This window comes from Mycobacterium sp. 236(2023) (genome assembly GCF_029623955.1).
Classification (GTDB): domain Bacteria; phylum Actinomycetota; class Actinomycetes; order Mycobacteriales; family Mycobacteriaceae; genus Mycobacterium.
This window is the reverse complement of sequence record NZ_JARSBP010000002.1, coordinates 340,862-398,532: the sequence shown is the minus strand read 5'-3', so window position 1 is coordinate 398,532 and position 57,671 is coordinate 340,862. Positions and strand designations below refer to the sequence as shown.

Here is a 57,671-nt window from a genome sequence, read left to right as displayed (position 1 = left end):
GACTCGGCGGCCCTCGACTTCCGGCTGGCCATCAACGAACCGCCGCCGTGCCTGACGGGTTTTCTGCCCGCCTCCGAGTGGCGCTCGCCCGCGGAGACCACGACGATCGAACCGCCTGCGCGCGCGTACTGCAGGATTCCGAAGGACTTTCAGGCCAACGTGGTGCGCGGTGCCCGCAACTACCCCTGTGCAGACGTGCCCGGCAAACGGGCCGCCAACCCCGAAGAGTGCCGCGGTGAGGAACCGTATGTGCCGGCGGGGACCAACCCCTGGTACGGCGATCCGAACCAGATCCTCGCGTGTCCGGCACCCGGAGCCCGGTGCGACCAGCCGGTCGCGCCGGGGCTGGTCGTCCCCGCCCCCAGTGTCAACAACGGCCGCAATCCGGCACCGGCTGACACCCTGTCACCCTCGCAGCCCCCGGTGAGTGACCCGCTGACCCCGCCGCGCACCGGCACGACGCAGTGCAACCGGCAGCAACCGGTGCAGTGCACGTACACACCCGCCGACATTCCGTCGGCGATCTACGACGTGTCCCGCGGCCAGGTGGTGGCCAGTGACGGCACCGTGTTCAGGGTGAATTCGCCTGCCCCGACGGGTGAGGAATGGAAGGACATGCTGGCTCCCGCCGGATAGCCGACCACGCGGACCGACGTCAGCGCGGCGGTAACATCGAGGGCGCCCGTAGTCAGCCCCGCGCCGCGTTATCTCGATTGCTAAGCGGCCCAACATGACCGAGCAGCTGAGATGTCTTCCTGACGAGACGGTGGCCGAGGCCCGTCGCAGCGGGCTTTTCGAGCTGCTCTTGCCCCTCGCGCTAGGCGGGCAACAGACCTCATTCCCCGCAGTGCTGGAACCGGTCCGACGTCTGGGCCATGGTTGCACGTCCAGCGCCTGGCCCCTGGGCTTCTACGCCCTGCGCAATCGGAGGCTTGCGCTGTTCGACGAATCGGCGCAGGACGAGATCTTCGATTGCGATCCGGTTTTGGCCGCTGGCACCGTGTGGGCGGGGAACTCGACGGCGCGCCGCAGGTGGGCGGCGTCATCTCACCGATAGCCAAGATATGAGCGCACCGGCGCCGGCGCGAAGCCCCTTGAACGCCGCACCAGGACCAAGCGAGGTGGAGCCGTAAGCTGGCGCGGTGGCAAGACCCGAGCGCCGCGGCGCGGGGCGCAGCACCCCCGACGAGTGGCTGCAGGCTGGGTTCGCGATCCTGGCAGAGAACGGCTTCACGTCGCTGAAGATCGACACACTGTCGGCGCGCCTCGGGATGACGAAGGGTAGCTTCTACTGGCACTTCACCGATATGGGCGCTTACAAGGCCGCACTCGTGTCGGCATGGGCGCAGTGGCGCGACGATGACCATCGCCGATTCGGTGAACTGCAACAGCTGGCGCCCCGCGATCGGTTGATCGAGATGACGGCCTTCTTGATCAGCCCCCGTCAGTGGATGCTCGAACGGGCGATGCGCGAATGGGCACGATCAGATCGAGCAGCAGCCCGCAGCGTCAACGCCGCCGACCGTCGAGCCCGTGCAGCTGTGCGGCAGGCTTTCCTCGACGTCGGACTGAGCGAGGCGGTTGCCGCGCAGCGCGCGCAGTGGCTCTTCGCGATCGGCATCGGTGCACTTCATCTGTCGAACGCAAAGTCACCGCGGATTTCGCTCGCGCGGCGAGAGGAGCTGGTCGACTTCTTACTGCGCCCCTGATAGCTGTGGCTGCCTGCCGTCAGCAGGCGACGCCGGCGAAGATTGCGCCGGTGACCAGCGCGATCACCAACGCGAGCGTCGGCATTCCGCTGAAGAGAGCGACGGTGACCCCCGCGATGGCGGCGATCAGGATCGTCAGCATGAGGAACGCGAGCACCCAGTTGACCTGGCCGTGGGCGTGCGTCGCACGGGGCGTGTCGACAGCCTGCGGGACTATCGCACCTTCTCCGAATCCGACCATGTCACGTCCTCTCTGTGATGACGGACACAATATAACGCGACCATGGCGCAAATCACACCAATGACGAACGGGTTGTGATCTATTCGTCAATTTCGAAAGCCCTACTAACAGAAGTGATTAGCGCAACTAACACCGATTTCGGGCCGGGTAGGTTGGGCTCGGTGAAGGTTGCGGGCCTGGCCGCGCTGGCGGTCGTGACGGTGACGCTGGTGCAGTGCGCGCCGGCGTCGAGCCCGGCCCCGGCCCCGAGCCCGGCACCCCCGCCCGCCCCCGCGACGACGACAGCACTCCCGCCGGAGACGTTCCGCACCGTCGCCCCGACGACGACACCCGGACAGCCCCCCGCGGTCGCGCCCGTCAGCGCCGAAGACCTCGGCACGACGTGGCGTCCGGGGTGCCCCGCGGCCCCCGAGGAACTGACGCGGGTGGATCTGGACTACTGGGGATTCGACGGCCAGACCCACCGCGGCCGGCTCGTGATCAACCAGGACCTGACGGACAGGGTCATCGACGTCTTCGCCCAGCTCTACGAGCTCCGGTACCCGATCGAGAAGATGGTCACGGTCGACAACTATCCGGGCGCCGACGACGAACTGTCGATGCGCGACAACAACACCTCCGCGTTCAACTGCCGCGGTATCCCCGGCTCGGACAGCTGGTCACTGCACGCGTACGGCCGCGCCATCGACATCAATCCCAAGCTCAACCCCTACATCCCGAGAAACGGGAGATACGAGCCCGCGAATGCCGGGCCGTGGGTAGATCGCACCCGCACCGAACCTGGAATGCTGCACGACGGGGATGACGTAGTCGGCGCATTCACAGCCAGGGGCTGGGAATGGGGCGGACACTGGCGGACACCGCTGGATTACCAACACGTCGAAATTCGTTGACAGCGGGCGGACCCCGGTCCGAATATGTCGAAAAGGTGAACCCCCGCGGGAGGTATTACGTGTCGTAAATTAAGGCGCTTTCCTCTTGGACTGGAGACTCAGCTGCTTCACAGAATCGCCCTTTCGGCTCTTGCCGCACCGCGTCGCATCTTGTTTGCCGCGGCGCTCCTGACGGTCGCCCTCGGCGTGTTCGGTGTCCCCGTCGCCAAGAGTCTGTCGCCCAGCGGATTCTCGGATCCGGGTTCCGAATCCGCCCACGCCGCCGAACTTCTCACCGACAAGTTCGGTCAGGGCGACGTCCAGATGCTCATCGTCGTCTCATCCTCCGACGGCATCGACGCACCGAACGTGCGCGACGTCGGCACCGACATCGTCGATGAGCTCACCGCCAATCAGCACGTCGCGGGCGTGTCCTCCCCCTGGACCACACCGCCGGCAGCCTCTGCCGACTTGGTCAGCCGGGACCGCACGGCCGGCCTGATCGTCGCGGGCATCAAGGGCACCGAGGCGCAGCAGCAGACATACGCCAAGGAGATCTCCGATCAGGTCAGCCGTGCCGCCGAGGACCCAGACGGCATCGTCGTCAAGACCGGTGGCACGGCCATGGTCAACGTGCAGATCACCGAGCAGTCCCAGCGCGATCTGCTGGTCATGGAGTCGCTGGCGATCCCGCTGAGCTTCCTGGTCCTGGTGTGGGTGTTCGGCGGGCTGCTCGCTGCGGCGCTGCCCGTCGCGATCGGCGGAATGGCGATCCTCGGGGCGCTGGCGGTGCTGCGGCTGGTCACCTTCACCACCGATGTGTCGATCTTCGCGCTGAATCTCGCCACCGCGATGGGCCTGGCGCTGGCCATCGACTACACGTTGCTGATCCTGTCGCGCTACCGCGACGAACTCGCCGCGGGCAAGGACCGTCCCGAAGCCATCAAACGGACGATGACGACGGCCGGGCGCACGGTGATCTTCTCGGCGACGACGGTGGCGTTGTCGATGGCCGCGATGGTGCTGTTCCCGATGCACTTCCTCAAATCGTTCGCCTACGCCGGGGTGGCCACCGTCGCGTTTGCAGCGGCCGCCGCCGTCATCGTGACCCCCGCGGCGCTGGTGCTGCTCGGCGATCGGCTGGACTCGTATGACGTCCGCAAGCTGGTGCGCCGCATCCTGCGCAGGCCCGACCCGCAGCCGGTACCCGTCGAACGGCGGTTCTGGTACCGCTGCGCGACGTCCGTGATGCGCCGGGCGCTGCCGCTGGGCGTGGCCGTCGTCGTGCTGCTCCTCGTTCTCGGCGCGCCGTTCCTGGGCGTCAAGTGGGGCTTCCCCGATGACCGGGTGCTGCCGCAGTCCGCGTCGGCGCATCAGGTCGGCGACCAGTTGCGGTCGGACTTCGCCGACAACACCGACACCAATGTCACGATCGTCATCCCCGACAGCGCCGGACTGAACCCCGCCGACCTGACCACCTATGCGATGGAGCTGTCCCGCGTCCCCGACGTGCCTGCTGTCTCCGCGCCGACGGGCACGTTCGTCGACGGCGCCAAGGCCGGCCCGCCGTCGGCTCCGGCCGGCGAGAAGGACGGCAGCACGTTCCTGACCGTCACGAGCACCGCCCCGCTGTTCTCCGACGCCTCGGAAACCCAGCTGGACCGGCTGCACGCCGTCGAGAAACCCGGTGGCCGCGACGTCCAGTTCACCGGCACCGCCCAGGTCAACCGCGACAGCGTCGACGCGATCATTTCCAAGCTTCCGCTGGTGCTCGCCGTGATCGCGGTCATCATGTTCGCGCTGCTGTTCCTGCTCACCGGCAGCATCGTGGTTCCGCTGAAAGCACTTGTGCTGAACATGCTTTCGCTGACGGCAGCGTTCGGCGCGCTCGTGTGGATCTTCCAGGACGGGCACCTCGCCGGCTTGGGCACCACGTCGACGGGCACGCTGGTGGCGAACATGCCGGTGCTGTTGTTCTGCATCGCGTTCGGTCTGTCGATGGATTACGAGGTGTTCCTCGTCGCGCGTATCCGCGAGTTCCTGCTCGAGGGCCACGACAACGACACCGCGGTCGCGTTGGGTATCGCCCACACCGGCCGCATCATCACGGCCGCCGCGTTGATCATGTCGATCTCGTTCGCGGCGTTGATCGCGGCGAACGTGTCGTTCATGCGCATGTTCGGTCTCGGCCTCACGCTGGCGGTCCTCGTCGACGCCACCCTTGTGCGGATGGTCCTCGTTCCCGCCTTCATGCATCTGATGGGCGGCGTGAACTGGTGGGCCCCGCCCTTCCTCAAACGTGTCCACGAGCGCCTCGGCTTCAGCGAAGAACCGGCGCCCAAACCCGACGATACGAAACAGACGGAACAGGTCAGCACATGAGTGAGAACCCGATCAGTGTCATCGCGGCGGTGCAGGGGGCCCTGCCACCGCACCGCTACAGCCAGGAGCAAGTCACCGAGACATTTCTCTCGGTTCCTGCCTTCCAGGGCGTCGAGGAATTGCTGCGCGGTCTGCACAAGAACGCGAAAGTCGATGCCCGGCACTTCGTCCTGCCGCTGGAGCAGTACACCGACCTGCTCGATTTCGGCCAGGCGAACGACCTTTACGTCGAGCACGCCGTCGATCTGGCCTGCGAGGCACTGACCGCCGCGCTCGACGAAGCCGGCCTGGCACCAACGGATCTCGACATGATCATGTCGACGACGGTCACCGGCATCGCCGTGCCGTCGCTGGACGCCCGAATCGCCGCCCGCCTGGGTCTGCGGTCCGACGTGCGCCGCGTGCCGTTGTTCGGGCTCGGCTGCGTGGCCGGCGCGGCGGGCATGGCTCGCGTGCACGACTACCTCAAGGGCGCGCCCGACCACGTCGCCGCGCTGGTGTCGGTCGAGCTGTGCTCGTTGACGCGTCCCGCGCTGGAGCCGACGATCGGCAGCCTGGTGGGCAGCGCGCTGTTCGGTGACGGCGCGGCCGCCGTCATCGCGGCCGGCGAGAACCGGGCCGAGGCGATCAACGCGGCGGGCCCGGCGATCGTCGACACCCGCAGCCGCATGTACCCCGACTCGCTCGACATCATGGGATGGACGGTGAACCGCAACGGTTTCCAGCTCGTCCTGTCCCCCAAGCTGCCCGAGCTGATCATGCAGTACCTGCCCGGCGACATGTCCGGCTTCCTCGGCGAGCACGACCTGGCCGTCGGCGACATCGCCACGTGGATCTCCCATCCGGGCGGACCCAAGGTGCTGGAGGCGATCTCGGCGGCGCTCGACCTCGGCGACGACGCACTTGAGCTGTCGTGGCGTTCACTGGCCGAGGTGGGCAACATGTCGTCCTCGTCGGTGCTGCACATCTTCCGCGACACCATCGCCAAGCGGCCGGCCGCAGGCCAGCCCGGCCTGTTGATGGCGATGGGCCCGGGCTTCTGTTCCGAGCTCGTCCTGCTGCGCTGGCAGTGACATGCTTGCCTACACGATTCTCATCGGTGCCGTCGCGATCGAGCGGCTCGCGGAACTGGTTGTCTCCCAGCGCAATCTGAAGTGGAGCAAGGCCCGCGGCGGTGTCGAGTTCGGCCTGTCCCACTACCCGGTCATGGTGCTCCTGCACACCGGGCTGCTGGTGGGCTGTCTGGTCGAGGCGTCCCACCGCGAGTTCATCCCGCTGCTGGGATGGCCGATGTTCGTCGTCGCGATCGCCGCCCAGGGCCTGCGCTGGTGGTGCATCACCACGCTCGGCCACCAGTGGAACACCCGGGTTGTGGTCGTGCCCAACGGCGGGCGCGTCACCGGAGGGCCCTACAAGTTCATGTCGCACCCGAACTACGTCGCGGTCGTCGTCGAAGGCGTCGCGCTGCCGCTGGTGTACTCCGCCTGGGTGACGGCGTTGGTGTTCACTATCCTCAACGCACTGCTGCTGTGGTTGCGAATCTCGGTGGAGAACAAGGCACTTCAGTCCCTCACCAAAACCCCAGCATGATCGACCTGGTGGTGGCCGGGGGCGGGCCCGCGGGTCTGGCCACCGCCATCCACGCGGCCAGGGCGGGCCTGGAAACAGTCGTCATCGAGAAGCGCACCGGCCCCATCGACAAGGCGTGCGGCGAGGGCCTGATGCCGCACGCGGTGCGTCAACTCAACCTGCTCGGCGCCCGCCCCGAGGGGCGGACGTTCCGCGGGATCTCGTATCTCGACGAACGACGCAGCGTGACCGCGCATTTCGCCAACGGGAACGGCTTCGGGGTGAGGCGCAAGACGCTGCATGCCGCCCTGCTGACGGAGGCCGACAGGGTCGGCGTCAAGATCGTGCACGACAGGGTCGGTCCGCTGACCCAGGACGCGGATTCGGTGACCGTCAACGGTATTCGCGCCCGCTACCTCGCCGCCGCCGATGGGCTGCACTCCCCGATCCGGGCCGCGCTGGGCTCGGAGCTGTCGCCGGGCAAAACGAAACGCTGGGGTCTCAAACGACACGTCGCGATCGCGCCGTGGAGCGATTTCGTCGAGGTGTACTGGTCCGACCACACCGAGGCCTACATCACGCCGGTGGCCGACGACTGTGTCGGCATCGCGATCCTCACCTCGAAGCAGGGGCGCTTCGAGCACCACATCGACGCGTTTCCCGAACTGCGCGAACGCATCGACGGCCTCCCCCACGAGCCGGACCGAGCGGCGGGGCCGCTGCGCCAGCGGGTGCGCAGTCGTGTGGCGGGCCGGGTGCTGCTGGTCGGCGACGCCGCCGGCTACGTCGACGCGCTCACCGGCGAAGGATTGGGGCTGGCCTTCACGGCGTCGAAGTTGCTCGTCGACTGCATCGTGGCGGACCGGCCGGGTGACTACGAACGGCAGTGGCGCAAGGCGACGCAGCGGTACCGGGTGTTGACGGGCGGCCTTCTGCACGCGGCGACGTCGCCGGTGCGCTCAGTCATCGTGCCCGCTGCCTGCCGTCTCCCTCGGGTGTTCTCCGGTGTGGTGAACCTGCTCGCCGATTGACAGCGCGTCCTCCTCGCCGTAGATGGAGATGGCGTTGCGGCCGTTCGATTTCGCGACGTAGAGGGCCTTGTCGGCGCGGTCGAGGAGTTCGGCGACGGCCGAATCGGGATCGGATCCGGCGCTGTGCCAGGGACGCAGCGTCGCGACGCCCGCGCTGATCGTCACCGATCCGGAGTCCGAACCCAGGTGCGGAATCGCCAGGGCGCGGATCGCCGCGGCGAGACCGTTGGCGAACTCGTGCGGCGCGTCGCATCCGGACAGCACGACGGCGAACTCCTCTCCGCCGTAGCGGGCGGGCACGCACAGGGACGGGTCGGCGAGGTTCTGCAGCACGTTGGCGATCTGGCGCAGGCACTGGTCGCCGGCCTGGTGACCGTAGAGATCGTTGAACGACTTGAACCGGTCCAGGTCGATGAACACCGCGGTGACCTGCTCGCCGTCGGCGCGGGCCCGCGACCAGATTTCGGCCGCGCGCAGCGCCAGCCCGCGGCGGTTGGCCAGCCCGGTCAGCGGATCGGTGTTGGCCATGTCGGTCAGCGAGTCCTGCACTTCGCGTTCCAGCGTCACGTCCCGCAGCACCGCCGCGGTCAATCCGTCGGAGGTGCGCCTGCTGTGCACGACGTACCAGCCCCACGTGCCGTCCCGCTTGCGGATCCGGAACGGGTCGGACGGCCCGGGCCGGGCCGATTCGGGGAAGTCGACGCGGCTGGGACGGTCCTCGGGATGAACCTGCTTGAGCCATTCCTCTTTGGTGACGCGGCCGTCGGGGAGGTCGAGGATCTCGTGGCCGGGTGATGCGCGGCGCAACAGGTTGCCGTCGGCGTCGACGAGGATGACGACGTCTCCGGTGAGTTCGGCGACCAGCTGGTAGGCCTGATAGCTGGCGTTGTCGAGTTCGGCCAGCCGCATCCGGTCTTCCAGCGCGGCGGCCACCAGGACGACCATCGTGAACGCACCGAGGACGAACACCTGCGCCGAGATCATCGCCTGACCGGGGCTGTCCAGTGACGCCGCGAACGGCCCATAGCCGGCGAACGTGCTGCCCAGCACGAGACCAGATCCGACCGCCATCTCGGCGAACGCCGCCGCTATCCCGGAACGGATCAGCACCAGTAGCGCGGGCAGGCCGGTGAGGAAGATGAGCACGAAGCTGGGCTTGGTCGCCGACGCTGCGCACAACGCGACGGTCAAGGCTGTCATGGCCGCGAACCACCACACCTCGCGCCAGGTGTGGCGGCGCCGGTAGTGCTTCCATCGCAGCATCAGCGGAACGAGGAAGGCGATGCCGACCGCTTCGGTGAGGAACCAGGCCATCACGGCGTAGACGAGCGACTGCGAGGACGTGGTGACCTCGCCGTTCCAGATCAGGCCGGCGACGCCGATGGGGGTGGCGAGCAGCGGTGCCAGGTTGACGCCGTAGACGAGGAACCGCCGCCAGCTGCGCAGCGAGTCGCTGCGGCCGGTGACCCAGTCCTGATCGCCGTGCAGCATGGCGGCCGCGAACACGACCGCGGTCATCGTGGACAGCACGCCGACTTCGGGTGACATGTCGAGCGCGACGCGGGCGGGAACGATCTGGATGGCGGCGAATGACGCCAGGTAGACCGGCCATTGCCTGCGCGGCGAGGTCAGCAGCGCGACGAGTTGCGGCGCGACGGCGGGCCAGACCATCGCATACGACCAGCTGTCGAAGTAGACCAGCGTCCGTACGAGGAAGCACGCGACGCCGACGGTGACGGTCCAGCCGACCAGGCGGCGCCACGGTGGCACCGCGTCGGAGACGCGCATGAAGGCGCTGGCATGCGCGCGCAGCGCAGCACCGCGGTCCCCACCGATCGCCATTCGCACAGTCAACATCGTCAATATTCCGTTCGGCAATCCCTGGGCAATCTTTCGGGGGATGAACCCTGACAAAGCTTCCAGTTCACATCCCCGACCCGTTTAGGAAATGCTTGGGCGGAACAATGACGCGTCCGCTATTGCACCGCCGACCCCAGGAGACGCCGTGACCGATGTCGTGAACCCCGCCTCAGGCGAATCCCTCGAGGTCAACGGGGCGCAGGTGGGGCCGACGGGACAGACCCGCTCGGGAATGACCGCCGACGCGCTGCGGGCCGCCGTCAAGGATCACCTGATGTATTCGATCGCGCGGCCTGCGGCGGTACTCACTCCCGAGCATTACTACCGTGCGCTGTCGCTGGCCGTGCGCGACCGTATGCAGAAGCGCTGGATGGCGACGACCCAGGACTGGCTCGACCTGTCGGCGAAGGTGACCTGCTACCTGTCGGCGGAGTTCCTGATGGGTCCGCAGCTGGGCAACAACCTGCTCAACCTCGGCATCGAGGACGCGGCGCGCACGGCACTGGCCGATCTCGGCCAGGACCTCGACGAGATCCTCGCCTGTGAGGGCGAACCCGGCCTGGGCAACGGCGGCCTGGGCAGGCTGGCGGCGTGCTACCTGGATTCGCTGGCCACGCTGGAGCGGCCGTCGATCGGCTACGGCATCCGCTACGAGTTCGGCATCTTCCGTCAGGAGATCGCCGACGGCTGGCAGGTCGAGAAGACCGACAACTGGCTGGTGCGTGGCAACCCGTGGGAGATCGACAAGCCGGACGCCAGCTACGTCGTGAACTGGGGTGGCCACACCGAGCAGTACGAGGATGTGACGGGCAAGCTGCGGGTCCGCTGGATTCCGCTGCGGGTGCTGCAGGGCGTCTCGTATGACACCCCGGTGCAGGGCTACGGCGTCAACACCTGCAACACGTTGACGCTGTGGAGCGCGCGGGCGGTGGAGTCGTTCGCCCTCGACGCGTTCAACAGCGGCGACTTCTACAAGGCCGTCGACCAGGAGGTCGTCTCCGAGACGGTGTCGAAGGTGCTCTACCCCAACGACGAGCCCGAAGCCGGTAAGCGGCTGCGCCTGCTGCAGCAGTACTTCTTCGTGACGTGCTCGCTGCAGGACATCCTCGACATCCATCTGCAGCGCGCCGGGCTGGCGTTGGAGAAGCTGCCTGACAAGTGGGCGATCCAGCTCAACGACACCCACCCGTCGATCGCGGTGGCCGAGCTGATGCGGCTGCTGATCGACGAGCACCAGCTGTCGTGGGACGACGCGTGGGACCTGACGGTGCGCACGTTCGGTTACACCAACCACACGCTGCTGCCCGAGGCGCTGGAGACATGGCCGCTGCGCATCTTCGGTGAGGCGCTGCCGCGCCACCTCGAGCTCATCTACGAGATCAACGAGCGCTTCCTCGACGAGGTGCGCGCGAAGTTCCCCGGCGACGAGGAGCGGGTGGCTCGGATGTCGCTGATAGGCGAGGAGGGCGGCAAGTCGGTGCGCATGGCGCACCTGGCCACCGTCGGCAGCCACGCCGTCAACGGTGTCGCCGCGCTGCACTCCGAACTGCTGAAGGCCAGCGTGCTCAAGGACTTCTACGAGATGTGGCCGGAGCGCTTCGGCAACGTGACCAACGGTGTGACGCCGCGCCGGTTCCTGGCGCTGTCGAATCCGGGGTTGCGGGAGTTGCTCGACGAGACGATCGGGCAGGGCTGGATGACCGACCTGGGCCGGCTGAAGGGGCTGGAGTCCTTCGTCGACGATCCGGCGTTCCGGCAGCGGTGGAGAGATGTCAAGCGCGCCAACAAGTCCCGGCTGGCCGATCTGGTCCATTCGCAGACCGGCATCGAGCTGGACCCGACGTGGATGTTCGACGTCCAGGTCAAACGCATTCACGAGTACAAGCGTCAGCACCTGATGGCGCTGCACATCATCGCGCTGTACCGGCAGCTCAAGGCGAACCCCGGCATGTCGATCCCGCAGCGGGTGTTCATCTTCGGAGGCAAGGCCGCACCCGGCTATTTCATGGCCAAGCGGATCATCAAGCTCATCACCGCGGTCGGCGAGGTCGTCAACGCCGACCCGGACGTGAACCGCTGCATGAAGGTCGTCTTCCTGCCCAACTTCAACGTCAAAAGCGCGCACCTGGTGTACCCGGCCGCCAACCTCAGCGAGCAGATCTCGACGGCGGGCAAGGAGGCCTCGGGCACCGGCAACATGAAGTTCATGATCAACGGCGCGCTGACGATCGGGACGCTCGACGGTGCGAACGTCGAGATCCGGCAGGAGGCGGGGGCGGAGAACTTCTTCCTGTTCGGCCTCACCGAGAATCAGGTCGAGAAGGTCAAGTCCGAGGGTTACCGCCCGTTGGACTATGTGGAATCCGATCCTGAGCTGGCCGGTGTGCTGGAGCTGATCGCCGGCGGGGAGTTCACCCACGGCGACACCGAGGTGCTGCGGCCCGTCGTGGACAACCTGATCCACCACGACCCGTTCCTGGCGCTGGCCGACTTCCGGTCCTACATGAACTGTCAGGCCGAGGTCAGCAATGCGTGGCTCGATCGCGATCAGTGGTCGCGGATGTCGATTCGCAACACCGCGCGCAGCGGCAAGTTCTCCAGCGACCGGGCGATCCGCGAGTACTGCGACGAGATCTGGGGCGTGCGCCCGATGTCGGTCGACCTGGACTAGGGATTTCGGCGTAGTTGGTCAATCTCACGTTGTCCAACTACGCCCCAATCACGCGTAGAGCCCACGCTCCAGCGCCCGCAGCAGCGGTAGCGCCGCGGCGATGTCGACCTTGTCGCCCGACGCTTCCAGTGCTTCGTCGAACAGGCGCGCCCAGATCGCCCGCACCCGCGCCAAATTCTCGAAGGCCAGGTCGGTCGAATGCAGCACCATCTGACGGCTGTCGGTCGGGTCGGTGGCGCGACGCACCAGCCCTTTGGCTTCGAGGTCGCGGAGCGCGCGGCTGAGGTTGCTCCGCTGCAGACCGGTTGCGGCAGCGACGGCGCTGGGGCTGACGTCGGGGTGATGGTCGATGTAACGGAGCACGGTGACCTCGGTGACCGAGAGGTCGAAGACGGTCGCATCCGTCGACACGTGCGCTTTGAGCGCACGGGCTACCGCAGAGACGAGGTCGGCCAGGTCCGCGAGTTGCTCCGCGCGCGCTTGCATGTGACGAGCCTACCTGATAGTTATAGTTTGATAACTATCATTTGATAACCAATTCGGGAGTTCCCTCATGACCGTCGACGCCTCTCCGCGGCCCGACACCGCGCCCAGGATCACGACTGGGCTCCTCGTCACGCTCGCGCTGCTGTCCGCGGTGGCGCCGTTCGCGACAGACCTGTACCTGCCCGCGTTCCCGGCGATGGTCGATGACCTCCACACGTCACCGACGAACGTCCAGCTCACCCTCACCGCGTTCCTGATCGGGCTCGCGGCCGGACAGCTGATCTTCGGACCGCTGTCGGACCGCTTCGGCCGCGTCAAACCCTTGGTCGTCGGCGCAGCGGTCTGCGTGGCCGCGAGCCTGGTGGCCGTGATCGCCCCGACCATCGAGGTCCTGATCGCCGCGCGCCTCGCGCAGGGCCTCACCGGCGCTGCGGGCATGGTGATCGGACGGGCCATCATCTCCGACCTGGCGACCGGCCGCGCCGCAGCCCGCGCGTTCAGCCTGATGATGATCGTCGGCGGCGTCGCCCCGATCGCCGCGCCGCTGGCGGGCGGCTTCCTCGTCGGGCCGCTCGGGTGGCGTGGCTCGCTGGCCGTCATCCTCGCTCTCGTCGTCGCCATGCTCGTCGCTGCACTGGTCGTGATCCGGGAGACGCACACCGAAGAGCGCCGCGCCCGGCTGCGTGACGAAAAGGCCACGGCCGGTTCACCTTTGCGTGACCTGACCCGCCGCACGTACGTCGGCAACCTGCTCGCGTTCGGCTTCGCCTTCGCGGTAATGATGGCCTACATCTCGGCGTCGCCGTTCATCTACCAGACGATGATGGGGCTGTCGTCGGCCGAGTACGGAGCCATGTTCGGCGTCAACGCGTTCGGGCTGTTGTTGATGAGCGCGCTCAGCGCCCGCCTGACCAGGCAACGCGAGCCGCGCGCCGTGGCCGCTGTCGGGCTGGCCGCCATCCTCGCCGCCAGCGTCGCCGTGCTGTTGCTTGCTGTATCCGGTGCCGCGGCGGGCTGGCTGGCCCTGCCGCTCTTCGTCGCGGTGGCTGGCATGGGTCTGGTCTTCGGAAACACCACCGCGCTGGCGTTGTCGTCGGCACCGCGCGCCGCGGGCGCCGCGTCGGCTGTTCTCGGCGCCACCCAGTTCCTGCTGGCGGCCGCGGTGTCACCGCTGGTGAGCCTCGGCGGCGAGCACTCGGCTGCACCACTGGGCATCGTGATGGTGTGCGCGGCGACCGTGGCGTGCGTGGGCTTCGCCGTCGCGACGCAGCGCTAGGACTTCGGCTTGGGGGTGCGGGTTTTCGGCGGCTTCGGCTCGGCCGCTTCCCCACCCCCGCGGTTGGTGAATCGTCCGAGCGTCGACACCCCGGGAACCGAGGACACCGTCCGGTAGACCTCGTTGCCCGCAGACACCAGCGCTTCCAGTTGCGGCAGCAGCGCGTCCATCGTGCGCAGCATCGGGCCGGCGAGCGCCAGGTAGCGCTCCATCCGGTCGACGGCCACGTTCAGCCGCTCGGTCGCGGTGGCCAGGTTCTCGATGAGGTCGGGCACTTCCGACGCGAGTTTGAGCGACGCGGGCGGGATCCGCAGGGCTCCTGATGCGACGGCCTGAGCCGCCTCGGCCGCCTCCTGCGCCGCGGCCCGGATAGCTTTGACGTCCGGAGGTCTGGGTACTTTCTGTTTCGCCATACCTCAACGATGACGCACAATCGCCGCTTCTGCGGGATATCGCGCAGGGCCGCGCCGAAAAGCATTGGCGCACAAACTCGCTGCTGTGCCACTCTCGGGGCCATGGTCGATGTCGAGAGTTTCGCCGCCGACGGTTTCATCAAAGTGGAGCAAGCGGCGCCCCGTGCCGTCGCCGACGCCGCGCGCGAACTGCTGTGGCAGCGCATCGGATTGTCGCCGCACGAGCGGGCGGGCTGGCGCGAACCGGTGGTGTGGACGGCCGACCTGACCGGTGAGGGCCCGTTCGGCGAGATCGCCCGAAGTCCGGTGCTGGCCGACGCGCTGGACCAGATCTGCGGTGCGGGCGGGTGGGTTCCGCGCGGGTCGCTGGGCAACATCCCGGTGCGGTTCCCGGTCGCTCCCGCCGCCGACGACCGCGGCTGGCACATCGATCTGAACACCGCGCTGCCCGACGGCTCGTGGGTGGTGAGCGGGCGTCCTCAGACGCTGCTGCTGTTGACGTTGCTCTCGGAGGTGACGGTCGACGACGCACCGACGCGGATCCGCGCCGGTTCGCATCGCGACGTCGCCACCGCACTCGAAGATCTACAGCTGGATGCGTTCGCGGCCGGCGCGCTGGTCGACAGGGTCAGCGCGGGCCGGCCTGTCCGCCACGCCATCGGCAGCCCCGGCGACATGTACATCGTGCACCCGTTCACCGTGCACGCCGCCGACGAACACCGAGGCAGCGCACCGCGATTCATGGCCCAATCCCCGCTCATGCTCCGCGATTTCGGCGTGCTCAGTCGCGCTCACCGCAACTAGGCACGCCCAAATCAATCAGATAACAACCCGATCACTGCCCCGCGCGCCCCTCACGACTGCGCGGGAACGCTTGTAACTTCGCGCGCGTGAAATCCTTCGCCCAGCGGATCGCCCGTGCAGGCGCCGGTATCGCCACCGCGGTGCTCGTCGCCGCCGGAATGCTCGCCGTGACTCCCGTTCCTCAGTCCCACGCGTTCTCCCGGCCCGGTCTGCCCGTCGAGCAGCTCGACATTCCGTCGCCCTCGATGGGGCGCACCATCCGCGTCGAGTTCCAAGGCGGCGGCCCGCATTCGGTGCTGCTCCTTGACGGTCTGCGCGCGCAGGACGACTTCAACGGCTGGGACATCAACACCGCCGCTTTCGAGTGGTTCCACGAGTCAGGCGTATCGGTGATCATGCCGGTCGGCGGGCAGTCCAGCTTCTACGCCGACTGGTACCGCCCCGCGAAGAACCGCAACGGCACGCTGACCTACAAGTGGGAGACGTTCCTGACCAACGAGATGCCGACGTGGCTGGCCACCAATCGGGGTCAGGATCCGTTCGGCAATGCCGTTGTGGGACTGTCGATGTCAGGCGGTGCCGCGTTGACGATGGCCGCCTACTATCCACGCCAGTACAAGTTCGCCGCGTCGCTGTCGGGGTATCTGGCGCCGTCGCAGAAGCTGTGGCCGCCGCTGATCGACATCGCGATGCAAGATGCGGGCGGCTTCGACTCCTTCGACATGTGGGGTCCGTCCGGTTCGCCGGCCTGGAAGCGGGCCGACCCGATGCTGAACATCAATCGGCTCGTCGCCAACCGCACCGCATTGTGGATCTACTGCGGCAACGGCATCGCATCCGACCTCGACACCGGAACGGATCTCGGCATCAACGTCAGCGCCGGCTCGCTGGAGTCGATCACGATCGCCACCAACAAGGAGTTTCGCGACAAGTACCTCGCTGCGGGCGGGCGCAACGCGGTCTTCAACTTCCCGCCCAACGGCACGCACAGCTGGGGGTACTGGGGTGCGCAGCTGCAGGCGATGAAGCCCGACATCGTGCGCCTGCTGGCGACGCCGCCGCCACCACCGTTGCCGCCGCCGCTGCCGCCGGGCGCACCCTTGCCGCCCGCTCTGGCCCCCGCGCCCACTCCCGCCGGATAGCTACTTGAAATAGGGGTCGAGCAGGGTCGCCCACGCGTTGTCGAGCTGCTGCCATTCCGCCTGGCATCCGTCGGCGCGGCTTTCGGGAAGCTCTCCTCCGGTCACGATGTCGGCGTTGGCGTCCGGGTTGGATCCGTAGATCCAGCACAGCAGGTTGTAGTTGCGTGCCTCGTTGAGGGTGTGTTCGTCGGCGAAATCGCTGTCGCCGAGCGGGCCGTCCTCCTCGCCGGAAATGTCGAACACCTTCGCGAAGTCCTTGACCGCCTGCACCGATTCCATGTCGGGTGCTCCGTCGTCACCGGGTTGCAGCAGCACGTAGGCCGCCAGCTGATCGGCGACGTCCTCCTCGCGTCCGGTGATCGGCAGGTTGTAGATCGTGACCGTCATGTGGCCGACCTCGTGATAGAACGTCGCCCATTCCGCGTTGATCGCGGACGCGACGGGGTCGGGTTCCTTCAGCTCGGTGAAGATCCGTTCGCTGTTGGAGGTGTCCTCGTAGCAGATGGTGATGGTCTTCTCGCTGGGGCTCCAGAAGGCGTTGGGCTGGTCGCATTGTGCGCCGAGCAGCGGGATGTCGTAGGGCAGGTTCAGCGTCTCGTTGATGTCGGCGGCCATGTCCTCGAGCGCATGGTCGCCCTCCAGAATCTCCTTGCCGCGCAGCGCCTCCGGGCTCGTGGCGTCCTGATAGGTCGCGATCATCGACCCCCCGCCCGGCGCCGGGTCCTCGGGCGCCTGTTCGGGTGCGTCGTTCTTGCCCTTGTCGGGTGCGGCCTCGGAGGTCTCGTCGGCTGCTGCGGCCGCTGAAGACTCCGACGACTGCTGCTCCTGCTGCCCGCTTCCACACGCGACGAGCAACAGGCCGGCTGCCATGAGCGGCAGAATCCGTTCGCGCATGATTGTCCCCTTTGCTGGAAACTGTCTATTGACACGGTCGCAGATTTAGGGGCGATTTGGCGCTACTTCGAATAATCCGTGCTCAACCAGCGCTTCGGACGCATCCGGATGACGACCGAGGACGGCGTCAGGTTCTGATCGGCGAATGCGCCGCCCTCTTGCTCGCCGAGGTAGCGCACGGCGATCGCGCGGACCTCGGCGTCCTCGGCCTTCTCGATCGACGTGACGTCGCCTTCGGCGGTGACGTACTTGTACGGCGGCTGCTCGTCCTGCGCGGTGATGCTGAACCGCCCCGCGTCGCGGATCAGCGTGTGCTTGATGGATCCCGATTCGGTCCACAGCAGCACGTCACCGCCGGGCTGGTAGCCGTACCAGATCGGCACCACCAGCGGCGCCCTACCGGGTCGCTCGACTGCGACCACGCCGACGTGGAGGTCGGCCAGATACTGTTCACGCTCTTCGCTCGTCATCTTCGCCATGTCCGTGGAACGACCTCTGCGCGAAATATCATTCCGGGCTGCGGGCGGGCGGCGACGGGACGAGGATGGCGGGATGGATCACGTCACCTTCATCCCGACGCCTGACCAGTACCGGTACACGTTCGGCGGCGCGGAGCCGGTGATGCGGATCAAACCCCAGACGGTCCTGACCCTGTGGGCCGAGGACGCCTACGGCGGCCGGATCACGACGACCGACGACGTCGCGTCGGCGGCGCTGAACACCTGGGACCTCAACCCGCAGACGGGCCCGTTCTATGTCGAGGGCGCCGAACCCGGTGACACGTTGGCCATCCACCTGGTCGACCTGACGCCGGCGCGCAGCTGGGGCGCGTCGACGCTGATCCCGTTTTTCGGTGGGCTGACGAGCGTGCCGGTGAGCCCGACGCTGCAGGAACCCCTGCCCGAACGCACCTGGATCTACGAATACGATTCGGCCGCAAAGACAGTGGCGTTCGCGGCGCAGGGCAGCGACTTCAGTGTCGCCCTGCCGGCCAACCCGATGCTCGGCACAGTGGGCGTGGCACCGGACCGCCGCGAGGTTCGCACCGCGCTGGTGCCCGACATCTTCGGCGGCAACATGGACACCCCCGAGATGGCAGCGGGCGCAACGTGTTATCTGCGGGTGAACGTTCCGGGCGCCCTGTTCTCCCTGGGCGACGGCCATTACCGCCAGGGCGAGGGTGAGTCGTGTGGTTGCGCGGTCGAAGGCGCGATGCACGTGACGGCGATCGTCGAGCTGATCAAAGGTGGCAACTCGGCGTGGCCGCGGCTGGAGACGGACACCCACCTGATGTGCATTGGTTCGGGACGGCCCATGGAGGAGGCGTGGCGGGCCGGCCAGGTCGAGATGATCGGCTGGCTGGGCGAGTTGTACGGGCTCGACCGTCTCGACGCCTATCAGCTGCTCACGCAGATTTCGCTGTCACCGATCGCCAACGTCGTCGATACCAACTACAGCGCGGTGACCAAGATCGACAAGCGGCTGCTGCCGCCCGCGCCTGCGTACGGCGGGGTGCACGCTGAGATGCGCTCAGCGGCAAGGACTTTGGGGTCGATCAGCTATTGACCAGCGTCAGATGTGACCCGGATCTCGTGAGGGAGGCCTTGCGCCTCGACACAACCTACTTAGGCTTGCCTTACCTAAGAAGATAGGGAAGGTGTATGCGAAAGATCCGAGTCGCCGTCGTCGGTGCAGGTCCGGCTGGCATCTATGCCGCCGACATTCTCAGCGACGAGCACGAGGGCGCCACCGTCGATGTCTTCGACCGTCTGCCCACGCCGTACGGACTGGTGCGCTACGGCGTCGCCCCCGATCATCCCCGCATCAAGGAGATCATCAAGGCCCTGCGCCGGGTCTTGTCCAAGGACCCGATCCGGTTCATCGGCAATGTCCACTACGGCACCGCCATCGCGCTCGGGGATCTGCGGCGCCATTACGACGCGGTGATCTTCTCGACCGGTGCCCGCGCCGACCGGGCGCTCGACATCCCGGGCGTCGACCTGCCCGGAAGTTTCGGCGCCGCCGATTTCGTGTCCTGGTACGACGGGCATCCCGACGTCCCGCGCGACTGGCCGCTGACCGCGAAGAGCGTCGCCGTGATCGGGGCGGGCAACGTCGCGCTCGACGTCGCGCGCGTACTCGCCAAACCGGCCGACGAACAATTGGTCACCGAGATCCCCGACAACGTGTATCAGGGCCTGAAAGCCAACCAGGCCAGCGACATTCACGTCTTCGCCCGGCGCGGTCCGGCGCAGATCAAGTTCACGCCGATGGAGTTCCGCGAGTTGTCGCACTCCCCCAGCATCGATGTCATCGTGCACCCGGAGGGATTCGAGCTCGACGAGGCGAGTCAGGCCGCCGTCACGAAGAGCAAGTCGACCCGCCTCGTCGTCGACACGATGCTCAAGTACATGGAGCGTGAGCCCACGGGCGCACCGCACCGCATCCACATCCACCTGTGTCAGGCGCCCGTCGCGATCCTGGGCACGGACCGGGTCGAGGGGTTCCGGACCGAACGTACCGAGTTGACCGGTGACGGGAATGTCCGTGGTACAGGCGATTTCACCGATTGGCCGGTCGAGGCGGTGTACCGCGCCGTCGGGTATCTGTCGTCGCATCTGGCCGACCTACCGTTCGACCACTTCGAGGGTGTCGTCCCCAACGCCGCGGGCCGGGTGCTGGAATGCGACGGCGTGGAGATGTCCGGCACCTATGTCACCGGATGGATCAAACGCGGGCCGATCGGCCTGATCGGACACACGAAATCCGATGCCGCCGAGACAGTGTCGAGCCTGATCGCCGATCTGCCGGGTCTGCGGACCCCGGAGGTCACCGATCCGGACGGCATCCTCGATCATCTGTCGGCCGCCGGTGTCGACTACACAACGTGGGACGACTGGGAACGGCTCGACGCGCACGAGATCTCGCTCGGCGAGGTGCAGGACCGCGAGCGCGTCAAGGTCGTTCCGCGGGAGGCGATGCTGCGCGCCGGCCGCGCGCCGATTGTTGCGCGTGCATGACGGCCGTTCTCGGACGAGGATGGCCCCATGGATCTTGGACTCACTGGTAAACGCTTCGCCGTCACCGGAGGCACCCGCGGTATCGGCCGTGCCGTCGTCGAAGGGTTGCTCGCCGAGGGGGCATCGGTCGCGTTCTGCGCCCGCACCCCGGAGCTCGTGGGCGAGGCGCAGGCCGAGCTGACGTCAGGCGGTGCGACGGCCGTCGGCACCGCGGTCGACGTCGGCGACGCGGCCGCTGTCGGCGCGTGGGTCGAAGCCACCGCGCAGGCGTTGGGCGGGCTCGACGGTGTGGTGGCCAACGTGAGCGCGCTGGCGATTCCGGAGACTCCGGAGAACTGGCGCACCACGTTCGAGGTCGACCTGATGGGCACGGTCAGCCTCGTCGACGCGGCGCTGCCGCATCTGTTGGCGAGCGGTGCCGGGTCGATCGTGTCGATCTCGAGCGTCTCCGGTCGCGAGGTCGATTTCGCCGCAGGCCCGTACGGCACGATGAAGGCCGCGATCATCCACTACACCCAGGGGCTCGCCTACCAGCTCGCCGGAAAGGGTGTGCGCGCCAACAGCGTCAGCCCCGGCAACACCTACTTCCCCGGCGGCGTGTGGCCGTCGATCGAGGAGAACAACCCCGAGTTGTTCGCCCAGGCACTCGCGCTGAACCCGACGGGCCGGATGGCGACGCCGCAGGAGGTGGCCAACGCCGTGGTGTTCCTGTCGAGTGCGGCGGCCAGCTTCATCACCGGCACCAACCTCGTCGTCGACGGGGCGCTGACCCGAGGCGTCCAGTTCTGACCGCTACGGCGCCAAACCGCGCAGCAACACTGCCAAGCCGTATTCGAACGCGTCGTCTGCCCTGGCCGGTTTCGGCGCTCCCGTGGCCAGGGCGGCGGCCAACTCGGGACCGACCTCGGTCCCGGATCGCCAGGGTTCATCGGGCGCGGCGACATCAAGCGCGGCGCCCAGAACGTAGTTGTCCACCAAGGTGATCGAGCGCAGGGTGTCAGCAGGGCTGAATCCGGCTCGGTGCAGCGTGATCGCCAGCGCGTTGTACATCGTGAAGGCCTGCGGGCTGTTGACGGCGAACTCGGTCAGCAGGGGGATCAGGGTCGGATACCGCGCGAAGCTGGACCGATAGGACCGCGCGATGTCGGCGACGACGTCTCGCCACGGCCGGCCGGGATCGTCGTCGGGCAGGTGCACCTCCGACATGGCGCGTTCCCGAAGGAGTTCGACGATCGCGGCGCGACCGGACACATGGTTGTAGAGCGATGACGGCTGCACCCGGAGCTTGCGCGCGACGCCGGGCATCGTGAATCCGCCCGTGGTGCGGACGAGGTCGAGCGCGGCCCCGGCGATGACGTCGACAGACAGGATCGGCTTCGGTGGTCGTCCCATCGGATCTCCTCTTGCGGTGTCCGGTGACGGAGTTCACAATAAACGAACTTGATTCGTTTTAGGAGCAGGATGATCGTTCTCACCGCCCCGGTCGCGCCACCGCTGTCGCGCACGACCGAGTCGTCACGGGAGCCGCTGCGCGTCGGTCTGGTCCAGCACCGGTGGCGTCCCGACGCAGGTGAGTTGGCGACGGTGCTGCGGTCCGGAATCGACCGTGCCGCCGCCGAAGGTGCGACGGCGGTATTCCTGCCCGAGATCACGCTTCTGCGGTACCCAGCCGACGAGCCGGGCGGCGAGAACGCGGACGCCTTGGCCGAGGACCTGACCAGCGGCCCGACGTTCACGCTGGCCGCCGAGGCCGCCACCGCGAACGGCATCTTCGTGCACGCCTCGCTGTACCAGCGCGCGCCGGGAGCCGACGGCCTGGGCCTGAACACCGCGATACTCGTCTCTCCCGCAGGGGAATTGGTCGCCAAGACCCACAAGCTGCACATTCCGATCTCGGCCGGCTACTACGAGGACACCTACTTCCGCGCAGGCCCTGCCGATGATCCCTATCCCGTCTACGACCCCGCAGGCCTCGGTGCCCGCATCGGTATGCCCACGTGCTGGGACGAGTGGTTCCCCGAGGTGGCACGCAGTTATTCGCTGGGCGGCGCCGAGATTGTCGTCTACCCGACGGCCATCGGCTCGGAGCCGGTGTTCCCCGATTTCGATACCCGGCCGCTGTGGCAGCAGGTCATCGTTGCCAACGGCATCAGCAGCGGCCTGTTCATGATTGTCCCGAACCGGGTCGGCGACGAGGGCTCGCTGTCGTTCTACGGCTCCTCGTTCATCTCGGACCCTTACGGCCGCGTACTGGTTCAGGCACCGCGCGACGAGGAGGCCGTGCTCGTCGCCGATCTCGACCTCGACCAGCGCCGCGACTGGCTGGAGTTGTTCCCGTTCCTGTTGACGCGGCGGCCCGACACCTACGGAGCTCTGTCGAAACCCGTTGAGCCGCAATCACCGTACGGCAACGGGCACGAGGCGACGGCGGTGGTCAAGTGAGCGCGACGCTGTTCACCGGCGGCGCCATCTGGACGGGACGTGAGGTGACGGACGCGCTCCTTGTCGTCGACGGCCTCGTCGTCGCGACCGGCGATGACGCCCGCGGGCGTGACGCGGTGACGGTGGATCTCGACGGCGGATTCTTGATGCCGTCGTTCGGAGACGGCCATGCCCACCCGCTCTACGGCGGGCTGGAGGCCGTCGGCCCCGCGGTGCGCCAGGCCACCACGGTCGACGAGATCGTGCTCGCCGTCAAACGTTTCGCCGACGAGAACCCCGACGAGGAGTGGATCGTCGGAGCGTCATATGACGGAAGCCTGGCCGAGGGCGGGCTTTTCGACGCGCGCTGGCTGGACGCCGCCGTGCCGGACCGGCCGGTGGTGCTGCGGGCCTGGGATTACCACACGGTGTGGTGCAACTCCGTTGCGCTGGAACGGGCGGGGATCACGCCCGACACCCCGGACCCGGTGCTTGGCGAGATCCCGCACCGCGAGGACGGCTCCGTTCTCGGCACGTTACGTGAATGGGGCGCAGTCGATCTCGTCATGAATGTGATGCCGCCCCGCGACGAGCAGGTGCGCATCGACGCGCTGGGCACGGCGGCCGACTACTACCTGGCCCGCGGTGTGACGTGGGTGCAGGACGCCTGGGTGGAACCCGCCGACGTCGCGACCTATGTCGATGCTGCACGCCGCGACGCGCTCCGCATGCGCTTCAACCTTGCGCTGTACGCCGACCCGCGCCACTTCGACAACCAGATCACGCAGTTCACCGAGCAGCGCCGTCTCGTCGAGGAGGCGGGCAATCCGCTGCTGACCGCGAACACGGTGAAGTTCTTCGCCGACGGTGTCGTCGAGAACGAGACCGGCGCACTGTTGCAACCGTACTGCTCGGGCATGCACTCCCACGGCATGCGGAACTGGGAGGGTGACGCGCTGGCCGAGGCCGCCCGCCAAGTGGACGAACTCGGCTTCCAGATTCACATCCATGCGATCGGTGACGCCGCGGTGCGCCAGGCTCTCGACGCGATCGAATACGTTGTGGCGCAGAATCCCTCGCGGGACCGCCGCCCGGTCATCGCGCACTGCCAGCTCGTCGACGACACCGACCTGGCCCGTTTCGCCGCGCTCGGGGTGATTCCGAACATGCAGCCGCTGTGGGCGCAGCTCGACGCGCTGATGACGGTCCTGACGATCCCGCGACTGGGGGCCGAACGCGCCGACAAGCAGTACCCGATCAACACCCTGGACACGTCGGGGGCGCCGCTGGGCTTCGGGTCGGACTGGCCGGTCTCGTCGGGCGCCCCGCTGGACGGGATCGCCGTCGCGACGTCGCGGCGCACCGCTGAGGGTGAGCCGGCGGGCGGCTGGACCCCACACGAGGTGCTGCCGATCGAGCGGGCGCTGTCCGCGTACACCGAGGGCGTGGCCAAACAGGGCTTCGCCGAACATATCTGGGGTGTCCTGGCACCCGGAGCCAGCGCCGACATGGTCTGGCTTGAGCGCGACCCGCGCACCACACCACCGCTGGACCTTCCGTCGGTGGGCATCAAGGCGACGTATCTACGTGGTACGGCAGTCTTCACGGCGGAGTGAAAGGTCAACGATGACTGAAAGATCGGGTTTCCTGCCAGACACCGACGAGGGCAGCCTCAAGCGGGCACTGGGACTGCCGTCCCTGGTGTTGTTCGGCCTCGTCTACATGGTGCCGCTGACGGTCTTCACGACGTACGGCATCGTCACCGAAACCTCCGGTGGACGGCTGCCGTTGGCGTACATCGTCACCCTCGTCGCGATGATCTTCACCGCCCTGTCGTATGCGCGCATGGCCGCGGCGATCCCGGTGGCCGGTTCGGCGTACACCTACACGCAGAAGACATTCGGCGCACCGGTGGGGTTCCTGGCCGGCTGGTCGCTGATGTTGGACTACCTGTTCCTGCCGATGCTGAACTACCTCGTCATCGGGCTCTATCTGAATGCGGCGGTGCCCGCGCTGCCCGAGTGGGTCATCGTGATCGTGACGATCGCGATCGTCACCGTGCTCAACATCGTCGGCATCGTGTCGGTGGCGCGCGCCAACTTCCTCATCATCGCGATCCAGGCGATCTTCATCGTCGTTTTCATCGCCCTGTCCGTCGGAAAGATCGCGGGCTACGGCTCGGTCGACTTCCTGGCACCGTTCACCGGTGACGGCTCGGCCGGCGGCCTGAGCCCAGTGCTCGCGGGAGCCGCGATCCTGTGTCTGTCGTTCCTGGGCTTCGACGCGGTGTCCACGCTGTCGGAGGAGGCCAAGGACGCCAGACGCACGGTCCCGCAGGCGATCCTGATCGCGACCATCGTGTCCGGCATCATCTTCATCCTGCTGTCCTACGTGTCGCAGCTGGTGTTCCCGTCCAACGAGTTCGCCGACGTCGACTCCGGTTCACTCGACGTCATGGTGGCCGCGGGCGGCACCTTCCTTAACGCCCTCTTCACCGCCGCGTACGTCGCAGGAGCTACCGGTTCGGCACTGACCTCACAGGCGTCGGTGGCACGCATCCTGTTCGCGATGGGCCGCGACGGTATCCTGCCCCGCAAGGTCTTCGGACACGTCTCGGCGAAGTACAGCACCCCGGTGTACGCCATTCTCGTGGTCAGCGTGATCTCGCTGCTGGCGATCGTCATCGATCTGGCCACGCTGGCATCGCTGGTCAGTTTCGGTGCGCTGGTGGCATTCTCGGTGGTGAACCTGTCGGTGATCAAGCACTACTTCATCGACCTGAAGGATCGCAGCAACATCGTGCTGAACCTCATCGCGCCGGCGATCGGCTTCCTGCTGACGGTGTGGCTGTGGACCAGTCTGTCCGGGATGACGTTGGTGATCGGGTTGATCTGGCTGGCCATCGGTTTCGTCTGGCTGCTCGGCGTAACGCGGGGCTTCACGCGTCCCACCCCGGTCCTCGATCTGGAAGAAACCCCGTGATATCGGCGCGTTCACAGCTGCTCAGCGTCGCCGGTGCGCCGGATTGCCGGGATTCTCCTCTCCACGACGTTCCGAAGACCTTGTCCTCTTGCAAAACGCGTCACCTGATCGGCGATGAACTGCTGAATCCGGGGTGATTGAGCATCCGACTTCGCACCGACATGCGGGGTCAGAATCAGGTTGGGCGCACCCCACAGGGGATGGTCGCTCGGGAGCGGTTCAGGGTCTGTCACGTCCAACGCGGCCGAGAGCCGATGGTCGTAAAGCGCCTCGACGAGATCGTCGGTCACCACGACGCCACCGCGGGAAACGTTGACTAGCAGAGTGTCTCGTAGCAGATGGCTCAGAAACGTGGAATCCACCAGCCCGCGCGTCTCGTCGTTCAACGGGACGGCAAGAACGACGACATCCGCGTCGGGCAACAGTTTCGGTAGGTCTGCCATCGCGCTGACACCTGACCTGGCGGTCCGCGCGACGGGAACCACATCGGCCTCGAAGCAGCGCAATCGCGTCGCGATTGCGGCTCCGATGGAGCCGTGGCCGACGACGATCACCTTCTTATCGGCCAGCCCCGGGGACGTCACCGGCTCCCACCTCCGAGCAGCTTGATCCCCGAGGTAGCCGGGCACACCGCGGCTCGCCGCCAGTATCAGAGTCAAGGCGAGTTCGGCCGTGGCCGTTGTGTGCGCACCGTGGGCACTACACAAAACGACACCGTCATTGATGAAAGGCAAAACACGGTCGACTCCAGCCGCCAAGCTCTGCACGACCCGCAGTCGTGGCATCTCTTTGAGAAGACCTAGTACACCTCTGCTCGGCCCGTACGGTAGGACCACGAACTCGACTTCGTCGATTCCGGCCGGTCGCCGAGACCCGAAATCAACGACATCGCAACGCACTCTGTCTGGTAGCTGCGACGTGAGTGTGAAAGGCAACCAGACGAGCGGGGCGGTCTCTACTGCTGCGTGCGTCACCTCACGGCGAATCGTGCGTCACGCCAAGCGAATGCAGCGCGCATCCCTTCGGCCTCCGCGATTCGGTCGAACTCCTCGCGTTCTTCCGAGGTGCTCGATTGCAGCATGACGAAAGTCTCTCGTCCCGAATCGATCGCGGCGCGCATGCCTTGTACCTCGTAGGCGCGGTTGAAGGCCTTCTTGTTCATGGCGACGGAGATCGGCGGAGACTTGGCCAGATCGGAGGCGAGCTCGAGCACCTTTCTCTCCAACTCGTCGGGCGCCACGACCGCGTTCACCATGCCGATCTCCAATGCCTCAGTGGCACCGACACGTCGGCCGGTCAGGATGAGTTCGCGTGCTTTCTTCATTCCGACGATCCAGGGCAGGATGTTGAACGGAGGCGATGCCTGGAACTGCACGTCGGGGATTCCGAACTGTACGTCGTTCGAAGCGACGGTCATGTCACAGATCATCGCCAGTTCGTTGGCGCCGCCCAGGCAGTAGCCGTGCACTTGCGCGATCCACGGAAGACGGCTGTTCCACAGCCGCCACCACGGCGCAGCGTTGCGTTCGGTGTAGGACAACAGATCGGGTGGGGTCTCGCGCGGAATGAGCTCATCCGACATGTCGTGTCCGGCCGAGAATGCGCGACCGGCACCGCAGATGATGCCAACACGGATATCGACATTTGATTCCAGAATATCGATGGCCGAACCAATTTCGGCGATCATGCGCTCGTCGATCGCATTGAGAACCTCGGGGCGGTTCAGCTTCACGATGCCTACGTAGTCGCGCGTGGTCAATTCGATGGTGTCAAACTTCGTCATGCGGCTCCAAGCCTCTGGTCGATTTGAGATGGTCGAGTGATTCGGCCCTTAAGGTGCGGTGTGCGCCCACCGCCGGCCGGGGATCGCGCGGAGCAACTCCTGCGTGTATTCCTGTTTCGGCGCGCCGAAAATCTCGTCGACAGTGCCGGCTTCGACGATGCTGCCCTTGCGCATCACCGCGACGTGATCGGATATCTGCCGCACCACTGCAAGGTCGTGGGAGATGAAGAGGTACGTCAGGCCGCGCTCATCCTGAAGCCTGACAAGCAGCTCGAGTATCTGTGCCTGCACAGTCACATCGAGCGCTGACACAGCCTCATCGCACACGATGAATTCGGGATCCAGTGCCAAAGCCCTTGCAATCGCGACACGTTGGCGCTGGCCTCCGGATAGTTCTGCGGGTTGCCTACCGAGCATCTTCACTGGAAGCGCGATCTGCTCCATCAACTCGCTGGCCTTGGCCGACCGTTCGCGTTTCGAGCCGATACCGAACGAAACGAGCGGCTCTGTGATGATCTGCTCGACGGTGAAGCGAGGATCCAGTGACGCGTAGGGGTTCTGATACACCAGCTGCATACGCCCTCGCATGTCGCGCATCTTGTTCGCCGCCAGCGCCGTGACGTCGGTACCGTCGAACGCCACCTGTCCGGATGTCGGGGTCTCAAGCCGCAAGACCATCCGCGCGGTTGTGCTCTTGCCCGAACCGGATTCACCGACGAGACTGAAGGTTTCGCCGCGCCGAACCTCGAAGGATACTTCGTCGACGGCACGTAGCGTCCGCGATCCCGTCGACGTTCTCGGCAGCGTGAACTCCTTGCTGAGTCCCTCGACCTTCAGTAAAGGTGGTTTCGCAACGCTGGCCTTGATCGGGTGTGCGCGTGTCGCGCCGAGGCGAACGCTCGACATGCTCGGCGCGTTCGACAGGAGAGTCTGCGTGTATTCGTGTTGGGGTGACCCGAGCACGGTATCGGTGGGACCTGCTTCGACCACTCGCCCCCGTGACATCACCACGATCTTGCTGGCGCGGTCGGCGGCTACTCCCAAGTCGTGAGTGATGAGCAGCATCGCGGTGCCGGTCTCTTCGGTGAGTCTCTCGATGTGGTCCAGGATCTGGCGCTGCACGGTGACGTCGAGCGCGCTCGTCGGTTCGTCGGCAATGATCAGTTTCGGGTTCGCCGCCATGGCCGCGGCGATGAGCACGCGCTGGCGCATGCCGCCGGACAACTGGTGCGGGTACTGCTGGGCCCTGGCGGCGGGGTCACTCAAGCCCGCCTGTTCCAGCAGCTCGACTGCCCGAGCGGCCGCGTCTCGTCGCCGGGCGATGCCGTGGATGCGCAGAACCTCGCTGACCTGGTCACCGACCTTCTTCACTGGGTTGAGTGAAACGATAGGGTCCTGCGGCACCAGTCCGATCCCACATCCCCGAACCCGTTGCCATGCACGTTCTTTCAGGGATGTGAGATCCGTACCGTCGAACATGATCGCACCGCTCATCACCGTCGCGTTGCGCGGCAGCATGCCGATGACGGCTTGTGCACTCGTAGACTTTCCGGAGCCGGATTCACCCACGATCGCGACCACTTCCCCGGCACCGACGTCGAAGGACACATCCTCGGCGGCGACCAACACGTCGCCGGACGTAGAATAGGACACCGTCAGGTCGCGGACGCTGAGAAGTGGACGCGGTGGTTTACCACCCTGCTGCAGGCCTGTCGGACGCGAACTGATGGTCGTCACAGCTCTTCCTCCCGTTCGATCGCGCGGGCGATGCGGTTGGCCGCCAGCACTATTGCGGTGACGACGAGACCGGGCAGCAGCGTCAGCCACCACGCGGTCGCCATGTAGTCGCGGCCCGCAGAGATCAACGAACCCCACTCCGGCGTCGGCGGTTGCGCACCGTAGCCGAGGAAGCTCAGCGAGGACACCGCGAGGACGGCTCCACCCAGCTCCAGTGCAGCCATGGCCAATACGGGTCCGGATGCGTTCGGCAGGACGTGCCGGACGAGGATCTGGCTCCGCCGCGCTCCAACCGCGGTCGCCGCCTCCACGAACGTCGCGGTCCGCACCCGCATCACCTCCGCCCGCATCAGTCGCGCGAAGCTCGCAACACTGGCCAGACCGACAGCGATCGCGACGTTCGTGGTGCCGGGGCCCAGCACCGTGATCAACGCCAGGGACAGAAGAAGACTGGGGATCGACATCAACAGATCGACTGCCCGCATGACGACCGTGTCGACGAAGCCGCCCAGGAAGCCCGCCAAGAGCCCGAAGACCGAGCCGACACACAACGCGATGGCCACCGCGGTGACAATCGCCTGCAACGACAACCGCGAGCCGTAGACCAAGCGCGCATAGTTGTCTCGGCCGAGCTGATCGGTGCCGAACAGATGCGTGAGGCTGGGGGCCTGCAACGCGTCCGAGGGCACCCCGGTCATCGGGTCATAGCTGGTGAATACGCCGGGGATGATCGCCCACAGCGCGGCCATCACGAGGATCGCCAGCGAGATTGCCAGACCCCACGTCATCCGACCACGGAGACGCGTGAGAATGCCGCCGGCGGCACGGCGCGCGCGGGCAGCGCGCACGCCGTGCTTCACCGACTCGGAACCGGCTTGCTGAGCGACGATGAGCTCAGTCATGGCTGCAACACCTACTTGTGTCGACCATCAACTCACGACAGCCACGCGTCGTAGAGCTTCAGGCGAGAACCCGAATCGAACTCGAAACCCTGCACCGACTCACTCATGGCCCAGACGTTGACGAAATCGTGGATCGGGATGACCACCCCTTGTTCGATGATGAAATTCATCGCGTCTTCGAGGATTCGGGCGCGCTCCTCCTGGGACGGGGCGACGGCCTGCGCCTGGAGCATGGCGTCCAGCTCACTGGGCGCGTTGCGGTAGGGGTTCTCTCCGGTCGAGTCGAGGATCACCCGCAGGATGTCGGGGTCCGGACGGGTCCAGTGTGCGTAGATGGTGTCCCAGTCGCCGGCAGCTTCGACCGCATCCGACTCCGAGCTGCTCATTGCCCGGATCTCGACGCCGATTCCGATCTCGGCGAGCTGCTGCTGCATGAGCTCGATGGTGGGCGTCTCGTTCGGGTAGAACTGGATCACATCGAAAGATACTGGCGTGCCGTTCTTCTCGTAGATTCCCGATCCGCCGTTTCGCGTGTATCCGGCGCCCTCGAGCAATGCACGGGCTGCGTCCGGGTCGTAGGCCAGAAGATCGGACTGGTCTACGAAGCCTGTTGTGGTGGCTGCCAGTGTCCCTTTCGACGGCGGGGTCAGATCCGTGAAGACCGTGTCCATCAGCTGCTGCCGATTGATGCCGATCTGGACCGCCTGACGCACCGCCGGGTCTTGCCAGACCTCCTTCTCGCGGTTGAGGAAAAGCACCATCGGAATGCCGGGGTTGGCGCGTCCCTCGATGACGTACCCGCCGGCCTCCAGCGCGGGAATGTCCTGGGCGGCGGTGCCGTCGATGATGTCGAGCTCACCCGATTGCAGACTGCCGACGCGCACACTGGATTCCGGCACGATGTTGAACTCGATCCGATCCAGGTAGGCGTCACCGGCGTGATCGGCGAAGCCAGAGGGCCAGTTGTACCCGGTGCGCTTGGTCAGCACGGTGGATGCATCCTTGACGCGGCTCTCGACCACGAAGGATCCAGAACCGATCAGACCTTCGCCGTTGCAGCGCGCTTCGGGAGATGCCTGCAGCGCGGCGGGCGACAGCATTCCCAGCGTCGTCGTGGACGTCGCGTTGAGGAACTGCGGGTTGGGCTGTGAGAACTTGACGACCACGGTCGAGGGATCCGGCGTCTCCACCGACTCGATTCCCGCGACCATGGCGGCGCCCAGCGAGGACAACGGCCCAAGGGCGGCAATCGATTCCAGGTTTGCCTTCACGACACCGGAGTCAAAGGGTGCGCCGTCGCTGAACGTGACACCCTGGCGGAGTTTGAAGGTAAACCGCGTGTTGTTCGGGTCGACCTCCCACGACTCGGCCAGCCACGGCCCGAGCTCCATCGTCTCGGCGTCCTGATCGGTGAGGGAGTCCACCACCTGGCGGTTCATCGAGATGACGTTGTGGTTGCCCGTCTGGTGCGGGTCGAGACATGCCGCGTCGCTGGATATTCCGATCCGCAGCGTGCCACCGGATTGAGGCGGACCGTCGGCCGCACCACCGCCCCCGCCGGAACCGCTGGAACCGCAGGCGGCGACGAGGGTTGTAGCGCAGACGGTCGCGGCGATCGCGGCGACGCGTGACCGCCGTTCTCGACGGGGTGTTGTCATGGTGTCTCCTTGGAAAAGTGTTCGTGTTCGTTGTTTATGCGGATGCCGTATTCGACTGCCCGCGAGAGAAAATCGTCCTCACATCTGCGACGGTGTGACGACTACATCGATGACGCGTAGGCCTTTCCCGAGAACGGTCACCGGGTTGAATTCCACCTCCCCGATACGTTCATCGAGAGTTGCGGCCAGACGGTTCAGGCCCATGAGGAATGTGCGGACACCAGTTTCGTCAGAGGGTTCCGCGCCACGTACCCCCGCCAGGAACTCCGACGCGCGTGACTCGGCAAGCAACCGGTCGACATCCCGATCGGTGATGGGAGCAAGGGCGCTCGCCGTCGACCTGATCAGTTCGACTAGAATGCCGCCCAATCCGACCGTCACCAGGACACCGAACGGCGTCCTGCGCAGTGACACCAGCAGTTCCACGCCTTGGGGAACCATCTCTTCGACAAGGATGCCGTCCAATCGAGCGTCAGGCTCGGCGGCCGTGACCGCACCTTCCATCCGGACGTATGCGTCGGTCAGCTCGGCGACCGACGCGATGTTGAGAGCGACGCCGCCGATCTCTGTCTTGTGCAGGATGTCGGGTGAGGAAATCTTCAGCGCGACAGGGAAACCGATGCGCTCTGCAGCCTCGGCAGCAGTCTGTACATCGGACGTGAGCTCCCCGCCGGGAATCGGTAGTTCGTAAGCGGCGATCATTGCGCGCCCGGTCGCTTCTGGCAGTGCTACGACCGTCGTCGGCGGTTCCGCATCCATCGCAGCACTCCGACTGAGTGCCCGTTCACGCAGCGCAGGATAGGCCAGGGCGGCGCTGACGGCGGCCATTCCCTCGCGGATGCCCTGCAGACCCGGAACCGGGCCAAGGGCGCCGCGGACCAGCGGATCGATCTCCGCGCCCACACTCGACATGAAGAAGATCGGCTTGTGGGTTTCGCCGGCGACAGCGGCCACGTCAGCGGCGATTCGCGCGTAGTTGTGGGCGTGCGGTCGATCGAGCCCGGTTGGTGCATCGAGGCCCACCCCGACGAGGCCAATGCCAGGATCGGCGATCAGCGCTCGCAGCGCCGCTCGGTACATGTCGCCGTCATGCACTGCACTTCCTGTCGCGTCCAGCGGATTTCGTGGGTTGGCGAAGTCCGGCAGCACAGTGGTCAGCGTGGCGATGGTCTCGTCGGCGAGTTCGGGGAAAACCACCCCGGCGTCTGTTGCGAGATCTGACACCAGAGAGTTCTCACCACCGGACAGGCTCAGAATCGCCAGCCCGCCCTCTGCCGGTACTGCACCGCTGGCGAGCAGTTCGACGGTTTCGGTCAACTCGTCGAGATCTCGGACGACGACGACCCCCACTGATTCGGCGAATGCCTGAAATTCGTCGTAGCTACCGACCAGTGCGCCGGTGTGTGCGGCGGCAGCTTTTGCTCCCACGTCCGTACGCCCGAGTTTGAGGCATATGACGGGCTTTCCAGCCCTGGCGGCCGCCAGTGCGCCGGACCTGAAGGACGCGACGTCGCGGACCGTCTCGACGATCAGCGCGATGACTTCAACCTTCGGATCGGCTGCGAAGTGATGCAGATATGCACCGGCGTCGAGGACGGCTTCGTTGCCGGCGGAGATCACGTGGGAGAAAGCGAACCTTCCGCACGACACCATGGCGATGCAGATCGATCCCGAATGTGACAGCAGGGCAACACCACCCGCAGACATGTTCTCGGGAAGGGATGAGTAATACAGTGCCGAGCTGTTCGCCGGGGAGAACACACCAAGGCAATTCGGTCCCGCGAAGGCCAGTTCGTTGACGCGGCAGGTTGCGGTCAGCCGGGCCTGCAGGGCGTCGCCGCCATCGACCTCGGCGAAGCCAGATGCATAGCTGACCGCCGCCTTGACGCCGAGTTTTCCTGCCTCCTCGGCGACGGTGACGACACTTTCGCCGCCGACACAGATGATGACCGCTTCCGGCACCGCGGGTAGATCACCCAGGCTGGGAAAACAGGGCACTCCGGAGATCTCGCTGCGTTTGGGATGAACTCCCCAGATCTCGCCGGCGTAGCCGAAGTTTCGGAGGTTCGTCAAAGATCCGGCCCCCACCGAACCTTTGCGATCCGAGAGCCCCACGATGGCTACCGACGTCGGGTTGAACAGCGCAGAAATGTTGTCGGTGATCACTTCTGGCTTTTCTTCTGAAGACGCCCGATGAAGGGTTCGAGATCGATGATGAAGCGTTCGTGGGTTCCGCGGCCGATCAGTTCGACATCATCGGTAGCCTCCACCTCGAAGCTGACCCGCCGGCGATCGACTGCCGTCACGGTCGCCTTGGCCGTCACCGACATGCCTACTGGCGTCGCCGCGACGTGTGCGACGTCGACGGTGCTGCCGACCGTCTCCTGAGCCTCGGTGATATAGGGCGCCAGAGCAGCCATCGCTGCTTCCTCCATGAGCAGGACCATGTTCGGTGTCGAGAAAACTTCGACCGGGCCGCGGGTGATCGTCCGGGTACCGTCGACGGTCCAAGTGCGGGTTCCCGTGGCACCTACGGGGACGGAGGTTGTCATTGATTCCTTTCGTTGGCGGCGCGGCCCGGCGGTCCCGATATGTGGGCCGCTGTTGCGTCGCTGTGTTCTGTTGGTAGAAAGCGCTTTACGTCGTACTGGCCAGGGACCGCACGTTGACCCGCGGGTCGATGAGCGAGTACAGAAGGTCGACAACCAGGCTGGTGATGACGAAGATCAATGCGGACAGCACGACGACACCGAGTACGACCGGAAGGTCCTGCCGGTTGACCGCTGACACCGTCAGCCGCCCGAGTCCTGCTCTGGAGAAAACGGTTTCGGTGACCACGGCACCGGCCACCAACTGGCCGACCAGCAGGCCAATCATGGTCAATGGCGGGATCGCCGCGTTACGTACCGCGTGGCGCAGCAGTACGTACAGGCGCGATGCTCCTTTGGCTCGCGCGGTGACCACGTAAGGCTCCGCCATAGCGGTGCGAAGGCTTCTGGCGAGGATCTGCGCGATGGCCGCACCGACGGGCAGCGACAAGGTGACGACCGGCATGACGAGGCTGCCCCAGCCCTTGTTACCCATCGGGGGAAACCACCCGAGTTTGAACGAGAAGATCTGAATCAGCAACAGCCCCAGCCAGAATGCCGGCACCGAAGCTCCGACGGAGGGCAGCGAAAGCAGGAACTGTCGCAGCCAGCCCATCCTCGTGTAGGTGCTCACAACCGCCAGCGCGGTGCCCCACAGGACCGCGAAGACGAGGGCCAACGACGCCAGCAGGAGCGTGCTCGGCAGGACGGACGCGATCTCGGCCACCACAGGTTGACGACTTTGCAGGGAGGTGCCGAAATCCCCGCGGACAGCGTTGCCCAAGGCCGACAGATACTGCACGACAGGAGGCCGGTCGAACCCGAATTCCGCGTTGATGGCTGCGATCTGCTCCGGCGACACTGTCGCCGCGACGTTCCCCGCACCCCCGGAGTTCAGGACCAACCGAACTGGGTCCGACGGCATGATGAAGAGGATGACAAAGGCCAAAGTGAAAGCGGCCCAGAGGACGAGCAGTGACTGGCCGACGCGGCGTATCACGTAGAGAAGCACGCTCATAGTTTAATCACACTGAGATTCTTCGCGCAGGATTTGATGAGAATAAAATTTGTCGATACCGCCCGTTTTCATCGGAGCACTCCAATACCGGAACAGTTTGTGCACGTAGATATTTCGTTGCACACGGGAGTAACCCGTTTAGCGGCTGGGTAGCCTCCGCATCACCAGTCCGAAGTGTCGCGACCGTCGGAAGGTTCTTCCAGAGGCGTCAAACATGTTGGCGCTGACTATTTTTGGCGGATCATAAGATTGAAGACCTGCCCCGGGGGTCGGCAAGCCAATAAGTCGTTGTACAACAACACTTTTAGCGACACCGGGCAGCGCAAAGATCTTGCCCGGCCGCGCGCCGAATGGTCTGACGCATGTGCGGCCACAGGTGTCGGCACATCAACGACGCGACGGTGGTGCCCGCAACCGGGCGCTGACGATGAGTGTCGACGCCCCCGCCGTAGGCAGAGTGAGCTCCATCGCCCAGAGATTATATTATATTCTGGAACATGCCAACCCAAGCCGTCGATCAGGACGGTACTCACAGAACGACGGGCCAACCGATGCGACGATCCGCCGATAACATGCTCCGATGACCGCCACCGAGGATCTGCGGCAGCCGAGGTCCCCCGAACCTGGCGACCCGAAGACCGGCCCGAAGACCACTGTGACGCACCGGCTGGTTGCCGCACTGCGTGACCGCATCCTGGCCAACGATCTGGAGCCAGGATCCCGCATCGTCGTCGACGACATCCGTCAGCGATACAGCGTGTCTCATATCCCGGTGCGTGAGGCACTGCGAACGTTGGAGGGCGAAGGCCTCATTCAAAGCGTTCCCAACCACGGCGCGCGGGTCACCGATCTGAGTGCCTCCGAGATCGACGGCCTCTACGAACTTCGTCTGATCGTGGAGACCGCGCTGATTGCTCGGGCGTGCACGGCGAAGACCCCGGAGGATGTCGAGCGGGCCAAACGGGCACTCGACGCGATGGGTCGACTGGATCCCGTCAACGACCCCGTCCGCTTCCAAGAAGCGCACCGCGACTTCCACGCCGCTTTGATCCTGCCGGCCACCACCGACGTGACTCGCCGGATCCTCGAACCCGTATGGCAGAGCGTTCAACGCTATTTGGTTCGCATGTACCGCTTGCCGGTGGTGGCGCCTCGTGGCTCGGTGCAGCACCCGCGAATCTTCGAAGCATGGGCCGCGGGGGACGAACGTTGCGTGGACTTCCTCAGGAGCCATCTTGAGGGTGGTCGGACACAGATGGCCAAAGCGCTTGGCGCCGATTCATGCTGCGGGCACGCACCCGATCTCCCTGAGTAATCGAAGTGCCCAGGTCTCTTCCAGTCCGCTCGGCGTCGGGCAATATGCCGCGTATCCACTTCCGTGACCCCGACGGCATCTCCCTGGAGTTCTTGACTCCTCGCGAAATACCTCAGTCGAAGTACTCGCGGTCTGCCGAGTTGACCGCCGACCGCACGGCCGCGGCCAGTTCGTCGACGCGGTCGCGGTCTTCGGGCAGCTGCAGGATCGAGAAACGCAGCAGTCCCTCGGCGGGATTGACGAACGACTTCGCTCCCGCGGCGGCGACGATGCCCTGCCGGGCGAGGTTGATCAAGGCCGACGTCTCGTCGGGCACCCGCACCCAGACGACGAAACCGTCAGGGCTCGCCGACGCCCGCAGGCCGACACCGGCGAAGGCGTCGAGCGCCGCGCGTCGGCGCAGCCGATACCGTGCGCGGGCCCGCGTCATCGTGTGCGCAGCTTCGGGGTCGTCGATCAGGTGCGCGAGCGCGTTCTGCAGGACCCGGCTGTTGGACGCCATGCCGAAGCTGCGCAGCCGGACGGTGCGCTCGATCAGTTCGGCGCTGCCACCGAGGACCGCGGTCCTCAGGTCGATGCCGAAAGCCTTGCAGTAGCTGCGGATTCGCAATACCCGGTCAGGAAGGTGCACTCCCAGCGACACCGGTTCGGCCGACGCGAGCGGTCCCGCACTGTCGTCTTCCACCACCCACGTGTCGGGCCCGATGACGTCGGCGAGTTCGCGAGCCCGCTCCACGCTCAGCGTCCCGCCCATCGCATAGGCCCCGCTGGGTTGCAGCACGAGCGCTGTGGCACCGCGGTTCAGTGCCGCCTCGACGGACGCGACGGTGGGACCGTGCGTGTCGGCCCGGATGCCGAACGCCTCGATGCCGAGTTGCCGGACGGTGTCGAGATAGCCGGGACTGACGGGCTCTTCGACACCGACCGGCCCGCCCGACGCCGCGGCCGCGGTCGCCAGCACGACGGCTTCGCTGCCGCCGCCGACGCAGTTCCACGCCGCCGCCTCGAACGGCCAGGTGTGTTCGACGCTGTGGCGCAGTCGCTCGCTGAGGTAGGCGCGTTCGGGGTTGTGTAGATCTGGGGTAGCGGCCAACGCCTCGACGAGCGCGGCGCCGAGGTCAGGTTGCAGTGCGGAATCCGGTGTCACCAAAGCCATCTCGATCTGGGGCCAGTCCACGTGCGCGTGCGACGGCTCCGGACGATTCGGATCGACGACGACTGTGCCGCCGCGGCGACGGGTGTGCAGTCGGCCCGAGTCGCGTACCCGACTCCAGGCGGTCATCACCGTGCCGGGACTGACACCGGCGGCACGCGCGAAGTCGCGAATCGTCGGCAGGTGGGATCCCGGGGCCAGCTCGCCTCCGTCGATGAGCCCAGTCAGTCCGTGGCCCAGGTCTTTTGACGACGTGGCTTGCAGGCGCTGCGCCAGCCACGCCGCGTCGACGTGGTCCGACGTCGTCACACTCGCTCCGGAAGTCCGAGGCGGTCACGCAGGTGGTGGTCGGTGGGTGGCTTCCACAGACCTCGCTCGGCCAACAGCGGCATCACCTCGTCGGCGAATTGGGCGATACCTGATCCGTAGCCGACCATGAAGCCGTCGGCGGCGCCTGCGAGGAACCACTTCTCCAACTCGTCGGCTACGGCCGACGGGCTCGCCGTGAGCGCGAAGTGCCCGTGTTCCAGCGCGATTCGCTCCAGCACTTCACGCAAGGTCACGCCGGGCTCTTGGGCCCACCGCAGGTAGATCAGCGCGCGGCTGCGCCGGCCGGCCGAGGCGTCGAGTTCGGCTTCGGTCGGCAGATGGGAGGCCGGGATCGGTTCGTCGAGCGGCAGGTCGACGAACTCGAAGCGGTCGGATTCCCGCAGCACCGCGCGCCGCGCCTTGTCGAGTAGATCGGGTGTGACGTGGGTGGACCGCACGCGTCTGGCGTCGGCGGCATCGGCGCCCAGGAATGCCCGGAAGCCGGGGACGATAAGGACGGCGTCGGGTGCGCGCCCCGCCGCGGCGACCTCGTCGGTCAGCCGCGTCCTGAACTCGATGGCCTCCTCGAGGTTCGGTACCGCGACGAACACGACGTCGGCGTTGCGTGCCGCGAACGCCACCCCCTCGGGCGACGACCCCGCCTGCACGAGTACCGGCCGCCTGACCGGGCCCGGCTTGTCGAGTGGCCCGGACACCGAGAAGTGCTCGCCCACATGGTCGATGGCGTGGATTCGCCCTACATCCACGTACCTGCCGGCGGTCTTGTCGTCGATGACCGCGGACTCCGGGAAGCTCTTCCACAGTGCGTCCACGACGTCGAGGAACTCCTGCGCGCGGGCATACCGGTGCGCCGGGGACGGCAGCCCGTCCAGCCCGAAGTTGGCTTCACCCGTGAACGACGTGACGATGTTCCACGCGACCCGCCCTCCGCTGAGGCGATCCAGCGACGCGAGCGAGCGGGCGACGTGGAACGGCGTGCCGAACGTCGTCGACGATGTGGTGATGAATCCGAGGTGCCGGGTGCGCGCGACCAGTGCCGCCGTCAGGGTCACCGGATCGAACGGCAGGCGGGGGCTCAGCTGACGAACCGGGTCGAAGCCGAGGAAGTCGGCGTAGAACAGGGCGTCGAAACCGGTGTCCTCGGCCCAGCCCGCATAGGCGGCGTGCTGGTCGAGATCGGCGATGTCCGAAGGAGTGACGGCAGGGTCGCGCCAGCGGGCGATCGGCCCGAAGGCATGCTCACCCGACGCAATCAGCCGCAGCCCCCGGGTCATCGACTCAACACACCTGCCCCGAGCCGGTGCGGCGCCAGCCCGTAGTGCTCACGCAGCGTGGTGCCCGCGTAGTCCTCGTGGAACACGCCACCTGCCTGCAGGAGTGGCACCACATGCTCGACGAAATCGGCGAGGACTCCGGGAGAGCTTGCGACGTGCAAGTTGAATCCGTCGGCCGCACCGGCGAGGTACCACCCGGTGATCGTGTCGGCCACCTGCTCGGGGGTCCCGATCACTGACACGTGCTGGGTTCCGTTGCGGCGTAACGCCAAGACCTGCCGGGCGGTGAGGTTGTCGCGCGCCGCCACGTCGAGCAGCGTGTCGAGTTCGCTGGCAGCGCTGCGGCTGATCTCGGACTTGGCGATCAGGTCGAACGGCAGCGCCTGGTCCATCCCGAACTCCGAGACCGGGATGCCGAGCTGGCGGGCGAAGAACGACAGCCGCGTGGCATCCGGCGTCGCTTCGGTGAGCTCGTGGTGCCTGCGCTGCGCCGCGGCTTCGGTGTCCCCGATCACGACGAAGAAGCCGGGCAGCAGCTTCATCGTGTCCGGATCGCGTCCCGCCGCGGCAGCCTTGCCACGCAACAGGTTCCGGTAGGCGATACCGTCGTCGATCTCGGTCTGATGGGTATACACCGCGTCCGCGGTGCGGGCAGCGAGTGCAATGCCACGCTCGGAAGCACCTGCCTGCACCAGCAGCGGCCGCCCCTGCCGAGACGGCGGCACGAGCGGCTCCCCCGCCACTTGGATGCGCTGCCCCGCGAACGCAGCGGGCCGGATCGCGCCGGGCCTCAGGTAGTCGCCGGTGGCCCTGTCCCCGGCGATCGGGTCGGGTTCCCACGCCTCCCACAACGCAACCACCGCGTCGAGGAACTCCTCGGCACGCGCGTACCGCTCGTCCTTCGGATCGGCTTGCGCCGCCGAGAAATTGCGGGCCGGGCGGTCACCGGCGGTGACGACATAGTTCCACGCCGCCCTGCCGTCACTGACCAGATCCAGCGATGCCACCTGGCGGGCCAGGTTGTACGGGTCGTTGTAGGACGTCGACGCGGTACCGATGAGCCCGACCCGTTCGGTGCGGGCGGCGATCGCGGTCAGCGCGATGAACGGCGTCATCGCCCGCCACGGATGGTGCCAGTACGCGTCGTCCCACGCGGGGGTGTCGGCCAGGAACACCGCCTGGAACTTTCCGCGCTCCGCGAGCTGGGCGGCCTCGATGTAGTGGTGGTGCGACACGAACCAGGACGGGTCGCGCTCGTCGAGCCGCCACGACCCCTTCGCTGTGCCACCGGGCAGCAGGTTGAGGTTGAGGATCAAGCCTGGGTCGTCGAGGGCACGGTCACGAGATCCGGGCATACTCGCGTGCCTCCTTGCGCAGAGGATCGAGCACTTCCGACACGGTCAGGCCCAGGCTGGCTTTCCATTGCGCCAGCGTGAGTTTGGCCGGTGCCACCTGCAGGAGTACCTCGTCGACGTGGTCGAGTTCAGGATCGTTTCGCAGCCGTTCGCGCACCAGTTCGGGGTCGCCGTACCACGGGACACCGTTGCCGTGTTTGACGTGCAGATCGATCGCCGCCTGCCCCGCCAACCGCCGTGCCTCCCCGACAGTGTCGGCGACGATGACGGTCCGGGACGCGGCGATCCGTTGCTGCGGACCGGCATTCGACCGGAACGCGTCGATGGCCTCGCTGTGGCGTTCCAGATTTCCCTCGAACGTGAGCGCTTTCGATGACCGCAGCAGCAGGTTGTCACCCACTCTGCCGATCTCCTCGGCATGGGCCGGGGCGCTGGCGACCCGCCACAACCGCTGCCTCAGTGCGCCCGCAGGCGGGTAGAGCCTGCGGCCGCCACCGAGGTCGTCGCCGTCGAGCACCGACCGCAGGTGTGCCACCTTGTCGGCGTAGACCCGCAGCCGGTCTTCCCAATCGACGCCGAACGGCCCGAACGCCCAATCCTCCAGTCCCGAGCCGAGTCCCAGCTGCAGGCGGCCACCGGCGAGGGCGTCGGCGATCACCGCATCCTCAGCCACCCGGATCGGATTCTCCAGCGTGATGACGACGACGCCCGCCCCGAGCTTGATCCGGCTCGTGCGCTGGCTCGCCGCGGCAAGGAACACCAGCGGGGAGGCGATGGTGCCTTTGTCGGAGCGGAAGTGATGCGACGTGACCCAGGCCGTCGACAGTCCGAGCTTCTCTGCGTGGACGATCAGGTCGATCCCGTCGTGGTACTGGCGGACGGGATCAGCCTGGGTGTCGTTGAGCCGGAAGAAGATCCCAAACTCGGGCAGGCCGTTACGTGGCCGAGTCATCGCCCAACCACGTGTCGTACGCCCAGAAGTTCACCATGCCGCGGGGCGCGTCGAGCCAGCGCTCGATCTCGTTGACCCGGCTGGTGGCCGCCGCGTTGTAGCGCTCCGTGTAGAGCGGCAGCGTAGTGACGTCGTCGATCAGGGCGAACTGGGCGACCTTGTCGTAGGCGGCCTTGCGGTCGGCATCGTCGAGCGCGGTGCGTCCGTCGGCCAGCCAGCCGTCGACCTGCGGGTCCTCCAGCTTGGGTCCGTTGATCGCACCGCCGGTCTCGTAGATCTTCTCCAGCACCACACCGATGTCCACGCCACCGACGGCGCGGGGGAACGCCTCATAGGTGTTGGTCTCGCGGACCACGTCCACGGTGCCCTCATCGCGGAACTGCAGATCGACCTCGACGCCTGCGTTGGTGCGCAGCTCGGCCTGGTAGGCCTCCAGCACGGTCGACAGCGGCGGTTTGGGTTCGGTGGCGATCAGGCGGATCGTCAGCCGCTGGCCCGCGGCGTTGGTGCGGTAGCCGTCGCTGTCGCGGCCGGTCCAGCCGGCCTCGTCGAGCAGCTGGTTGGCCAGTTCGACGTTGCCGCCGTAGGCGTTCTCGTACTTGGCGTCGTAGAACGGGCTCTGCGGACCCACGATGCTCCACGCACGGTCGGAGCTGCCCTGCAGGACGGTGTCGATGATCGGGTTCAGGTCGACGGCCTCGCGCAGCGCGCGCCGGACCCGCACGTCCTTGGTGTTGTCGCCGGTGACGTTGAAGTACAGCGACCACGGTGACACGTTGGACGGCTTCCACTCGAACTGGAAGCCCTCGACGCCGTCGAACTGGGCGATGTCGGCCGGGGCAACCTGGGCGATCGCGTCGATCTCGTTCGAGCTCAGCAGTCCCGCACGCACATTCGGCTCGGGGATCACCTTGACGACGAGCTCGTCGAGGTAGGCCGGGCCTTCGTGCTTGGCCAGAGCCGACGGCCAGTTGTAGTCCTCGTTGCGCTTGAACCGCAGTTCGGCGCCCTCGACCACCTCGGTCAGGACGAACGGGCCGGTGCCTGCGATGCCCACGCCGCCCGCGGCGACATCGGGGTTCTCCAACGACTTGGGCGAGATCTGACCGCCCTGCAGCGAGGCAAGTGTGTTGAGCCAGTTCGCAGTCGGCTCCGACAGCACCGTGCGGACCGTGTAGTCGTCGACGACCTCGGTCGACTTGAGCGTCTGGAAGGTGCTCTTGGCGGTCGAGGGGGCGTATTCCTTGTCGGTGATGATCTTGTCGAAGTTGGCCTTCACCGCGGCGGCGTTGAACGGCTCACCGTCGCTGAACTTCACCCCCTGCTTCAGGGTGAACGTGTACACCAGGCCGTCGGGTGAGCGGTCCCACTTCTCGGCCAGCCAGGGGTGGATGGACTCGTCGTAGTCGATGGCCACCAGGCTGTCGTAGACGTTGCGCAGCACCTGGATCTCGGTGCAGCAGCCACGCACATGAGGGTTCATTCCCTCTTCGGGGTAGTCGGCCTGGGCGACGGTCAGCACACCGCCGCGCACGGGTTCACCGTTGCCGCCGCCGCTCCCGGAGTCGCTGCCGCACGCGGTCAGCGCGAGCAACGCGCCCACCGCGAGGGCCACCCAGCGCAAGGCCAGGAAGAGGGGTCGTCTCCTACGGGTCATATCGTCGTTCCATTCGTGAAGGGGTCACACACCTTGTGTGACCAAAGGGCAAGGGGATGAACGGGAATGCTGCTCAGTGACAGCGACAGGAATCCGGACAGCTCACAGTGAAGGCACCGCCTTCAGCAGGGCCTGCGTGTACGGGTCACGCGGGGTGTCGAACACGTCGTCGGCGCTGCCTTCCTCGATCACGCGGCCGCGATGCATGACAAGCACACGGTCGGCGACGTGGTGGACCACGCCGATGTCGTGGGAGATGAACAGCAGAGCCGTGTTCCGGCCGGCGCGGATCTCCAGCAGCAGGTCGAGGATCTGGGCCTGGATGGACACGTCGAGAGCGGAAACCGCTTCGTCGCACACCAGTAGTTCGGGGTCGGAGCCGAGCGCCCGCGCGATGGACACCCGCTGGCGCTGCCCCCCGGACAACGAGCGGGGATGCCGGTCGATCACCGCGGTGGGAAGGTGTACGAGGTCGAGCAGTTCCCGAATCCGCGCATCCCGTTCGGTCTTGCCGCGATGCCCGAGAGCGACTGTCTCACCGATGATCTCGCGCACCGTGTAGCGAGGGTCGAAGGATCCGACCGAGTCCTGCGCGACGAGCTGGACCGCGCCGAGGCGTGCATCCGCGAGGTCGACATTCCCGGCGTCGGGAGCGAGCAACCCGGTGACGATCCGCGCCACCGTCGACTTGCCCGACCCTGACTCGCCCACCAACCCGACGATCTCGCCGCGGTGGATCGCGAAGGTCACGTCGTCGGCGGCAGTAAATTCCTGGCGCCGGCCCTGGCGGTAATACTTGCCGACCCCGACCACGTCAGCGACGACCTCGGTGACGATCGAAACTTGTTCGGGTGCAGCCTCGTCGGGTGCGCTGAGCCGGCGTCCCCGGGTATCGCGGCCGGGTACCGCCGCGACCAGCTTGCGAGTGTAGTCGTGTTGCGGCTGGTGGATCACGTCGGCGACGGACCCTCGTTCGACGACGCGGCCGTTGTGCATGACGAGCACGTCGTCGGCCACCCGGGACACCACCGCGAGGTCGTGACTGATGAGCAGCACTCCGCGGCCGTCATCGGCAAGTTGGCGCAGCAGCGCGAGAATGCGAGCCTGGACGGTGACGTCCAGCGCGGTCGTCGGTTCGTCGGCGATCAGTACGTCGGGCCTGCCCGCCAGCGCCGATGCGATCAACGCGCGCTGCCGCAGCCCACCCGAGAGTTGGTGCGGGTAATTGCGCCTGCGGTATGCAGGATCGGGAATGCCGACAGAGTCGAGGAGTTCCTCGATGGCCGGGACGCGCTGCTTGCGCGGCAGCCGCAATGCCTCGGCGACCTCGGCCTGCACGGTACGCAAGGGGTCGAGCGACGTCAGGGCGTCCTGCAGGACGAAACCGATCTGCGCGCCGCGGACCTTGCGCCACTCCTTGTCGCTGTAACCGCGGGCATCGGCACCGCCGACGTCGAGTGTGGTTGCCGTGACCTGACTTCCGTCACCGGCGAGGCCGACGAGCGTGCGGGCGGTCACCGACTTCCCCGAACCGGATTCGCCGACGATCGCCAGGACGCGTCCGCGCCGGATCGTGAAGTCGACATCGGACACCACCGCCAGCGGGTCACCGTCCTCACCGCGCACGCTGTCGAACGCCACGGTCAGTCCCTTGACGTCGACGAGGACGTCGCCGGTGCTCCCCTCCGGCGGGGCGGTCACTTCCGACACAGCACTGGTCACGGCTGGGCCCTCCGCTCGAATCGGCGCTGGAGGTTCCTGCCGACGATCGACACGCTCACCACAGTGATGGTGATGAACAGGCCGGGGAAGAACCCGACCCACCACGCGACGCGCAGGTCCTGGCGTGCGTCCGACAGCATCGAACCCCATTCGGGCAGTGGCGGTGTCGGACCGAAGCCGAGGAAGCTCAGGCCTGCCGCGCCGATGATTGCGGTGCCGATGCCGAGCGTCGCGAGGACGGGCACCGTGCCGAGGGCGTTGGGCAGGACGTGACGGACGGTGCGCCGCGCGGCGGATGCGATCGCGAGCCGAGACTGCGCCACGTAGTCGGATTCGCGCACCCGTAGCGTCTCCGCCCGTACCACGCGCCCGTAGCGCGGGGCCGACGCGATTGCGATGGCGGCGATGACGTTTCCCGTTCCCGGACCGGTCAGCGTGATGAGCATCAGCGCGAACAGCAGGTCGGGGAACGCGCCGACGGCGTCGAACACGCGGGAGATGGCTTCGTCGACGCGGCGATGCGAGACGCCGGCGATCAGCCCGAAGAACACCCCGATCACGACGCCGAGCACAGTGGAGGCGACGCCGATGAGGATCGAGTAGCGCGCACCGTGCACCACTCGCGACCACACGTCGCGGCCGAGATGGTCGGTGCCGAAGATGTGCTCGAAGCTGGGGGCGGCCAATGCATTCGACATGTCGCTGGCCAGCGGGTCACGGCCGGTGAATACGTCCGGGAACACGACGGCGAGTACCAGCAGCGCCAGGATCGCCCCGGCGATCAGCAGCCCGGTGCTGCGGAAGCCGGTCAGTCCCGAGGACAGGGAGCGGCCGGGGAACGCGAAAGTCGTTGCCATCTAACGCACCCGCAGTCTGGGGTCGATCCACAGGTACGCGATGTCGACGATCGTGTTGACCGCGACGTACAGCGCGACGGCCAGCAGCGTGATGCCCAGGACCGTCGGGACGTCCTGCCGCGTCACCGCGACGACGGTGGCCTGACCGATGCCGGGCCTGCCGAAGACCTGCTCGACGATGACGGTGCCGGTGAGCATTCCGCCCACCGACCAGCCGGCCAGTGTGGCCGCCGGAATCAGGGCATGCCGCAGGCCGTGCCGGATCTTGAGCTGCCACGGCGAGATGCCGCGAGCGAGAGCCGTGACGGCATAGGGCTGTTCGAGGGAGCGCTCGATACCCTCCCGCAGCACCTGGGACAGCACTGCCGCCAACGGCAGACCCAGTGTGAGGGCGGGCAGTATCAGGTTCTCCAGCTTGCTGCCGCCGACCACGGGGAGTAGTCCCAGCTGGAACGACAGCACGGTGATGAACACGATGCCCAGCCAGAACGTCGGGATCGAGGCGAAGGTCAGCTCGCCGAGATAGGTGATGCGGGTTCCGACGCCTTTCCTGCCCGCCGTCGTCACCGACACGACCAGCGCGACCACGACGGCGACCAGTGTCGCGGCGGCGGTGAGTTGGGCGCTGGCCACGAGCCGATGGCTGAATAGGATGTCGCTCACTGGAACTCGCTGCACATACGACATTCCGAAGTCGCCCTGCACCAGCCGGGTGAGGAAGTCGGTGTACTGCACGAACAGCGACTTGTCGAGACCCCACTGAGCTTCGATGGAGGCGCGGAGCTCAGGGGTGTCGAACTCCCCCATCAGCAGCGTCACCGGATCGCCGGGAGACAGGTGCACGGCGAGGAACGCCGCCGACGCCGCGAGCCACAGCACCACCGCAGCGGCGAGAAGCTTCTCAGCGATGTAGCGCGCCTGGAAGGCGGCACTCGACCAGCGACTGGTCCGGCGCGGCGGCGTGGTGCGCCCAGCATCCTGGGCCACCGCGGCGTCCGCACCGGGGAGGCTGGTGTGTGAAGTCTCGAGGACGGTCATAGACGATGCGCCGGCGATCAGCCGAACGCTGCCTCCCCCACTGAATGAAGGCTCTTACCGTTCGGGACGTAGTTGTCGAAGCCGTCGCCGGGCCGCTCCAGACCGAGGGTGTCGCGCAACGTCGTACCCGGGTACTCCGTGCGGAAGATGCCCTTGCGCTGCAGCAGCGGCACCACGTGATCGACGAATTCGGTCGCCACGTCCGGCAGTTGGGCGGACATGATGTTGAAGCCGTCGGAGGCGCCCGCCTGGACCCAGGTCTCGATCTGGTCGGCCACCTGCTCGGGAGACCCGATCGCGGTGACGTGGGTCAGGCCGCCACCCTGGCGGGCCAGGATCTGCCTGACCGTGAACTTCTCGCGGCGCGCGGTGCCGATCAGCGCGGCGAAATGTCCGCCGGACGCACCGAGTTCACCGTCGGCGGGGACCAGATCCCACGGCAGTTCCTTGTCGAGTTCCAGCGCTTCAACCGGTACACCGACCTGCAATGCCAGCGCGTTGATCGCGAAACGCTCGGTGTGCAGTTCGCGCAGCTCGATCTCACGGGCGCGCGCCTCGGCCTCGGTCGGCGCGACGAGCGTGATCAGTCCGGGCAGAACACGGATCGTATCGGGGTTACGACCCCAGCCCTTGGCGCTCTCGCGGACGGTGTTGCGGAACGCGATGGCCGACTCGATGGTCGGCTGCACGGTATAGACGGCGTCGGCGAACCGGGACGCCAGCCCGATGCCGTCAGGGGACGAACCTGCCTGCACAAGCACCGGATGCCCCTGCGGCGAACGCGGAAGCGGAAGCGGCCCAGAAGTGTTGACGTGCTCTCCGGCGTAGTCCACGGCGCGGATGCGGGCTTCATCGACATAGGTTCCGGTTTCGCGGTCGGCCACCCACGCATCGTCGGCCCAGCCGTCCCACAGCGCGACGACGGCTTCGACGAACTCATGAGCCCGCTGGTAGCGGGCATCGTGATCGAGCCCGTGCTCGCGACCGAAGTTTCGCGCGACGTCATCTCCGTTGGTGGCCACGATGTTCCACGCCGCCCGACCGTTACTGATGTGGTCGAGGGTCGAGATGCGCCGGGCCAGGTTGTAGGCCGAGTTGTACGAGCTGGAGCCCGTGGCGACCAGGCCGATGTGGCTGGTGTGCTGGGCGACGGCGGCGAACGCCAGCGTCGGATCGAGACCGCGGAATGGACGGTACTCGCCGCGGTAGCGCCACACCGGGGTGTCGGCGAGGAAGACAGCGTCGAACAGGCCGCGCTCGGCAATCTTGGCGACCTCGATGTAGTGCTCGAGGCTGCTGTACTGCTGGGCGTCTCCGCTGCCGGCACGCCAGGCTCCGGGGAACACTCCACCGGGAATCAAGTTGAGATTCAGCGTGATCGAGTCGTGGGGGAAGGTCATGGTTGTTCCTATCTCTCTACCGGGAAGCCGACGATGCTTCCCCATTCGGTCCATGAGCCGTCGTACACGCGCACGTTGTCGAAGCCGAGAACTTCCGACAGGGCGATCCAGCCGAGCGTGGAGCGGTGCGACAACCGGCAGTAGTTGACGATCAAAGCCGTTGATTCGCCGACCTTCTCGTCGACGAGGCGCTGCAGCTCCGCCCGCTCGCGTAGCCGACCATGCTCGTCGAGAAGGTCGCGGAAAAACAGGTGCTTGGCCCCTGGGATGCGCCCGTGGCGCTCGGCGCCGTGGTCGATCGGCGCGTTCGGGCCGCTGACCCGGGCACCGCTGTACTCCTCGGGGGTGCGGTAGTCGAGGAGCACGACGTCGTCGCGGCCCAGGAGTGCGCGGACGTCGTCGCGGCCGATCCGGAGCTTTTCGTGCGCCTCGGTGGGTTCGGGCACGGGCAGTGGCGACGTGGCGGCCGTGCGTTCGACGGCGACTCCGGTGGGCAGTCCTGCCGCTCGCCACGCGTCCAATCCACCGTCGAGGTAGGCGATGTCAGCGAAGCCGCGCACCCGCAGCGTCCACAGCACATAGGCGGCGAACTGGGTGGGGTCACCGGCAAGAACGATCTGGGATCCTTCGCCTGCACCCAGTGCGAACAACCGGGCCGAAAGTTCGTCGCCGGTGGCCAGCTCGCGCTCGAGCGGGTGCCACGCGAGGTCCTTCCAGAACACCGCCCTGGCTCCGGGAATCAGCGGTTGCTCCGGCGCCGAGGCGTACACCTCGATGACGGCCAGGGTGGGGTCGTCGAGGCGCGCGGCGAGGCTCTCGGCGGAGATCACGCTGTGGGTGATCAGACTCATTCCCGGTCCTTTTGTTACAAAGATATTTGATACAAAATGTGTTGTCTTGCAAGCACATTAAAAGCCCAGGACGGGGCCGTCCATAATTTCTCTTACCGCGAGAATAAGTACCGATACCCGCTCTCAGCTGCGGCTGGAGGGTTTGCGTCATGCGTAGTTTTTGTCGGACCGGTCGGCCGTCTGCAATGTTATGAAACATAATTCGTGACCGACGAGGGAGAAACACATGAGTGAGGCGGCACGCAGCGCCCACCTGATCGGGTCCGCGGAGTTGCAACTGTGGCTCACCGGGCGGCCTGAGACGGTCCTTCTCGATGTGCGCCATGTGATGCCTGCCGACCGTGCCGACCGCGCCGCCTACCTCGCGGGCCATCTGCCCGGTGCGCAGTTCGTCGATGTCGATGCCGATCTTGCCGGCACGGCAACGGGCCGCAACGGCAAGCGTCCGCTGCCCGGCGCGGCCGAGTTCGAGAAGACGGTGCGGCAGTGGGGTGTCGATGCCACCACGCCGGTCGTCGTCTACGGAGTCGCCCGCTCTCCCGCGCCGGCGCGGGCATGGTGGCTGCTGAAGTGGGCGGGCGTCGAGTCCGTCCGGCTGCTCGACGGTGGTCTTGAGAGCTGGCCCGGCGCACTGGAGACCGGCCGGGCGCGTGAGCGTCCCGAGTCCGAGTTCGTCATCCGGCCGGGCGGGCTGCCCGTCGTCGAGGTGGCCGACGTCCCGTCGTTCGCCGATCGCGGTCTGCTCCTCGACGCGCGTCCCGCGATCAAGTTCTCTCACCCCACCGATGCCGGTGCCGGCCACATTCCGGGGGCACGCAGCGCGCCTGTCGCCGACTTCTTCGACGCCGCAGGTTTTCTGCGTCCCGACGACGAGTTGCGCGGCCGTTTCTCCGCGCTCGGCGTCACTGCCGGCGCCGAGCCAGCCGCCTACTGCGGGACCGGGGTGGCCGCCGCCCTCGAGGTCTTTGTGCTCTCGGTCCTCGGCGTGCGGGCCCGTCTCTACGTCGGCTCGGCATCGGAGTGGGCGGCTGACCCGTCCCGCGTTCTCGTTCGGTGACCCCGCCGACGCAACGCACCGGCCGCCGCCTGCTGCTCGACCTGGCCCCCTTCCGGCACAGCCGCGCCTACGGCCGGCTCTGGCTCGGGACGGCGCTGGGCAGCATCGGCCAGGAGATGACCGTCGTCACGGTCTCTCTGCAGGTCTACGCCATCACGTCGTCGACGTTCGCGGTGGCGTTGATCGCTGGTATCGCGCTGGGGCCCATGATCGTTCTCGGCCTGTACGGCGGCACGCTGGCCGACCGGTTCGACCGTCGTTGGGTCGCGATGATCGCGTCGGTGATCTCCTGGGTGGCGATCATCGTGCTGACGGTGCACGCCATGGTCGGCGGCACATCGCTGTGGTTGTTGTACGCGGCGGCCACCGTCAACTCCGTGGCGGGCACGGTAGGCGGAATCACCAGGCGCGCCATCGTTCCGCGGTTGCTGCCCCGGGAACTCCTTCCCGCGGCGGGTGCGCTCAACGGCATCAACGTCGGATTGATGGCCACGCTGGGGCCGCTGTTCGCGGCCGCAGCCGTCGGCGCCGGTGGTTTCCAGACGGCGTTCCTGATCGATGCAATCCTGCACACCGCAGCGTTTCTCGGGGTGTGGGCGCTGCCCGCACTGCGTCCGCTGGACGAGTCGCGCGTCGCCGGGGTCCGCGCGCTGCGCGCGGTGCGCGAGGGCTTGAGTTACCTCCGGCGCGCCCGGAACATCCGTTTCGCGTTGACCATCGACCTGTTCGCCATGGCGCTCGCGCAACCGCGGGTGCTGTATCCGGCGCTGGGCGCGGTGACGCTGGGCGGCGGGGTCACGACGGTCGGTGTCCTGTCGGCGACGTTCGCGGCGGGCGCGATGTTGATCTCGTTGTTCTCCGGGTGGACGGGCGGGGTGCGGCGTCAAGGTGCCGCCATCGTCGTGGTGTCCTATATCTATGCGGCGTCGATCGCGGTGGCCGGAATCATCCTGTTGGTGGCGGTGATTCGGCCCGCCCATGACGGCACCAACACGGCGGCGATCGTCGCGCTGGCGATCACGCTCGCGATCGGTGGCGCCGCCGACGGCGTGTCGGCCATCTTCCGGGGTGCGATCCTGCAGGCCGCCGTGCCCGACGAACTGCGTGGCCGGGTGCAGAGCATCTTCTCGATCATCGTCGCCGGCGGTCCACGCGTCGGCGATGTCGTGACCGGTGCGGTCGCCAGCATGCTCGCGATCTGGAGTCCGCTCGTCGCCGGCGGGGTGGCAATGCTGCTGGCGATCTGGATCCTGGTCCGCCGCACGCCGTCGTTCCGCGAGTACGACAGAGACGACCCGAAGCCGTGATCTACTTCGGCGCTTGGGGTTGCAACGCGTTACGGGCCCCCGGAGACCGTCCTTTGCCCCAGCCGAGCACGGCGCGGTAGCCGCCCAGCAGACCTTCCTCCCGCAGGGCGTCGACGTCACGGAAGCGCGAATCCTCGGGCACCGGATGCACCAGCGGCGCAACGAACATCGCGTCGACCGGGCAGTACGCCTCGCATTGGAAGCACGTCTGGCAGCTGTCGTGCCTGGCGATCACGGGGACGCCGTCCTCGCCACGCTCGAACACCCGGGTGGGGCACACCTCGATGCACTTGTCGCACGTGATGCACCGGTCGCCGTCGACGATCTCGATCATGCGGCGCGCTTACGGTCGGCCAGCCACTGCGGCTCAGGCGCGGTCCACAGCGCATCGAGGCCGCCGGTCACGAGGCGATGCTGCTGTCCGGGGTCGAGCTCGGGGAAGTCCGATCGGTGATGCATTCCCCGGGATTCGGTGCGGTGTAGCGCGGCGTGATACATCCACCGGCCGTGGGCGAGCATCGCCGCGGTCTCCCGCGCGCGCAGTCCCGTTCCCGCCCGCGCACCCCGCCACAACGCATCCAGCTCGTCGAATGCGGGCACCAATCGGTCGGCGTTGCGCAGATAGTTGATGTCGTAGGACGTCGACAGCCGCTGGATCTCGGGTAGCGCTTCGGGGTGCACGCCGAGGCCGCCCACGTCGTTCAGAGATACCGGCGGCCGGCCCCTGGTGTGAGCGAAGTCGGCGGCGCCGCGGCCCGCCCAGGCACCCGAGCACGCCGCCCAAGATGCGTTGTGCGCTCCGCCGCCGGTGGAAGCGCCGGCGATGAGCTGGCGGGTCGCGGTGTCCCCCGCCGCATACAGCCCGGGAACATCGGTGGCACAGTCATTTCCGGCAATCCGGACACCGCCGGTGCCGCGCACCGTGCCCTCACACAGCAGCTCGATCTCGAAGTACTCGGTGAACGGATCGATGCCGAGCCGGTCGAAGGTCAGGAAGAAGTTCGGCTGCCCGGTGCGCATCGTGGCCCGGTCCGCCTCGGGCGCGAGGTCGAGGCGGGCGTACACCGGTTCGGTCAGCAGGGTCTGCGCGATGAGCCTGCGGTCCTTGGTGGCGCCGGGCGCTTCGAGAAAGCTTCCGTCGCTGCGATAGAACGTCGCCCACGCGTAGTAGGCGTTCTTCGTCATCGACGTGTTCTTCGGCGCGATGGCATACGCGCTGGAGAATTCCATCCCCGACAGCACCGCCCCGGCCTCGACAGCCATCAGCGCGCCGTCGCCGGTGTCGGTGTCACAGCCCATCGTCTTGGACTGGAACGCACACCCGCCGGTGGCCAGGACCACCGCTCCCGCGGTGATCCGGACCCCCGTGCCGTCGGACCGGCGCTGCGCGACCGCGCCGGACGCGGTGCCCTCGCGGTCGGTCAGCAGATGTAGCGCCGGGGTGTGGTCGAGAATGCGAACACCGAGTCGCTGCAACCGGATTCGCTGCCTACGCATGTATTCGGGCCCCTGCAGGTCTTCGCGGATCTGCCGTCCGTCGGCCCCGAGGGGGAACGGGTAGCGCTGGATGGTCGCGAGCTCGTCCATCCGGACGATGGTGTCGTCGAGTACCCGCGACATCCAACCGCGGTCGGTCAGCCCGGCGCCGAGTTTCTCGCGCTTGTCCATCGCCGCCTCGCGCAACTCGGGGACGTCGTGGACGTACCAGACGCCGGTTCCCGCCGAGGCGGTCGCGCCACTGGCTCCGGTGTAGCCCTTATCGGCGAGGATGACGTCGACGCCCGCCTCGGCGGCCTTGATCGCCGCCCAGGTTCCTGCGGGTCCACCGCCGATCACCAGCACGTCGGCGACGAGCGACTCGGCTTCGCGCGAGGTGGTCAGTCGAGTCACCCGGCGATCCTTCCAGCGCCGGACGACTCACGACACCAATGCAATCGCCGCGATTCTTACTGCGCGGCCAGGCGCGCCAGGTCCTCGACTGTGTAGACGCCCGGCCCCTTGCCCGAGGCCGCGGCCTCCCGGGTCAGCCGTGCGAGCAGCGCGTTCAACGGCGCCGTCGCGCCGTGGCGGTGGGCGATGCGGGCGATCTCGCCGTTGAGGTAGTCGGTTTCGACGCTTCCGCTCTTGCGGGCCAGCGACTGCCATGTCGAGTTGGAGATCATCCCCTCGGCCCCGGCAACCGGGCGCGGTGTCGGGCCCTGCGCCCGAGCGGCTTTCGACGTCTCGAAGGACACCCACTCGATGCCCGCGAGCGTCAACACCTCTTCGGCCTCGCGCCGGACGGCGGCACTCACCTTGTCGTCGCGCGAATCCGTTCCCGTCAACGCGACGATCGCATTGCTCAGATTGCTCAGCAGCTTGTTGTACTTCCACGGCGCCACGTCGGCGGGCTGCTGAACCAGGATCCCCGCCGCGGACCAGCCGGCGGCGATCTCGTCGACCAGCACCCGATCCTCGGCGGATGTCAGCGCGGCAGGCCAGCGGGCGATGTGGAACTGTCCGGCCACCGGCCAGGACCGCACGATCACCTCGCCCGGCGACGGGAATGACGCGGGCATCCACACGCACACCCCGAACACCCTGGCGAAGTAGCGAAGCGCCTTGTCCTCCGCCGACACCCCGTTCAGCGCGGTCAGCGCCGGCAACACCTGGCCCGCCGTGCCGACGACGTCACCATCGCGGTCGCCATCGAACACCGGCCGGTCGGCCCATTCCTGCAGCGCCGCGTCGAGTTGATGGGTCTTGGTGGCGAAGACGAGCACGTCGCGCGATGTCAGGCGCACCCCGTCGGGGCCCGCGGCCGACGCCACCGGGACCTCGAACACCCCATCCGGTGTGCGCAGTGTCAGACCCTGTTCGGCCAGCGCCTCCGCGTGCGCGCCGCGGGCGACGAGGACGACGTCGACGCCTCCTCGGGCCAGCGTCCCGCCCGTCCCTCCGCCGATCGATCCGGCACCGATGATGATGAAGCGGCGTGTGGCAGGCATGACACCACGGTACCCACGTGATTTCGGCGTACTTTGTCACGCTGACGTTGTCGAAGTGCGCCCAAATCACGCGCTCCGTTGGGCCAGCGAGAGCACCTCCTCCGCCGACGGCGGGCTCGGCGGATGGTAGGACAGGCACCACGGGGCGACGATGCGGTGGAACGCCTCGCCTTCGGTCGCGACGTAGAAGTTGCCGGAGCGCAGCCTGCTGATGTCGTGGACGAGACCACCTTTGGCGCGGGCCATTTCGCGTGCCGTCTCGATCTGTGCCGGGGCGTTGAGCAATCCGTAGAACTGGGTCGCCGCATTGCCCGGGATGTTCAGGTTGATCCCCTTGGGCGCCTGCGTGGCGAAGACGAGACCGAGCCCGTACTTGCGGGCCTGCGACGACAGCGCCAACGTGCTGCGCGTGCACGCCGTGAAACCCTGTGCGGGCGCGAAGTTCTGCGCTTCGTCGAGCACCAGCAGGCCGCGCAGCGGCTTCTCCCCGGCAGGGTTGCGCTTGATCCACGCGAAGAGCGCCATCTGCAGCTGGTTGACGAAGCTCTGCCGCTGCTCGTCGGACGGGAGCCCGATCATGCTGATCACCGACACCCTGGCCCGGTACCCGTCGGACGGCGTCAGCAGCGCGCCGGGGTCGACGGGCTCGCCCGCGCCACCGAACAGCGGATCGTTGACCATGGCCGCCCGCAGGTTCTGCGACAGGTCGGCCGCGATGGCGCGGGCGCCTGACATGTCACTGATGTCGTCGGGCAGGTCGGCCAGGAGCCGGACGAAGCCCGCCAGCGACGGGTCGGGTGTCTTTCCGTAGTGCTGCAACGCTTCCCGCAGCACCGCCCGGGACCGGGTGGCCTTCTGGCTCTTCCCGGTGATCAGCGCGCGCGGCTCCAGCGCCGAGCATGCCGATTCGACAGCCTCGGTGAACTCGTCGGCGTCGTCGACGACGCTGGGAAAGTCGGGCAGCGGCTGAAACGCCAGCGGCCTGCCGTTGGTGCGCCGCGGCGTCCAGATCGTCACCTCGGTGTTGCTCAGGTAGTCGTCGGCACGGCCGTCGTCGGAGCGGCGCCATCCCCCTGGCGACTGCGGCCACGCCGCGCCGAGGCGGGACAGGTCGTTGTTGGGGTCCAGCACTATGGATGAGACGCCGCGCAACGCGCATTCTTCGACGAGCCGCCGGATGAGCACGGTCTTGCCCGACCCTGAGCCCGCGAAGATGGCCACGTGCTTGCGTAACGCCGAAAGTTCCACCGTCACGGGCTCTTCGGTGTGCAGATCGAAACCGAGGGCGATTTCGGAGTCAGGCACGTCGACAGGGACGTCCTCGATGGATTCCGGCTCGGGTTCGTCGACGATGGGCGGCGCGGCGGCGGGCTCGTCGAGGCCGAGCGCCTCGATCAGCAGCGCCAGGCTGTGCGCCGGCCGCCGGGCGCGAAGCCAGGCGGGGAGGTCGGGGTGGTCGTCGCCGATCATGTCGCGCAGCGCGGTCATGGTGCGGACGTCGTCTTCCGACAGCGCCACGGTGCGGCCGCCGTTGGCGTGGAACTCGTCGATGGCCTCGGCGGTCTTCTTGCCGCTCGGCCACGGCGTGTTGCGCAGCAGGAACAGCTGGCGGCGGTCCTCGCCGGAGCTGAAACCCGTTGCGGTCATGGCTTTTCGCACGCGACTCAACGCTGCGCTGGCGTTGGTTGCCGAGACGGCCCGGAAGGCCCAGTGCCGTTCGTCCTCCGTCGTGCGGTCGAGGTTTTCGCGCAGCCGGGCGTGCAGCATCACCTGGGTGCCCGGGGGTGGATCGCACACGAAGGTGCCCTCGCCGTCCTTCTCGGCGATCCACGCGGTCAGCGCCGCCGACAGCAATTCGGGCATCGTGATGTCTTCACCGTCGTGAGCGATCGCCGCGGCGGGCACGGCACGCCGCCGGTACTCGGCGAACTGTCGATCCAAAATGCTTGAGGCTGAGGAACTCTCGCGTTCCTCAGTGGACTCCCACACCGGCTGCGCGTCGGCGCTCAGGTGCGTGAGCTCGACGACCTCGCCGCGCTTGAGGCATTCCCGCACGTGGGTGTCGGCCCGGATGAGCAGTTGCCGAGGCGTGTACGACGGGGCCTCCTCGAACGCTTCGGGCGCCAGCGGCCAACTCGCATAGGGCGGAGTGAACCCCACAAACGAGTAGCTCGCCGCGAAGCGACGCTCGAGAATGGCGCGGCCGACGTCGGCGCTGGGCAGCGGCGACAGCACGCCCGTCACGCGGAATCGGTCGGCGACGCTCGCGGCGGCCCGGTCCTGGATGTGCTCCCACACCGCGGGCAGGCACGCCACCACCGGCACGGTGCGGCGCGTCGTCTGCCGCAGCGCCATCAGCCCGTGGGCGACCTGTTCGAGCACACCGTCGTCGGAACGCGACGACATCGACTGTGCGAGCAGCGTGTCGATCTGGTCGATGGCCAGGACGGACGGTCCGGCCAGTGCGACGAGGCGGGAGATGTCGCGCACGCATTCCTGCGCCGAGGTCGGCGCCGCGCGCAACCCCCACGGTCCGCGCTCTTCACTGCTGAACTCCTCGCTGCCCTGAAGGAAGCCCTCGCCGATATCGTGGGCGACGAAGTCGTTGGACCCGAGCAGCACCAGAGCGCGCAGCGTCTGATGGCATTGCCACACAGTCTCTTTGGCAACGACCGACAGCGCCTTGATGAAGCGGTACAGCGTTTCCGCGTCGAGGTCGTCGTCTCCGATGATGGCGCGGCGGTCGGCGCGCGACACGTGCGCCAGCGAAGACAGCTCCCACAGCAGGTCCTTGAGCTGTGTTTCGCGACCCGAGCCGGGACGGCCGAGGCTTTCCAGGATGCCGCTGCGCACCGACTGCCAGAAGCTGGCCGCGTCGAGCAGTTCGACGACGAAGAAGAATCCGCTCTCGGCCTGCACGCGTTCGCGGATCTGGCCGAGCAGGTGCGTCTTTCCCG

At 67.0% G+C, this 57,671-nt stretch carries 50 protein-coding genes (2 of these 50 running past the window's edge); 21 read left to right on the top strand and 29 right to left on the bottom strand.

Going from position 1 to position 57,671, the window contains the following annotated elements; genetic code table 11:
* From P9A17_RS04415 to P9A17_RS04405, 3 genes are all read left to right on the top strand, one after another.
* Window positions 1-636: the final stretch of an MCE family protein gene (locus P9A17_RS04415; protein WP_278037384.1), read on the top strand. Its footprint begins 912 nt before the window's first position; 636 of the gene's 1,548 nt are visible here — the last part of the coding sequence; the start codon falls outside the window, past its left edge; its stop codon occupies window positions 634-636.
* Window positions 637-730: 94 nt separating this feature from the next.
* Entirely contained in the window at window positions 731-1,057 is a 327-nt protein-coding gene (locus P9A17_RS04410; protein WP_278037383.1) for a hypothetical protein, read from the top strand.
* Window positions 1,058-1,142: 85 nt separating this feature from the next.
* Window positions 1,143-1,709: a TetR/AcrR family transcriptional regulator gene (locus P9A17_RS04405; RefSeq protein ID WP_278037382.1), complete on the top strand. Its 567-nt coding sequence runs from the start codon at window positions 1,143-1,145 to the stop codon at window positions 1,707-1,709.
* A 19-nt stretch (window positions 1,710-1,728) separates the two neighbouring features.
* On the opposite strand, the gene P9A17_RS04400 is transcribed toward P9A17_RS04405, so the two are convergent.
* Window positions 1,729-1,950, bottom strand: a complete 222-nt coding sequence (locus P9A17_RS04400) for a hypothetical protein (RefSeq protein WP_278037381.1) — start codon at window positions 1,948-1,950, stop codon at window positions 1,729-1,731.
* Window positions 1,951-2,111: 161 nt separating this feature from the next.
* Between P9A17_RS04400 and P9A17_RS04395 the strand changes: the two genes are divergently transcribed.
* From P9A17_RS04395 to P9A17_RS04375, 5 genes are all read left to right on the top strand, one after another.
* The gene (locus P9A17_RS04395) at window positions 2,112-2,843 is read left to right on the top strand and encodes a M15 family metallopeptidase (RefSeq protein WP_278037380.1); all 732 of its coding nucleotides are present in this window, start codon (window positions 2,112-2,114) and stop codon (window positions 2,841-2,843) included.
* A 102-nt stretch (window positions 2,844-2,945) separates the two neighbouring features.
* Window positions 2,946-5,204, top strand: coding sequence for an MMPL family transporter (locus tag P9A17_RS04390; RefSeq protein WP_278038602.1), 2,259 nt, complete (start codon window positions 2,946-2,948; stop codon window positions 5,202-5,204).
* Between the two features lie 11 nt (window positions 5,205-5,215).
* Window positions 5,216-6,277: a type III polyketide synthase gene (locus tag P9A17_RS04385; protein ID WP_278038601.1), complete on the top strand. Its 1,062-nt coding sequence runs from the start codon at window positions 5,216-5,218 to the stop codon at window positions 6,275-6,277.
* A 1-nt stretch (window position 6,278) separates the two neighbouring features.
* Window positions 6,279-6,794, top strand: a complete 516-nt coding sequence (locus tag P9A17_RS04380; protein ID WP_278037379.1) for an isoprenylcysteine carboxyl methyltransferase family protein — start codon at window positions 6,279-6,281, stop codon at window positions 6,792-6,794.
* A complete protein-coding gene (locus tag P9A17_RS04375) occupies window positions 6,791-7,804 on the top strand; it encodes an NAD(P)/FAD-dependent oxidoreductase (RefSeq protein WP_278037378.1) in 1,014 nt (337 codons plus the stop codon). Before P9A17_RS04380 ends, P9A17_RS04375 begins: the two co-directional genes overlap by 4 nt.
* On the opposite strand, the gene P9A17_RS04370 is transcribed toward P9A17_RS04375, so the two are convergent.
* Window positions 7,733-9,646, bottom strand: a complete 1,914-nt coding sequence (locus tag P9A17_RS04370; protein ID WP_278037377.1) for a diguanylate cyclase — start codon at window positions 9,644-9,646, stop codon at window positions 7,733-7,735. The genes P9A17_RS04375 and P9A17_RS04370 overlap by 72 nt on opposite strands.
* Before the next feature lie 250 nt (window positions 9,647-9,896).
* On the opposite strand from P9A17_RS04370, the gene P9A17_RS04365 reads away from it, so the two are divergent.
* Window positions 9,897-12,335, top strand: coding sequence for a glycogen/starch/alpha-glucan phosphorylase (locus tag P9A17_RS04365; RefSeq protein WP_278038600.1), 2,439 nt, complete (start codon window positions 9,897-9,899; stop codon window positions 12,333-12,335).
* A 48-nt stretch (window positions 12,336-12,383) separates the two neighbouring features.
* On the opposite strand, the gene P9A17_RS04360 is transcribed toward P9A17_RS04365, so the two are convergent.
* Window positions 12,384-12,821: a MarR family winged helix-turn-helix transcriptional regulator gene (locus P9A17_RS04360; protein WP_278037376.1), complete on the bottom strand. Its 438-nt coding sequence runs from the start codon at window positions 12,819-12,821 to the stop codon at window positions 12,384-12,386.
* A gap of 67 nt (window positions 12,822-12,888) precedes the next feature.
* Here P9A17_RS04360 and P9A17_RS04355 point away from each other — a divergent pair, with 67 nt between their 5' ends.
* A complete protein-coding gene (locus P9A17_RS04355) occupies window positions 12,889-14,097 on the top strand; it encodes a multidrug effflux MFS transporter (protein WP_278037375.1) in 1,209 nt (402 codons plus the stop codon).
* Here the strand turns inward: P9A17_RS04355 and P9A17_RS04350 are convergent.
* Window positions 14,094-14,510, bottom strand: coding sequence for a hypothetical protein (locus tag P9A17_RS04350; RefSeq protein WP_278037374.1), 417 nt, complete (start codon window positions 14,508-14,510; stop codon window positions 14,094-14,096). The genes P9A17_RS04355 and P9A17_RS04350 overlap by 4 nt on opposite strands.
* 102 nt (window positions 14,511-14,612) lie before the next feature.
* Between P9A17_RS04350 and P9A17_RS04345 the strand changes: the two genes are divergently transcribed.
* Together P9A17_RS04345 and P9A17_RS04340 are read left to right on the top strand one after the other, a co-directional pair.
* Window positions 14,613-15,314 (top strand): phytanoyl-CoA dioxygenase family protein, encoded by a 702-nt coding sequence (locus P9A17_RS04345; protein WP_278037373.1) that lies wholly within the window; start codon window positions 14,613-14,615, stop codon window positions 15,312-15,314.
* Window positions 15,315-15,472: 158 nt separating this feature from the next.
* On the top strand, window positions 15,473-16,456 hold the full coding sequence (locus tag P9A17_RS04340; protein ID WP_278038599.1) for an alpha/beta hydrolase family protein: 984 nt from the start codon (window positions 15,473-15,475) through the stop codon (window positions 16,454-16,456).
* Here the strand turns inward: P9A17_RS04340 and P9A17_RS04335 are convergent, their stop codons facing one another.
* Both P9A17_RS04335 and P9A17_RS04330 read right to left on the bottom strand, forming a co-directional pair.
* On the bottom strand, window positions 16,457-17,350 hold the full coding sequence (locus tag P9A17_RS04335) for a DUF4344 domain-containing metallopeptidase (RefSeq protein WP_278037372.1): 894 nt from the start codon (window positions 17,348-17,350) through the stop codon (window positions 16,457-16,459).
* Between the two features lie 62 nt (window positions 17,351-17,412).
* A complete protein-coding gene (locus P9A17_RS04330; protein ID WP_278037371.1) occupies window positions 17,413-17,829 on the bottom strand; it encodes a pyridoxamine 5'-phosphate oxidase family protein in 417 nt (138 codons plus the stop codon).
* 73 nt (window positions 17,830-17,902) lie between these two features.
* Between P9A17_RS04330 and P9A17_RS04325 the strand changes: the two genes are divergently transcribed.
* The 3 genes from P9A17_RS04325 to P9A17_RS04315 all read left to right on the top strand — a co-directional run bounded on the left by P9A17_RS04325 (window position 17,903) and on the right by P9A17_RS04315 (window position 21,159).
* Complete coding sequence (locus tag P9A17_RS04325; RefSeq protein ID WP_278037370.1) at window positions 17,903-18,916, top strand: acetamidase/formamidase family protein; 1,014 nt, start codon at window positions 17,903-17,905, stop codon at window positions 18,914-18,916.
* Window positions 18,917-19,011: 95 nt separating this feature from the next.
* Complete coding sequence (locus P9A17_RS04320) at window positions 19,012-20,370, top strand: FAD-dependent oxidoreductase (protein ID WP_278037369.1); 1,359 nt, start codon at window positions 19,012-19,014, stop codon at window positions 20,368-20,370.
* 27 nt (window positions 20,371-20,397) lie between these two features.
* A complete protein-coding gene (locus P9A17_RS04315) occupies window positions 20,398-21,159 on the top strand; it encodes an SDR family oxidoreductase (protein ID WP_278037368.1) in 762 nt (253 codons plus the stop codon).
* A 3-nt stretch (window positions 21,160-21,162) separates the two neighbouring features.
* Here the strand turns inward: P9A17_RS04315 and P9A17_RS04310 are convergent, their stop codons facing one another.
* On the bottom strand, window positions 21,163-21,762 hold the full coding sequence (locus P9A17_RS04310) for a TetR/AcrR family transcriptional regulator C-terminal domain-containing protein (protein ID WP_278037367.1): 600 nt from the start codon (window positions 21,760-21,762) through the stop codon (window positions 21,163-21,165).
* Window positions 21,763-21,831: 69 nt separating this feature from the next.
* Here P9A17_RS04310 and P9A17_RS04305 point away from each other — a divergent pair, with 69 nt between their 5' ends.
* Genes P9A17_RS04305 through P9A17_RS04295 form a run of 3 tightly spaced genes read left to right on the top strand, consistent with a single transcriptional unit; the run spans window position 21,832 to window position 25,773 of the window.
* Complete coding sequence (locus P9A17_RS04305; protein WP_278037366.1) at window positions 21,832-22,812, top strand: nitrilase-related carbon-nitrogen hydrolase; 981 nt, start codon at window positions 21,832-21,834, stop codon at window positions 22,810-22,812.
* Entirely contained in the window at window positions 22,809-24,407 is a 1,599-nt protein-coding gene (locus P9A17_RS04300; protein ID WP_278037365.1) for an amidohydrolase, read from the top strand. Before P9A17_RS04305 ends, P9A17_RS04300 begins: the two co-directional genes overlap by 4 nt.
* A gap of 10 nt (window positions 24,408-24,417) precedes the next feature.
* Window positions 24,418-25,773, top strand: a complete 1,356-nt coding sequence (locus P9A17_RS04295) for an amino acid permease (protein ID WP_278037364.1) — start codon at window positions 24,418-24,420, stop codon at window positions 25,771-25,773.
* An 11-nt stretch (window positions 25,774-25,784) separates the two neighbouring features.
* Here the strand turns inward: P9A17_RS04295 and P9A17_RS04290 are convergent, their stop codons facing one another.
* The 8 genes from P9A17_RS04290 to P9A17_RS04255 all read right to left on the bottom strand — a co-directional run bounded on the left by P9A17_RS04290 (window position 25,785) and on the right by P9A17_RS04255 (window position 35,453).
* The gene (locus tag P9A17_RS04290) at window positions 25,785-26,558 is read right to left on the bottom strand and encodes an NAD(P)-dependent oxidoreductase (protein ID WP_278037363.1); all 774 of its coding nucleotides are present in this window, start codon (window positions 26,556-26,558) and stop codon (window positions 25,785-25,787) included.
* Between the two features lie 185 nt (window positions 26,559-26,743).
* Window positions 26,744-27,556 (bottom strand): enoyl-CoA hydratase/isomerase family protein, encoded by an 813-nt coding sequence (locus P9A17_RS04285; protein WP_278037362.1) that lies wholly within the window; start codon window positions 27,554-27,556, stop codon window positions 26,744-26,746.
* Window positions 27,557-27,604: 48 nt separating this feature from the next.
* Window positions 27,605-29,293 (bottom strand): ABC transporter ATP-binding protein, encoded by a 1,689-nt coding sequence (locus P9A17_RS04280; protein ID WP_278037361.1) that lies wholly within the window; start codon window positions 29,291-29,293, stop codon window positions 27,605-27,607.
* Window positions 29,290-30,081, bottom strand: coding sequence for an ABC transporter permease (locus P9A17_RS04275; protein WP_347403834.1), 792 nt, complete (start codon window positions 30,079-30,081; stop codon window positions 29,290-29,292). Before P9A17_RS04275 ends, P9A17_RS04280 begins: the two co-directional genes overlap by 4 nt.
* Window positions 30,082-30,227: 146 nt before the next feature.
* Window positions 30,228-31,853, bottom strand: a complete 1,626-nt coding sequence (locus P9A17_RS04270) for an ABC transporter substrate-binding protein (protein ID WP_278037359.1) — start codon at window positions 31,851-31,853, stop codon at window positions 30,228-30,230.
* A gap of 78 nt (window positions 31,854-31,931) precedes the next feature.
* Window positions 31,932-34,019 carry an acetate--CoA ligase family protein gene (locus P9A17_RS04265; RefSeq protein ID WP_278037358.1) on the bottom strand — a complete coding sequence of 696 codons (2,088 nt, stop codon included), beginning with the start codon at window positions 34,017-34,019 and terminating at the stop codon, window positions 31,932-31,934.
* A complete protein-coding gene (locus P9A17_RS04260) occupies window positions 34,016-34,405 on the bottom strand; it encodes a hotdog domain-containing protein (protein WP_278037357.1) in 390 nt (129 codons plus the stop codon). The genes P9A17_RS04265 and P9A17_RS04260 overlap by 4 nt, the downstream gene beginning before the upstream one ends.
* A gap of 85 nt (window positions 34,406-34,490) precedes the next feature.
* Window positions 34,491-35,453 (bottom strand): ABC transporter permease, encoded by a 963-nt coding sequence (locus P9A17_RS04255; RefSeq protein ID WP_278037356.1) that lies wholly within the window; start codon window positions 35,451-35,453, stop codon window positions 34,491-34,493.
* Window positions 35,454-36,039: 586 nt separating this feature from the next.
* Between P9A17_RS04255 and P9A17_RS04250 the strand changes: the two genes are divergently transcribed.
* Window positions 36,040-36,774, top strand: a complete 735-nt coding sequence (locus tag P9A17_RS04250; protein WP_278037355.1) for a GntR family transcriptional regulator — start codon at window positions 36,040-36,042, stop codon at window positions 36,772-36,774.
* Between the two features lie 112 nt (window positions 36,775-36,886).
* Here P9A17_RS04250 and P9A17_RS04245 read toward each other — a convergent pair whose 3' ends face one another.
* From P9A17_RS04245 to P9A17_RS04200, 10 genes are all read right to left on the bottom strand, one after another.
* Window positions 36,887-38,236, bottom strand: a complete 1,350-nt coding sequence (locus P9A17_RS04245; protein WP_278037354.1) for an aminotransferase class I/II-fold pyridoxal phosphate-dependent enzyme — start codon at window positions 38,234-38,236, stop codon at window positions 36,887-36,889.
* Complete coding sequence (locus tag P9A17_RS04240) at window positions 38,233-39,531, bottom strand: NtaA/DmoA family FMN-dependent monooxygenase (protein ID WP_278037353.1); 1,299 nt, start codon at window positions 39,529-39,531, stop codon at window positions 38,233-38,235. The genes P9A17_RS04245 and P9A17_RS04240 overlap by 4 nt, the downstream gene beginning before the upstream one ends.
* Complete coding sequence (locus tag P9A17_RS04235; protein ID WP_278037352.1) at window positions 39,528-40,886, bottom strand: NtaA/DmoA family FMN-dependent monooxygenase; 1,359 nt, start codon at window positions 40,884-40,886, stop codon at window positions 39,528-39,530. The genes P9A17_RS04240 and P9A17_RS04235 overlap by 4 nt, the downstream gene beginning before the upstream one ends.
* Window positions 40,870-41,838, bottom strand: a complete 969-nt coding sequence (locus P9A17_RS04230) for an LLM class flavin-dependent oxidoreductase (RefSeq protein WP_278037351.1) — start codon at window positions 41,836-41,838, stop codon at window positions 40,870-40,872. The genes P9A17_RS04235 and P9A17_RS04230 overlap by 17 nt, the downstream gene beginning before the upstream one ends.
* Window positions 41,822-43,495 carry an ABC transporter substrate-binding protein gene (locus P9A17_RS04225; protein ID WP_278037350.1) on the bottom strand — a complete coding sequence of 558 codons (1,674 nt, stop codon included), beginning with the start codon at window positions 43,493-43,495 and terminating at the stop codon, window positions 41,822-41,824. Before P9A17_RS04225 ends, P9A17_RS04230 begins: the two co-directional genes overlap by 17 nt.
* 102 nt (window positions 43,496-43,597) lie before the next feature.
* Window positions 43,598-45,217: an ABC transporter ATP-binding protein gene (locus tag P9A17_RS04220; protein WP_278037349.1), complete on the bottom strand. Its 1,620-nt coding sequence runs from the start codon at window positions 45,215-45,217 to the stop codon at window positions 43,598-43,600.
* Window positions 45,214-46,074: an ABC transporter permease gene (locus tag P9A17_RS04215; protein WP_278037348.1), complete on the bottom strand. Its 861-nt coding sequence runs from the start codon at window positions 46,072-46,074 to the stop codon at window positions 45,214-45,216. The genes P9A17_RS04220 and P9A17_RS04215 overlap by 4 nt, the downstream gene beginning before the upstream one ends.
* Window positions 46,075-47,112 (bottom strand): ABC transporter permease, encoded by a 1,038-nt coding sequence (locus tag P9A17_RS04210; protein ID WP_278037347.1) that lies wholly within the window; start codon window positions 47,110-47,112, stop codon window positions 46,075-46,077.
* A gap of 17 nt (window positions 47,113-47,129) precedes the next feature.
* Complete coding sequence (locus tag P9A17_RS04205; RefSeq protein ID WP_278037346.1) at window positions 47,130-48,512, bottom strand: NtaA/DmoA family FMN-dependent monooxygenase; 1,383 nt, start codon at window positions 48,510-48,512, stop codon at window positions 47,130-47,132.
* Between the two features lie 8 nt (window positions 48,513-48,520).
* A complete protein-coding gene (locus P9A17_RS04200; RefSeq protein ID WP_278037345.1) occupies window positions 48,521-49,363 on the bottom strand; it encodes a rhodanese-like domain-containing protein in 843 nt (280 codons plus the stop codon).
* A 226-nt stretch (window positions 49,364-49,589) separates the two neighbouring features.
* Here P9A17_RS04200 and P9A17_RS04195 point away from each other — a divergent pair, with 226 nt between their 5' ends.
* Window positions 49,590-50,420: a rhodanese-like domain-containing protein gene (locus P9A17_RS04195; RefSeq protein WP_278037344.1), complete on the top strand. Its 831-nt coding sequence runs from the start codon at window positions 49,590-49,592 to the stop codon at window positions 50,418-50,420.
* Window positions 50,417-51,727 carry an MFS transporter gene (locus P9A17_RS04190; RefSeq protein WP_278037343.1) on the top strand — a complete coding sequence of 437 codons (1,311 nt, stop codon included), beginning with the start codon at window positions 50,417-50,419 and terminating at the stop codon, window positions 51,725-51,727. Before P9A17_RS04195 ends, P9A17_RS04190 begins: the two co-directional genes overlap by 4 nt.
* Before the next feature lies 1 nt (window position 51,728).
* Here P9A17_RS04190 and P9A17_RS04185 read toward each other — a convergent pair whose 3' ends face one another.
* The 4 genes from P9A17_RS04185 to P9A17_RS04170 all read right to left on the bottom strand — a co-directional run.
* Complete coding sequence (locus tag P9A17_RS04185; RefSeq protein WP_278037342.1) at window positions 51,729-52,061, bottom strand: ferredoxin family protein; 333 nt, start codon at window positions 52,059-52,061, stop codon at window positions 51,729-51,731.
* A complete protein-coding gene (locus tag P9A17_RS04180; protein ID WP_278037341.1) occupies window positions 52,058-53,617 on the bottom strand; it encodes an FAD-binding protein in 1,560 nt (519 codons plus the stop codon). The genes P9A17_RS04185 and P9A17_RS04180 overlap by 4 nt, the downstream gene beginning before the upstream one ends.
* Window positions 53,618-53,673: 56 nt before the next feature.
* On the bottom strand, window positions 53,674-54,714 hold the full coding sequence (locus P9A17_RS04175) for a 2-dehydropantoate 2-reductase N-terminal domain-containing protein (RefSeq protein WP_278037340.1): 1,041 nt from the start codon (window positions 54,712-54,714) through the stop codon (window positions 53,674-53,676).
* Window positions 54,715-54,780: 66 nt separating this feature from the next.
* On the bottom strand, window positions 54,781-57,671 hold the 3' portion of the coding sequence (locus P9A17_RS04170; protein ID WP_278037339.1) for a DUF87 domain-containing protein. 205 nt of this gene lie beyond the right edge of the window; 2,891 of the gene's 3,096 nt are visible here — the last part of the coding sequence; its start codon lies off the right edge, out of view — the gene reads right to left on this strand; the stop codon is at window positions 54,781-54,783.

Excerpts from the sequence above, each read along its gene's own strand:
- P9A17_RS04410 (WP_278037383.1), top strand. The coding sequence starts at position 731 with ATGACCGAGCAGCTGAGATGTCTTCCTGACGAGACGGTGGCCGAGGCC.
- P9A17_RS04400 (WP_278037381.1), bottom strand. The coding sequence starts at position 1,950 with ATGGTCGGATTCGGAGAAGGTGCGATAGTCCCGCAGGCTGTCGACACG.
- P9A17_RS04380 (WP_278037379.1), top strand. The coding sequence starts at position 6,279 with ATGCTTGCCTACACGATTCTCATCGGTGCCGTCGCGATCGAGCGGCTC.
- P9A17_RS04375 (WP_278037378.1), top strand. The coding sequence starts at position 6,791 with ATGATCGACCTGGTGGTGGCCGGGGGCGGGCCCGCGGGTCTGGCCACC.
- P9A17_RS04370 (WP_278037377.1), bottom strand. The coding sequence starts at position 9,646 with ATGGCGATCGGTGGGGACCGCGGTGCTGCGCTGCGCGCGCATGCCAGC.
- P9A17_RS04365 (WP_278038600.1), top strand. The coding sequence starts at position 9,897 with ATGACCGCCGACGCGCTGCGGGCCGCCGTCAAGGATCACCTGATGTAT.
- P9A17_RS04360 (WP_278037376.1), bottom strand. The coding sequence starts at position 12,821 with ATGCAAGCGCGCGCGGAGCAACTCGCGGACCTGGCCGACCTCGTCTCT.
- P9A17_RS04355 (WP_278037375.1), top strand. The coding sequence starts at position 12,889 with ATGACCGTCGACGCCTCTCCGCGGCCCGACACCGCGCCCAGGATCACG.
- P9A17_RS04350 (WP_278037374.1), bottom strand. The coding sequence starts at position 14,510 with ATGGCGAAACAGAAAGTACCCAGACCTCCGGACGTCAAAGCTATCCGG.
- P9A17_RS04345 (WP_278037373.1), top strand. The coding sequence starts at position 14,613 with ATGGTCGATGTCGAGAGTTTCGCCGCCGACGGTTTCATCAAAGTGGAG.
- P9A17_RS04340 (WP_278038599.1), top strand. The coding sequence starts at position 15,473 with ATGCTCGCCGTGACTCCCGTTCCTCAGTCCCACGCGTTCTCCCGGCCC.
- P9A17_RS04335 (WP_278037372.1), bottom strand. The coding sequence starts at position 17,350 with ATGCGCGAACGGATTCTGCCGCTCATGGCAGCCGGCCTGTTGCTCGTC.
- P9A17_RS04330 (WP_278037371.1), bottom strand. The coding sequence starts at position 17,829 with ATGGCGAAGATGACGAGCGAAGAGCGTGAACAGTATCTGGCCGACCTC.
- P9A17_RS04325 (WP_278037370.1), top strand. The coding sequence starts at position 17,903 with ATGGATCACGTCACCTTCATCCCGACGCCTGACCAGTACCGGTACACG.
- P9A17_RS04320 (WP_278037369.1), top strand. The coding sequence starts at position 19,012 with ATGCGAAAGATCCGAGTCGCCGTCGTCGGTGCAGGTCCGGCTGGCATC.
- P9A17_RS04315 (WP_278037368.1), top strand. The coding sequence starts at position 20,398 with ATGGATCTTGGACTCACTGGTAAACGCTTCGCCGTCACCGGAGGCACC.
- P9A17_RS04310 (WP_278037367.1), bottom strand. The coding sequence starts at position 21,762 with ATGGGACGACCACCGAAGCCGATCCTGTCTGTCGACGTCATCGCCGGG.
- P9A17_RS04305 (WP_278037366.1), top strand. The coding sequence starts at position 21,832 with ATGATCGTTCTCACCGCCCCGGTCGCGCCACCGCTGTCGCGCACGACC.
- P9A17_RS04295 (WP_278037364.1), top strand. The coding sequence starts at position 24,418 with ATGACTGAAAGATCGGGTTTCCTGCCAGACACCGACGAGGGCAGCCTC.
- P9A17_RS04290 (WP_278037363.1), bottom strand. The coding sequence starts at position 26,558 with ATGCCACGACTGCGGGTCGTGCAGAGCTTGGCGGCTGGAGTCGACCGT.
- P9A17_RS04285 (WP_278037362.1), bottom strand. The coding sequence starts at position 27,556 with ATGACGAAGTTTGACACCATCGAATTGACCACGCGCGACTACGTAGGC.
- P9A17_RS04275 (WP_347403834.1), bottom strand. The coding sequence starts at position 30,081 with ATGACGTGGGGTCTGGCAATCTCGCTGGCGATCCTCGTGATGGCCGCG.
- P9A17_RS04270 (WP_278037359.1), bottom strand. The coding sequence starts at position 31,853 with ATGACAACACCCCGTCGAGAACGGCGGTCACGCGTCGCCGCGATCGCC.
- P9A17_RS04260 (WP_278037357.1), bottom strand. The coding sequence starts at position 34,405 with ATGACAACCTCCGTCCCCGTAGGTGCCACGGGAACCCGCACTTGGACC.
- P9A17_RS04250 (WP_278037355.1), top strand. The coding sequence starts at position 36,040 with ATGACCGCCACCGAGGATCTGCGGCAGCCGAGGTCCCCCGAACCTGGC.
- P9A17_RS04240 (WP_278037353.1), bottom strand. The coding sequence starts at position 39,531 with ATGACCCGGGGGCTGCGGCTGATTGCGTCGGGTGAGCATGCCTTCGGG.
- P9A17_RS04235 (WP_278037352.1), bottom strand. The coding sequence starts at position 40,886 with ATGCCCGGATCTCGTGACCGTGCCCTCGACGACCCAGGCTTGATCCTC.
- P9A17_RS04230 (WP_278037351.1), bottom strand. The coding sequence starts at position 41,838 with ATGACTCGGCCACGTAACGGCCTGCCCGAGTTTGGGATCTTCTTCCGG.
- P9A17_RS04225 (WP_278037350.1), bottom strand. The coding sequence starts at position 43,495 with ATGACCCGTAGGAGACGACCCCTCTTCCTGGCCTTGCGCTGGGTGGCC.
- P9A17_RS04215 (WP_278037348.1), bottom strand. The coding sequence starts at position 46,074 with ATGGCAACGACTTTCGCGTTCCCCGGCCGCTCCCTGTCCTCGGGACTG.
- P9A17_RS04210 (WP_278037347.1), bottom strand. The coding sequence starts at position 47,112 with ATGACCGTCCTCGAGACTTCACACACCAGCCTCCCCGGTGCGGACGCC.
- P9A17_RS04205 (WP_278037346.1), bottom strand. The coding sequence starts at position 48,512 with ATGACCTTCCCCCACGACTCGATCACGCTGAATCTCAACTTGATTCCC.
- P9A17_RS04200 (WP_278037345.1), bottom strand. The coding sequence starts at position 49,363 with ATGAGTCTGATCACCCACAGCGTGATCTCCGCCGAGAGCCTCGCCGCG.
- P9A17_RS04195 (WP_278037344.1), top strand. The coding sequence starts at position 49,590 with ATGAGTGAGGCGGCACGCAGCGCCCACCTGATCGGGTCCGCGGAGTTG.
- P9A17_RS04185 (WP_278037342.1), bottom strand. The coding sequence starts at position 52,061 with ATGATCGAGATCGTCGACGGCGACCGGTGCATCACGTGCGACAAGTGC.
- P9A17_RS04175 (WP_278037340.1), bottom strand. The coding sequence starts at position 54,714 with ATGCCTGCCACACGCCGCTTCATCATCATCGGTGCCGGATCGATCGGC.